Genomic DNA, 49,702 nt, shown 5'->3' with positions numbered 1-49,702 from the left:
GATTTGAATCTATCGAAGAATTTCTTTTTCTTCTCGCCTTTAGTTTTATCGTTGTCTTCCTCTGCTGAATCATCTTCTTCAGTTTCTTCGTTGTCTTTTGTATCTTCTTCCTCATCTTCTGATTCATCTGTTTCCTCATCAGATTCAGAATCATCGTCATCTTCTTTTGACTTAGATTTTTTTGATGCTTTTTTATCTTGTTCATCGTTCTCTTCATCTTCGTCATCTTCTGAGTCTTCATCATCATCTGACTCTTCTTCATCAGATTTATGCGATTTGAATCTATCGAAGAATTTCTTTTTCTTCTTACCTTTAGGCTTATCGTTGTCTTCCTCTGTTGAATCATCTTCTTTAGCTTCTTCGTTGTCTTCTGTATCTTCTACTTCCTCTGTTTCAGATTCATCAGTGTCATTTTCATCGTTGTCTTGATCGTTTTGATTTTCTTCATTTTCTCGATCATCTTCACCTTGGACTAATACTGTTGTGTTTTCTTCTTTGTCTTCATCTTCTTGAATGTCGTGCGATTTTTCTTCGTCGGGTGCTTTTTTTTTGAAAGGATTGTTAGGGGAAGGTGTTAAGCTGCTTATTTTTTTCTTAGTTGTATGACCAAATTCTTTGGCAGTCCCTTTTAATACAATTTTACTTAATTCTTTTACGATTTTCTTACGGCTCTTAGGAGCCGTAAGATAACCGAAAGAAGCCCCTACTAATCCGCCAGCTATGGTTTTGGTTAAGTTGATTTCACGCTTTTGATTCTTTTTTTGTTTTTTTCTAGATTTTTTACTCATCCTTATCCTCTCCATCTAATTGCTTATCGGATGCCTTTTTGGTTGAAGCATTTTTAGCTGTAGACTTCTCTGTTGAAGGTGCTTCATTTTGTTCGTTGAGTTTATTTTCTAAAGCTTCAACTTTCTTTTGTAGTTCTTTGTTTTCAGCTTCAGCATCTTGTTGTTCTGCAATTTTCATGTCTGTAGCTCTAGATGTGAGATACGGATCTGTTTCCCACCAATCTAAGCCCATTTCTTTAGCCTTATCAACTGAAGCTACGATTAAACGAATTTTGATGGTCAATAATTCGACATCTGCGATGCCGACTCTGATATCTCCGGCGATTACGACACCTTTATCTAATACTTTCTCTAATACATCTACTAAGTTACTAGAACCGTTTGAAGCAGGAGGCAGTTGTTCATTTGCCATAACTTATTCTCACTCCCTTAATCAAATTCATAACGAACTGTTACATAAGTCTTCCTAAAGGACCTAAGTCGATGTTTAAATCTTCATCGTCTAGTCCAAATACGTCCTTCAGTTCTTCCATTTTTTCTTCTAAATCCATTAAGGCAACACCTAACTCTTCGATTTGTTCGTCAGTCAGTGTTCCGCCTTCTACACGTCTGATGGCATGGCGTTCTACAATTTGTCTCAATAACTCAATTACTGTCATTACTAATTGTGCTAATCCATCTTCTGCATTATCTTGGCCTAAGTTGATACGTGAGCTATTATTATTCATCTGTGGCATCTAGAAGTTCCCTCCTTTGTTCATCAAATGCTTCGGAAGTAATATCATGTCGACGATTGCCCATAGAAGACTGTACTAATGTTTCTACTGAAGAAATCAAAACACGTAAGTCTAAATAGACTAAGTCTATATTGGCAATCGAAATGATTAAATCTCCTCTGATCGCAACACCTTTATCGAGAATGACATCTAAAATATCAATGAGACCGACTTCTTTGTTTTCTATAGTTTCTCTTGTCGACGGCATCTCTATCCACCTCCATATTAGTTAAAGCTAGAAAAATGGTAGGCAGGCCAAGGTCCAGCGACTTCTATATGCCATCCTTCTTCTGGTAATTCATTTTTAGTGTCATCAATGACTTCAAGAAAATCATTTACCTTTTCATTAGGTACAAGATAGACACTGTTATATACCATTTCTTCTTCTAAACCTGTTACATCTCTGCCCCAATTCTTTTTAATTGAGAAATCAACAGCTAATGCTTTGAGGTTTTGATGTAAGTCTTCGCTGACTCGGTCTTTTTCATTTTCTAACTCTTTATCAACGATGCTGTCAATTTTCTTTTCCGCAAAGAAACGACGGCCGCGTGGCAAGTCTTTGATTTCTTCACGTTTTTCTTCAACAGCTTTGTTATTTTTGCTGACTTCTTTGCGAAGTTTCTTATCGTTTGTATAAATTTTAACTGTCCATTCTTCTTTATCTTCTAGGAAATTGAAAGTGGCAGTAATTTTTTCGCTATAACCTTGAATTGTTGACTTCAAACTGTCTTTTGTTTTGTAAATCGTACAGAACTTCAATGGAACTAAAGTAAAGTTTTGATAAAGTGTTTCAATCGTTTCATGATGATGAACAGCTTTCTTCTGTAGCCATTCCATATCATTATCGATTTTATCTTCGATTACTTCTTCTGAATATTCATTCCCATCTAAATCACATACAATTGCTGTGATTTTATCATCAACAGGAACTGTATATAAGCTGCCTTCACCATCAAAACCAGTTAGGGAAGGAAGGTCTTGGTTTTCTAGTTCCGCTTCTGGAACAAGTGCATATAAATATAACAAGTTTTCCATTCGCTATTCATCTTCCTTTTGTTGTATCATTGCTTCTGCTTCATCAATTTCTTTTTGTTTAGCAGTTTCATAACGTGCTAATAATTGTTCTTCTTTTTCTTTGTATTCGTCTTCTGGTATCTCACCTAGTTCTTCTTGCATTTGTAATTGAATTAATTTCTTTTCAATTGTCGGAAGGTCATAAAGTTCTTTGTCTGCTTCATCTTTGACTTGTTCTGCAATTTTTTTCAATAACTTAAGTGAGCCATATACTATCATTTTATGATCCCTCGATATTAAGACGGATATTCACAAAGTTGTAAGCGGCCCATGGACCTGTGTACTTGAACTCTACTTTGTCTTCCCATTTTTCATAGAGTTTATTTACTAAATCATCAAAGGCTTGGTCATTTTCTTCATCAACTAAAAATGCTGCATTTAGTAGCATTTTCTCGCTCTGAGGTTCATTCGATTTAGCAGATGCACTCAACTCTGCGAGCGGTTCATAAATATCCGCTTCTATTTTATTAGATAATTGCTTGAAAACATCTTGTGTCGCAGAACCCAGTTGAATACGTTCATAGTAGCCTGCATCTTCGGATTTGCTGCGTACTGATTTTGCCATTTCCTGTAATTTAGGGTCGTCATTCACTACTGATTCTAACCACTCTTGTTTGCCAATGACTTTTAGTCCTAATTCAAATTTTCCTTTGATTTCAGGGAATAACGTTTCAAATTGCGGATACAATTTTTCAAGTAAAGCTTTAACATCATCTTTAGACTTAAATACGTTACCGAAACTGATTGGAATCACTGCATCTTTTTCTTTCATGACAGTTGCCACAACATTTTGGTGCATCATTAAATTATCTTTCTTCGGTGCATAAATCTTCATCGGAACTTCTGCAGCAACAATAGCTGCATCTTTATATCTGATTGTGAACAACTCACGATCTTCACCTTCTACTTCAACAGTTCCGAAATCGTCATTTTGATCTGTCTGTGTTCCACAAAATATATAAATCTCTGTTTCTTCTTGTGCCATAAGCTTATCTCCTTTGAGTACCTAGTATTAGTGTCCTTTAATTAAAGCGTTTATTAATTAACTACCGTCTACTTTACTTCTGTAACGAATACCTTCACGTTTAAATGAAGTGACTTCGCCATCTTTATCTAATACAACGCTATACGTGCCAAGCATTTCATCTTTCGCGTAACGTTTCATATATTCTTTCTCTTCAATCACTTCAACTGTCGCAGTCCAACCTGATTCATCGCCTTCACGTTCTTCGATTGAAGTAATTTTGAAAGGCGGTGCTACATTTTCATTGAAGAATTCTCTAATTTTACTCATAAGTTCTTTGATCGTCATAATTATCCTCCATCAATCTTATATAGTAAGAGATGACGACAACATTCCGTCGCCGCCTCCCTTTTAATTTAAAAATTAAACACTATATTTTGATTTTTTCTTGTCGTCTGCTTCTTTTGTTTCTGCTTCTTCTGGTTCACTTTGTTGAGAAATTTGTTGCTGTTGGTTCGTATCTCCTGAAAGTTGTTCTTGTTGTTGGCCTGGTAAGCCTTCTTCTTCAACTTCATCACGCAGTAAGCCTACAGCTTCTGCATATCTTAACCAAGTATCTACGCTGGCAATTACGATTCTTGCTTCGATAGTTAAGATTTCGATACCTACTACTGAAACTCTGACGTAAGCATCAATAACGATACCTTTATCTAAAATTCGGTCAATTACCTCTGCTAAACTAGACGTATCTGCACTTCTTTGTACTGAACTCATAATGTTCAATCCCCTCTCAAATTGATATTGTTTTCATTCGTTAAACTTTTAATGTTTCTTTTAGTTGTCAATCAATGTTGATTTATTATCTTCTACTCCCTTAATGTCTGAGGCATGTTTAATGTCGTTGTAGCTTTTAATGTTAGAAATACCTTTGATGTTTTGAACACTTTTGATGTCTTGAACACCTTTGATTTTTTTCTTGCTGTTGCCGGACTCATCTTTGTTGATTTTTTCTTGGAATGCTTCCCCAGCTTCTTTGACTTGTCCTAATTTATCACGTGTCTTTAACAGGGCGCCTTGCATTTTGTCTGTTGCTTTATCTGCAACTTCAGGCACAACTTCTTGGTTTTTCTCTTTCACTTGTTGTAATTTGTCTGCTGCTTGATCTGCTTTATCTTGAACGCCTTCTGTTATTTTCTCTTCCATCATCTCGTGTGCTTTATCTTTTAATTTATCTTTTGCTTTATCTTCAATTTCGTCAGGAGTCTTTTCAATTGCTTTTTTTGCCACTGCACCAGCAGCTTTTTTCACCATTTTATTAGGCATTGTAGACCTCCTTTAAATTGATATTTTCTTTTTTGATAGAAACCACCTTTGACTTATCAATAAATAAAATAAATAAAGATGTCTAAGATGTTTTTCTGTACATTCTTATCGTTTGATTCAAAGGATGTCTGAATACCTTTAAATTATTTATTGTTTTTAGTTGAATATTCGACTTAGTTGTAAAATCTATTTTCTTTCATGTTAATTACAGTACCACTTTGAATTTCAACTCAAACACAATTACAACTTTTGAAACATTCTCTTAATCTACATTACAATCATTGTATTGACGTTTAACATCTTGAGGTTTTGAAAGTGCTTGTATTACTAGTTAAAAAAAGGTGCCAGTTTTTTACCTGTGCACCTTTTCGATCGAACGTTTAATCAAAGTTTATTTTTTACGGAAAAGAGATTTCTTACGTTTTTTCGATGTTGTATATTGATCTAATTTATCTTCTAAAAATTGTAAACGTTGTTGCAATGTTTCATTTTCGGATTTCAATAACTGAAACTGTTTCTTATTTGGTTTCTTTTTACGTTTTTTACCTTTAGTATTTTTACTGAATAACCCAGCATTTTTCTTACCTTTTTTGCCTTTTTTCTTCTTATCATCACCAAAGATAGAGTCTTTTAAATCAGAAGCTTTATCTTTTAATGATGCATTTGAAGCATTCTTTTTAGTATAAAGTGCTTTTTTATCTTGCTTAGGTTTTAAGACATAACCAAGACCTGCACCGACTGCTCCCCCAGCCACTGTGCGGTATACGGGACTAGATGTCCATTTTTTCTTCTTAGGTTGTAACTTTTTAGTTTTTTCTGTCTGGTTTTTAATTTGTTTACTCATACTGTTTTCCCTCTACTTTCTTAATGTTTTTACAGTAATTCTTCAAAGCGATCTTCTAAACGACTGATAGCTTCTTTAAGCTGTTCATTTTCTTCTAATAACGCTTCGTAATATTCTTCTTCATCTAACTCTTCTTCTTCTTCATCATCGTAAGCATCGTCTTCATCTTCTACGTATGCTTCTTCAAACTCTTCATCATCTTCATAATATTCTTCGTCTTCGTCCTCTTCATCGGGCTTTTGAAAAAAATCGCGGGTTTTATTTTCAATATTCATCGCGATGTAGGCTTTAATATTTTCTTCAGTAATTTCATAAACATCTGAAGCAATATTTTGGAATAACTCTGATTCTTTTACACGGTGAATCATGTTTTGAGTGCCCTCTCGTCTATAGAACCAGCCGAAAGTTGCGCCGAACACACCGCCTACAATAGCATCAGCGACATGAATATTTTTATTGCCCTTGTTTTTCTTCTTTTTAATATTTACGCCCTTTTTATACCTGCTCACGATAACACCCCTCTCTCTTTAATTGGTATTATTGTTTTTACCCTCAACTCTAATTTACAAACAAATCATTTTCGTATTCATTTATACTTTTTAGGTAAAACGTATTTTGTATTTTATTTTTATCGATTGAGAATTAGCCTGTAAGATAAAAACTATTTACCAATAAAATCCTCTCCAACGTTCGCTTTAAACATTTAAACTTCATCAATGCGAATAGATTAAATAGCTGATTCGTAAGACGTATTAAATTCTAGGTGTTACCCTAATATAAATTTCTGCTACAGTTCAAATATTTCGAGATACAAAAAAGCACTTGGTTTAGCTTGGGCTCATTCCCAAAATCTAAAGCAAGTGCTTAGTAAAACATAGATTCAATTTTAAAATCAATCAATAGTTTCTAGTGCATAGTGTTCAATCACTTCAATTAAATGAGGATGCGCTTTTTTAAGTTCCGCTTGATCAAACATTTCAAAATGCTCAAACATGAAACCTGGTTGGCACATACATCCAACCAGCGCATAGCCTTTTTCATCTTTAATCGAAGAAGCAAAAATTGTACCTGCAGGCACAACATGTTGTAGCACTTCACCCTTTGTTATATCGGGTCCAAGGTCTACCGCTTCATATTGACCATTAGGATAAATCATATGCACTGTTAAAGTATTACCATAGTGATAATACCAAATTTCATCTGCATCTATACAATGAAAATGTGAGATATTATCATCTGTTAATAAAAAGTAAATACTCGTATAAGCTGGACGTGCTTGTCCTTCTTCTTGGCGTTCAGCTTTAATAATTTCTTTATAATAGCCGCCTTCTGGATGCGGTAATAAATCTAATTGGCGCACCCATTCCGATACAGAATGTTCCATTACTTAATCCAAGTCCACGTTATGATAAACGTTTTGAACATCTTCTAAATCTTCTAACGCATCGATTAAGCCTTCTAAAGTTGCTTTATCTTCATCTGATAATTGGATGTCATTTTGAGGTAACATTTCAAATTCAGCAACTTCGAATTCTTCAACGCCGCTTTCTTTTAAAGCTTCTTGTACTTGTGCAAATTGATCTGGTTCAGCATAAACGATAGTTAAATCACCGTCTTCGACAACATCTCGCACATCTAAATCTTTTTCCATTAAAACTTCTAAGATTTCATCTGCAGATTTGCCTTCAAATGCGAAAGTACCTGTATGTGTGAACATATATGATACTGAACCTGATACACCCATGTTACCGCCATTTTTACCGAAAGCAGCACGTACATCTGATGCAGTACGGTTAACATTATTAGTCAATGCATCAACAATCAGCATTGAACCGCTAGGACCAAACCCTTCATAACGTAATTCATCGTAGTTTTCATCATCATTACCTTTTGCTTTGTCAATCGCACGGTCGATGATGTTTTTCGGTACATTATACGTTTTTGCACGTTCAAGCACTAAACGTAATGCTTGGTTCGATTCTGGATCAGGTTCACCAGATTTCGCAGCTACATAAATTTCTTTACCGAATTTCGCATAAATACGACTTGTATTTTTATCTTTTTGGGCTTTTTTCTCTTTGATGTTATTCCATTTACGTCCCATACTTCCATCTCGCTTTCGCTCTCAATTTTTAACATCAACTATTATACATGATTTCACGCTTAATATATAGTTATTGAAAACCAAGTTCCCCTTTTGTGCATAATTACTTTGATTTCTCATAAAAAAACAGCCCAAAACTGGGCTGTTCATCCACAATATTATATCTCTCTAGTATGGGGTGTTCAGATGTATTATCAACCTAAGAACTTATCAATGTCTTTAAGCATTTGATCAAGTTTTTCTATGTTTTTATCATCCATATAAATATAAACCTTACGTTCGTCAGACTCAGAACGGACTTTGCTGACACGGTCTTGATTGACTAGTTTACGAATGGATGCCAAAACTTTAGTTCGGCTAATTTCAAATGAATCTGTTGCAATCTTTAAAAAGGGCTGCATTAACATCTTTTCTTCGGTGCAATTCTCATGAACACAATTAAGTATTACAAAGTCATTCATGTTGATTTTATATGTTTCTTCAATGAAACGTGTCAAATCCATAAATTTTTTGTATTCATTGAGCAATTTCTCTAAGTTACTTTTTTTCAAAGTATACGCCTCCAGATTTTATATCGATATAATACATTAAGTATGAATATTAAAACTCTAAAAGTCTTTAGTGTTTCCCCACATTGTCTTTGCAATTTTCCTAAGTACGACAAATTGAATTGTATAAAATACAATTACCTTTTATAAACTTCAATCTATTCCGTTGTTTTATATAAAGAAATCAATTGCAATGAATTATATTCAACATCAACACTCAATGTGCCATTGTTAAAGTTGTGTTCAAATACATCAAACTTTGGATTATTGGCGTTTTTTATCTTACGTTTTAAATCTTTTGGCCATTTAAATGTAGGCATGATATTGGGTGAAATAATCTCCTTGATATTACCGTGTTTATAATCTGTTACTTCACGTGTTACCAAATAATTGTCTCTTAAACTTTTATCTTTAAAACCGATATAGAAACGATGACAACTTTGGTTACCTTCATGTATTTCATTTTCAATAATACGCCAGTCATAGACAATAATACTGTAATGTTCATCCCCACGTGTCATGAGACAAGCATCATCTTCATAGAAATAAAACGTCTCAAATCCAGACAGCTGTCTATATAAAAAGTACAATGTGGTTTTGAAACCATTTGTATCAAAAAGAAATGCGATATTCGTATCAGTACGTTGATATAAATCCACGCCGATTCCAGATAAAATACTATAAAAGCGCATAAACATATACATCATTAATGGTGTGCTATCTAAGAGACTCATATCTTCATTCAATAATTTTCTATTCGGAACATTAAGCAGTATATATTTACGTTCTTCTAAATGAACCTGTTTCATAACTGACTGCAGCGTATTCAAATTGGCTAGTTGTTTCATCGGCATTTTTTTATAAGATTTTTCCAAATAAGGATGTTTTAACTTTTCATTATCAATAAAGAAATAATCAAAATTCACTCGTTTAATTGGGAGTTCTAATGCTTTAAATTTTTCAGGATCATTAAACAATTTAGTGACATCTAGGTTGAAATTAACATTAAACCCAATTTCTTTAATTCTCATTTTTTGTATATAGATGTCTTTCAACGATTGATTCTGCAAACTAAATGTTATCGAAATCTTAGATGTATCCTTTTTAAGATCTGCATAGGCTTGATGATCTGTAAATGCACGTGACTGTAATAATTCATGTTTCACATAATCAATATCTTCTTTTGATTCAAGTTCAAAAGCTACTCTCGCATTGCTTTGATAGATAGTATCAAGCATAGCAACTAGTTCACTCGTGCTAAAATGTTGATGAATCGTTGGTATACTTGGATGGATTAAGAACATCACTTCATCATCGAAATCAAAGATTTCTTGATGCCTGTGATAAACCATCACTTCCTTCAATTCTTCAAGCGTGCGAATTTGAATCGTCATCACAAACGGACGTGTAGGAGAATAGATGGGATTATTATTATCTACATAAATAATGTTCTCTTTATCTTCTGTCCAGTTCTTCAGTATGTCTTTGATTTTCTTTAAATATACTTTTTTACCTTGTTCACTGACTTCAGAATCTTGATCCTTTACTAAATAACAAAGGTCTTTACTCAGCTTAGATTTATGTCTGTAGTCATTAGGCGTGGTATCTAAATGACGTTTAAATTTCCGATAATAACCACTGAAATTACTGAAACCTACTTCTTCAGAGATATCCAAAATTTTTCGGTCAGTCGTTACTAACATTTCTATAGAAAGTCCAATTCGTAATGTTTCAATATAATTTCTGAAACCCATATTAAATATTTTATAAAAGGAAGAAGAGAGTGTTGTCGGAGAAATATAAACTTCTTTAGCTACTGTCTCTAAAGTCAGTTTCTCTCCAATATGTTCGTTGATATAATCTACGATTTTCTTTTCTCTATAATCTAGCGATGCAATTAACTGGTGTGACGTATGTTTGATTTCAACACTCGCCTCTTCAATTAAAATGTCGCATATCTCACTAATACATTTTTTAATCAGTTCTTCTGTTAAGGTTTCTTCAAGATACTTTTCCAATAAGATCAACATTGCTTTTTCAATTTTACTGTTCGACTGAACCATTTGAATATTAAAGCAATAATTAAAAAAAGCGAAATCCTTCTCAAGGAACCAATCACTCGCAACATAAACCATCATCATCTTTTTGTTTTTCGAAACTTGAAAAACTTCATTATGGTTGATGAGACAAACCGTGTTATTTACTGTTTCAACTTGAGCGGACCTTTGGATTTCTGCTGTATCGTTTACTGGCCAAAGTAATAACACTCCATCATAACAACGATTGGCTGGCAAATTTTCAGCTGCGTATAAATCGATAATACTACTTCTCATTTATATAACCTTTAATAAAATAAGCTGTTTTAAGTCGTAATGATACATCTCTCTTTATTTTATTCCTTCCTGTAATTTCTCTAGGACTATACTCTACAAATTTAGCACACAACGCAATTAGACACAAATTTTAAAATTTAATAGTATTTTTATGTTGTTTCAAATTACGTAACGTATGATTATATCGCACTATTCTTATCAATGATAACTAGATTGTATAATATAATGAAGGACTGGAACATTGTTTTTCTTTGTTCCAGTCCTATTCTTGATGATATTAATCTCTAAAACGATTAGCTAAACTTAAGATATTAATAATAATATTCAATAAGTTCACAAATAAATTAAAGCCCATTTCACTTGGTGCAAATTGTCCTCGTTTCAATCTGTTAAAGTCATACAATGTATACAGCAAGAATAAACCAACTGCTACAACATTGATTACAGTATAAAAAATCGGGTTTTGCACAAAGAAACCAATTAAAGTGGCCACAATTAACGCGATTAATACTACAAATAGATATTTGCCGATACTTGATGCATTCTGCACGAAAAAGTATCCAATGACACCAAACGCAATAAAGGCACCTACTGCAAGTGCTACGTTTTTATAAAATAACTCTGGACCCAAATTCTGCATGTATGTCGTAAATGCAGCATAAGCTAATAACCCAATTGCTACAGCATATATATTAGAAATTAAAAAGCCGAATTTACGTGATCGATTCACAAATAACGAAATCAAAATTAATACCGTCAAACCGATAGAGAGTGGTCTTCTCCAAGCATCAGGCAGATACTGGCCAAAATATGTACCAATACCAAAAATAATCCAAAAGTACATAAAGTAAAGCCAAACCTTCGCATAAGCACTCGATTTAGAGGTAGTATGTGTTGCGTTTACCAAGTTGTTCAACTCCTTCATTGAAACTATTTGTTAATTATTATTTCATAGAGTGTATTCTGATTTCCACTTTCTGATTTAGCAATTATAAATCTTCAAAGCGCTTTAATGTATTGTCATTTTTCATTACAAACATTACATTAGTATTGTCAAAATCCAAATTTTTCTTCAATAAACCCTATATTGTCTAGTGTTTTCTGAATTTTAGACAATTCAGGTTTTATTAAAAATTATTACAAGCACGTAACAACCGACAAATCACCGCATATTTTTGATAAGATGTGGAAGTATAGAAATAATGATTGATATTCGTATTACATAGTAAGTATAAAACGAATGTATAATTACTGAACCAAACTTATTAGAGGAGGAATCTCATTTGAAAAAGTTAGCAGTTACATTTTCAGTTGCAACAGGTGCAGCCTTAGCGCTTACTCAACAAGATGCTGATGCATCGACACAGCATACAGTACAAGCTGGTGAATCACTTTGGTCTATTGCACAAGAATACGGCACTTCTATCGAAAGCATTAAACAAGATAACAATTTATCGAATAATATGGTATTCCCTGGCCAAGTCATTACAGTAAATGGCAGCAGTCAAAGTTCAAATACAGGGGCGACTGTTAACATTTCTGGTGGCACACATACAGTGCAAGCTGGTGAATCATTAAATATCATTGCTAATCAATACGGTACATCTGCTGAGGCAATCATGTCAGCTAACGGCTTAAATGGTTATTTAATTCACCCTGGCCAACAATTAAAAATTTCTGGCGCAGCTGGTGGTTCAGGCGGTACTCCTACAGCTACACCTGCAACGAACCAATCACCGACATTTAATCATGCTAACTTATATGACTGGGGACAATGTACTTGGCATGTATTCAATCGTCGTGCTGAAACAGGCCAACCAATCAGTACATACTGGTGGAACGCAGATCATTGGGCAAACAATGCACAAGCTGACGGTTACACAGTAAACAACACACCTGCAGCTGGTTCAATTATGCAAAACTATGAAGGACCAATCGGTCATGTTGCATATGTAGAACAAGTGAATGGTGATGGCAGCATTTTAATTTCTGAAATGAACTACAATACACCTCCAGGCATTGTCGACTACCGTACAATTCCTGCTTCAATGGCTTCTAGCTATAACTACATTCATTAATAATCTAAAAAGACGATGACGCATCGTCTTTTTATTTTGGCTTAAATTTGGAAACCAATAGATGATGTAACATGCTAATCAAACTGAGCGCCTCAATAGCTTTTATATAGTTCTAAGCCCGATTTATCGCAAAAAAGCGGATCATTTTCAAAATCAGAAAATGATCCGCTTTCTATTTAATGTTCTCTATGTTTATGTCTCAATGATTGAGAATGATTATAAGAAAATATTCATAATCCAGTAAATCATTGCTGCGACGAATGCTGAAATTGGTAATGTAATTACCCAAGTCACAATCATACGTTGCGCTGTATTCCATTTAACGCCTTTGATGCGGTTAGATGCCCCTACACCAAGGATAGATGAAGATACAACGTGTGTTGTTGATAATGGGAAATGTAAAGAAGATGCGACGAAAATTGTTAATGCTGAAGATAAATCTGCAGCAGCCCCGTTAGCTGGGCGAATCTTCATAATGTTACCGCCGACAGTTTTGATGATTTTCCAACCACCTACTGCTGTACCTAGACCCATAGCGGCAGCACAGGCTACTTTAACCCATAATTGCGGTTCAACATTGTTACCATCTTGTAAGTTCGCAACAATTAAAGCTAGTGTAATGATACCCATTGATTTTTGCGCATCGTTTGTACCATGTGAGAATGATTGTAATGATGCTGTGAAAATCTGGAATATTCTAAAGTTGCGGTTAGCTTTTGTTAAATTCGCATTTTTAAATACGACTTTAACAATACTATACATAATGAAACCTACACAAAAGGCAATCAATGGCGATACAATCAGCACAATAATAATTTTAGTGAAGCCTTGGAAATGCAACACTGAAAATGAACCTTGAGATGCAACCGCTGCACCTGCAATCGAACCGATTAAGGCATGTGATGAAGAACTTGGAATACCGAAGTACCATGTTAACAAGTTCCAGAATATCGCTGCGAAAATAGCCGCTAATACCACGACTAATCCATTTTGCAATTTAAATGGATCCACAATGTCTTTCGTAATTGTCCCTGCTACACCTGTAAATGTTAATGCACCGATAAAGTTCATAATCGCTGCTAAAAAGATTGCGCGTTTTGGTGTCAGTGCTCTTGTCGACACTGCAGTAGCTACCGCATTCGCTGTATCGTGGAAACCATTAATAAAGTCGAACACCAATGAAAAAATAACGATAGCTACAGTGATAATTATAATATAATCCATTTTATATTACTCCTTAGCTATTTTTCATGATAATTGTTTCGAAATTATTTGCGACTGCTTGGCATTTATCTGCAATGTTTTCTAAGCTTTCATATATGTCTTTAATTTTAATCAATGTGATTGGATCTGTTTCACTATTGAAGATATGTTTAATTGATTGTCTTAAAATACCGTCACAATTTGTTTCAAACTCTTTAATATTAATTGAATGAATACGCATGTGAGAAAGTTTCTTTTCTACTAATAAGCCGATAGCTAATTTCATTTCAGCTACTGCTTTTTGAATATTATCTACAAATTCAGCCATGTATTCATCTGAATACTCGATTGAATACATTTCGAACATTGCTGATGTTTCTTCCATTGCGTCTAAAACATCATCAATAGCGTTACATAAAGATAAAATATCCTCACGCTCGATTGGGGTAATGAACGTTTGGTTCAAGTCTGAGATTACTTGGTGCATTAATTCGTCACCGTGTGACTCATACGTTTTGATATTATCAGAATAAGCTTTTAAATCTAGGTGTGTGTTAAAGTCCATTTTCCCGAACTCAATTGCTGCGCGATCTAAATTGAATACCATTTCCTCCAATTTAACCATGAACTTATCCTTTTTCTTGTTAAACATTGAAAATCCTCCATTTTCAGCGATTGCTTCCCAATCACATTTCATAAATTTGAACTCAAAAGTATATAATTGTAAAAAGTAATCGTGTGATACTTTTGAAACTAATATGTATACCATCTTCACACTAGCTTCAAATAAATTTTACCTTCCTAAAAAGAAAATAGCACAAAATTTACAACACTACAATTCTATTTACAAAATCTTAACAATTGAACATAATTGTAATGTCCGATTACTTCGCTAAGTTTTCAAAATTTCCACAATCCTAAGCGAAAAGTAAATACTTCCTCTCTAAAAATTTTTACCTAACTTCACCATTCTTACACATTCCAATCCAAAAAAATACTCCGAAAACTCATTATTTCAAGTTTTCGAAGTAAGTTTACTATTCTATACTATATTGACTGTTTTATAGTACGTTTTGTGTGTATATAAGCGATAATCGCAAATGATGCATAAATCAATGTATAAACTCCCATTACGATAAAGACTGGAGAATGAGCATCAGATCCCATCAAATTCAAGAATGCCCATGATGCAAAGTATGCATGTGCCAAACCTACAATCAATGGCAAACCAAAGTTGAACATGATTTTAAGTTTTAAACCGTGACGCATGTCATTTTGTGTATAACCTAGCTTTCTCAATATTTTAAAGTTACCGATTTCATCTGTTGTTTCATCCATTTGTTTAATGTAGATAATACAACCTGCCGCAATTAAGAAAGCAATACCTAAGAATGATGATATGAATAAGAACATACCATTATTTTCTCTATTATCCTTAGCTATTTCTTCTTTTGTCTCATAACCTGGATCAACTTCATTCAATGCTTTCGAAGCTTCTTTCATTTGAGATTTATCTGTAATAGTAAAGCCATATTGCGGAGAAAGGTCATCTTTATCTATTTGCCCTTTCTCTTTCAATAAACGATAGTCTTCATCATTGACGATTACCAACACACCGCCACGTAACGTAAGCAAGCTGAAACGTGTATCAAGTTCAGTGTCTTGTACTTTCACACGGAAGAGTTGTTGTCCTTGTTTATCTTGAAATGCTACATATGAATCGTTAGTAATCGGTTTTAAGAGCATACCTGTTCCAAAAGGATGTGAAAGTTTTGCGGTATGATCAGAGAGTCCTGCATTGTCGACATATTTTTCACTTGTGACGCGAATACTTATCTCGTATCCGACATTTTTCTTAAATAAATTATTCTTCTGAGACTGTACCATCAACAGCTTTTTATAATTTAAGTCATAATCGATATGATGTTTTTTTAATGCTTTTTCATATAAATCCACATCATGTTTCGATTGTAATGTCACATCATATGGCGAAAACATATTGAGTTGCACTTTTTCCATCTTCATTTGTATAGCACTAAAACAAAGTACAGTTACTGTAATCGCAGAAATGACCGCAATAATAGTTAAAGATAAGGCATTCTTTTTCATACGATGCATAATAGATGACGTGAAAATGACATCATTAATTGAAACTTGGCCTTTTTTTCTTTTCTTCAATGTCTTGAATAATAAAGATACCGTACTTCTAAAGAATAAATAAGCACCGACAATTGTCAGGAATAAAATTAAAAACGGAATAGCCATATTCACTAAAAGCTTTGTATCAACCGCCATAACATATCCTGAAATAATCATCGCAAGCCCTACAATCCCACTGATTGCTTCAAGTACTGTAATTTTATTTGATTTCACATCAGCCGTACGACGAGTTTGCATTAATCCTAAAATGGAACGTCGTTTGATAAAGATTGCGTTTTGAACAATAACTAAGATGTACGCAATTACTAACATCAATGCCGTTGCGCCTACTGCTTTTAAGCTAAAATGCAAATGTACCGTTTCATTCATTTGCATTAATTTCGTCACAATCAATAATAAAATTCTAGACCCTACTAAGCCGACAACTATGCCGACAAGACCTGTGACAACAAATATCGCAAATTGCTCTAACATCGACATACGAACTACATTTGCTTTCGTTAATCCGATTAATTGATAGAGTCCAAGTTCTTTATCTCTTTGTTTAATGAAGAGCTGATTCACATACATTAAAAAGATTATAATGATAATGAACAGTACAACACTACCTAAACTCGCGCCTTTTTGAATTAATTTCGAAGATTCACTATTATTGATTGTTTCTGTATATTTTAATGTCACAAAGCTAAAGTACAAGGAAATACTCATTATGAGAGAAAAAAGATATAAACCATAATGTCTGATGTTTTGTCTTAAGTTCTTTAATACAATATGTCTAAACGTCATAAGACACACCGCCCAAGACGCTTTGTGCTTGAATGATTTCCTTATAGAACGCTTGTTTAGAACGTTCACCTTGGTATAGCTCAGAATGTATTTGACCATCTTTCAACATGATGACACGGTTTGAATAACTGGCTGCTGCCGGATCATGTGTCACCATTAAAATAGTCGTATCAAAGCGTTCATTCATATTTTTCAAACGTCTTAATAAATCTTGTGCACTTTTAGAATCTAACGCCCCTGTTGGTTCATCTGCGAAGATAATTGCTGGACGTGTGATAAATGCACGGGCTGCGGAAACTCTTTGTTTCTGACCACCTGAAACTTCAGATGGATATTTATTTGCTAAATCTCTGATACCTAATGTTTCTGTCACTTCATCAAATCGTGCATCCACTTCTTTTTTGGATAACTTTTGAATAGATAACGGCAACATAATATTTTCCTTAACTGTCAACGTGTCTAATAAATTATAATCTTGGAAAATAAAGCCGATTTCTTTTTTACGCACCTCTGACAGTGCTTTGTTACTTAATTTCTGCAATTGATGTCCGTTAAGTTCCACTGAACCTTGTGTTATATAATCAATGGAGCTTAACATATTCAATAATGTCGTTTTACCAGAACCAGACGGTCCCATAATTGAAATGAATTCACCTTTTTCAACTTTAAACGAGATGCCTTTCAGCACTTCATGCGCCACATGCTTATTTCCAAATACTTTTGTTAAATTGGATACTGTTAGAATTTCCATTTTTTGCGCTCCTTTTTTCTTAACTCTTGTATTTATAGTGTACGCATAAGTGATTTTATGGTCGTTGATTTGATATTACAAAACGCATGTTTAAAGTGACGATTTTGTCACTTCAGACATACGTTCTAACATTTCGTTCTGTTTAGGGAAGATAAAAGAGACTGTTGTCCCTTCTTCTGCAATAGAATCAACCGATACTTGTATATGTAATGGCTGTTTGATTTGATCCACTAAATATAAACCTAAACCTGAAGAAGTTGTCTCGTGGCGGTATTGTGTTGACGTAAAACCACGTTCAAATATGCGCGGCATATCTTGAGAAGCAATTCCGCGTCCTGTATCTTTGATTTCAAGCACAATATGTCCTTCGACTTCTTTAGTGATGATTTGTATCTCTGTACCCGCTTGACTGTATTTCACCGCATTTGAAAGGACTTGGCGAATCATCATCTTGCACCATTTCATATCTGTAAAGACCTTATCTTCTTCATTAAAGTCTATATCGAACCCAATACCGCGCTGTCTACAAATATTACGTGTTAGCTGAATTTCTTCAATCACCATACGTTTTAATGAAACGACTTCAAAATATAAATCTTGGTGCTTTTGGCTTAATCGTGATAAATACAATTGTTGGTCTAACATTTCATTCATGCGTGACCATTCAAACAATAAAGCTTGTCGACGAGTCATATCTTCTTCTTGATCAATGATTAATTTCAATGCGGTTAAAGGTGTTTTAATTTCATGCACAAATTCCGTTAGGCTTTGTTCATTTTCTTTTAATTGCACAGATTGCCTAGATACAATTTGTTTTTGTCTTTGAATCATCAGATATAAATATTGTAAGACTTCTTCTTCCATCGGAGTATTGGCCGCTTCTTTATGCTTCAACTCCTCAACTTCTTTCATTTCAGACAATTTTTTGTTGAACGAAGTTTCATAGTTGTAAGAAAAAATGAGGAACACCAATGTGAAGATAACATTGCATAAAATGACATAAAGCATAGATTCAACAGATAAATTTTGATCTAGTACAGCTAAAATCACTAAAAAGATTTGAAAGCCAACAATCAACGCCAACCAATTCAAACGAGAGACTAAGTAATTTGAGATACGTTTAAATATTGTCATGTGCTAAATATCCTTTGCCGACCCGTGTTTCAATCGCATTAGTTAATCCAAAGTATGCTAACTTTTTACGTAGTCGATTGATATTAACCGTCAACGTATTATCACTCACAAACGCTTCATCATCCCATAACGCCGTAATGATCTCATCACGACTGACAATTTGATTACGATGTTTTAATAAAATCTCTAGAATAAGCATTTCAGTTTTAGAAAGATGTGCGGTTTCATTTCCTCTCTCTAATACGCCTTTACCAAGGTCCACTTGAACATCGCCCCATGACAACATACGTTGCTCCTCTAGATTGAATTGATATACACGGCGATATATGGCTTTAAGCTTCGCGATTAAGACATTAGTATAGAAAGGCTTCTGCATAAAATCATCTGCCCCTAGTTCCATACTCATAACTTGATCCATTGGATTATCTCTCGCTGATAAAAATAAGATAGGTATATTCGATTGATTACGTATTTCACGACACCAATAAAACCCGTCATATTTCGGCAACTCTACATCCATGATAATAATTTCTGGTTGTTCCTGTTCAAATGCTTCCATAACTTGATTAAAATCATCAATACCAGACACTTGCAAATCCCAATGTTCTAGTTCTTTTTTTAATTGTTCAAATAAGGACTTGTCATCTTCTACCAATAAAATTTTCATGTTATCACCTATTATTTTTATTTCGAAATTATTTCAAAACTGTTTCATTTACATTTCACAACTTTTATTTTACACTTATCTTTGTGCGATTCTCTAACAATCATTGCGTTCTATCATTTTAAAGTAAAATGAAACTAAAAACGATGCAGACAATCGTCATTTACGCTATACTCAGTGTAATACTACCTTATATTATGGAGGGTGTCTATGGAACATACGATTAGAGAAATAAGTATCAATGATGCAGATGCATATATTGCTTTATTAAAAGATATCTATGATGAATCTAGCTATATGCTGTATAGCCCTGGCGAATATGTGCCATCTCTTTCAAGTGCATTACAACAGCTTGAACATTTTATCACTTCTCCATCGAATACTATTTATCTTGCAGAAATCGACGGTAAGTTGATTGGTTTTGCGATTGTCACATCTCGCGAATATGAACGTACACGCCACGAAACACGCGTGCGTCTTGGTATTCGCGCACAATACCGCAGCAAAGGTGTTGGACAATCATTATTAAATGCAGTGGATGCATGGGCATACAATCACGATATTCGTCGTTTAGAAGCATTAGTTGTCCCTCAAAATGAGCATGCTGTAGATTTATTCAAATCAGCAGGCTATCAAATTGAAGGCGAAATGCGCGATAAACTCAAAATAGATAATAAATACTATAGTGAATACGTTATGGCTAAACTATTGCACTAATATTTCTCCTGATATGTCACAAACATATCAGGTTTTTTATTACTTTCATTTTCTATTTTACATATAACCCACTTATTATCTTATAACAAAAAGAAGTATCTACAAAGCCAATTACTTTGTGATACTTCTTTTAAAATATGATCTGTTTTTAACATACTAATCCTTATAAGGATTTAATTGAATCGGTTCAAATTGCTCATCTGGATTTTTAATCGTTGTTGAGCTTGTATTTCTACTTAAGAAACGTTGTACAGAGACTAGATTTTCTTTTGATTCCGGTAAGTTTAAATGGAATTGATACTGATGTCTTAAATGGTGTGACCCATCAAAGAAGAATGTATCGACTGATGTGCCGTCTTCTTCTAAGACCCTTGCAAATTCTCGATTTTGACTGAAGAATGGATCTGCATCCCCAACAGATAAGAAAGTCGGTGGATAATCTTTTGTGACATGTTCCACTGTCGACATTTCAGATAAATCTCTGAATTCACTTTCCCACTCTTCTGTACCAGTATAACTTCTCATAAAGAGTTGAATACGTGGGAACTCTGTTTCTCTGACTGTATTCATGTTATAGAAACCACCGAAAAAGATAGCTGCACGAATATTTTTCGGTTTGAAACGTTGTTTAAAGTGCATATCTTTTCTTAACTGTTCATCTGTTTGAATCGCAGTAAATTGACTGGATAACTGTGCACCTGCTGAGTCGCCGCCGAACACCACTTGCGTAAAATCAATCGGCAATTCATGCGGATTCTTTTTAATGAATTTTACAGCTTGATCCATTTGAATTAAAGGGGTCGGATATTTGTACTGTGGTGCTAAAGCATAGTTAATATTCACTACAATATAGCCTTGTTCTGCGATTTTTGCCAACAATGGATTTTTATATTGTTTATCACCCGCAATAAAGCCGCCGCCATGCATCCAAAAAATCACTGGTAATTTCACATCTTTATCTAATTCTGCTGGTGTGATGATATCAAGCTGACTCTTCGGGAATGCTTTACTATATGTAATATTATTAAAGACCTTTACATTATTATTGTTAATCGCGACTTTAGGTTTCATGTTTTGTTTATGCTGATAGTCCATATAAAGTTTTATACCAACACCGACAGCGATGCCTAATAACACGAAGATAATCGCACCGATTGCCAGCCATTTTTTTCTTCGACTGTTCATTTGATTACCAAGTCCTCTCTTTATTCTATCGGCAAGATAATTTCCAATTTGTATTTATTGTACTTTATATTTAAAGTCATCTCAAAGGGTGAAATCAAGAAAAATAGCGCAGCAAAATCAGCTGCGCTATACCTATTGTTTTCATCATTACTGCTTACAAGCAGTAAGTTGACCTTCATTATTCATAAGTTTTCTGCTATATCTAGTAAATGTCACACATTGGGCAATTTATGCGATATGTTGTTCATTCTCTTTTTTACGTTTGAAATATTTCACTAACACGCCAATAACAATCGCAAGTCCGATAACACCCATTGTTGGGTATAAGAAGTTGATCAGACTTGAGAAACCTACGAAACTTAATCCGTAAGCGACAAGCATCATAATCACGATTAAAATGTGATATTTTTTGCTATAAGGTGTTGTGAATCTTGCTGCGAATGAATAAAGCAGACCCAAAATTGTGTTGTACATTACGGCTAACATCACAATTGACAATACAATTGTTACGATTGGGTGAATACCATTCGCTAATGTCAATGTTGGAATAGCCGCTTCTTTGATTGCTGGGAATTCAGTTTGCAATGCAAATGTAATCAATGCTAACAGAATCGTATAAATGATACCGCCGAACATTGCACCGGCACCTGATACTCTTCTACGACTTGCGTCACCGCCGATAGCGACGATTGTACTAAATCCTACCGCAAACGCTAAACCGCCGTAAACTGTTCCCATGATAATGCCCCAAAGCGGACTTGTCTTAGGCATTTCTGCGTTAATTTGATTAAATGGCACTTGACCTTTAAATAGGTAAACACCTGCAATCACAATCACTAAGATAATTAAGAAAGGTGTTACCACACCAAGTGCGCGGACAATCTTATTGAAGTCCATAAGTAATGTAATATAAATAGCAATTACCATAATCAGTGAACCTAACCATGTAGGGATGCCATAACTTTCATGGAATGCAGAACCTGCCCCTGCAATCATTGTGACAGAAATTCCGAATAAGAAGAAGACCAGTATATAGTCGACGATCCGTCCAACGTATTTTCCAAATAAATATGCCAAAGTTGATTCGTGGTTTTCAGCATCGAAAGCTGTCCCTATCTTTGCGACCTGTCTTCCGATGAATCCTAAGATAATACCTGAAATTAAAACACCGATATAAGCCCATAGACCATATTCAGTGAAGAATTGCATAACTTCTTGGCCTGTTGAAAAACCTGCGCCGACGACTACACCGACATAGGCAAAGCCAATTTTTACTGTTTCTTTATTAAACGTCATAATAACGTTGAATACCTCCTCGTGTAATTAAAAACAATGCTTGCCAACGTTAATACTTACTATCCATAGCTTATGTTTCTGTCTTTTTCTGAAAAAGGCCATTACTTATTCCATGAAAAGTATATAGTAACAATAAAACACTCAATTGCGCAATAGCCGTTAAGTGTAATTACCCAAACACAACAATAAATTACCCTCAATTTGATAGAATTACTCATTAAACTTTGTAAACATACCCATTAGTAAAACTTATGGATAAATATCTTTTTTGTGCAAAACAAAAAGGATACCTCATGTGAGATACCCTTTAATTCATTTTAAATTCATTATTTTGCATCACGATTTTGGTTCAGTTCATCAATGCTGACCACCACGTTATCCATTCGTTTCGCTGTCTGTTTAAGGATATTACGGGCTACGTTATTATTAGGATCTAATTTCAAGATCTGCTTAGAAATATCGAAAGCTTTTTTATCAGAAATAACAGGTTCAGGAATTGCATGGAGCAACAACATTTGTAGTAAACTCTTCACTTCTTTGCCCTCAGTGAGTTTTATGGAAGCTTCTGCATGATAGTAAGCAGAATCCAATGCACCTTCTAAGTCACTTAATGGATAAACAAGGAGTAAGAATGCTAAATCATGCATTTCAGCTGTTTCTCCATCTTTGATCATATCTAAGATACACGTATAAAACATAACACTTTCTGCTTCATGCGCACTTGAAATGTAATGTTCTTCAAATTCCATAAAATCTGATTCGGACATTAATCGTTTCACAGATTCAAATTCGCCGTTTAAGACATGTCGCTTGATTAAATCTTTCATGCCAATGTCCTCCTATTGTTGAACAGATTTTATCTACAATTAGTATTAGTTTACCATATTTTTTTGGATTTCACATCAATTACTATAACGTATAACAATATTTCATTACGTTAAATTACAATGAACGTGTACGATACATTAAATACAAGAAATAAGGTGCACCGATTAACGCAACGACAATACCAGCTGGAATACCTGATGGTTGTAAAATCACTTGACCAACTGTATCCGAGAATACTAGTAAGAACGAGCCAACAACAATTGCTAAAGGCATAAAGAGTTGATGTCTTGGTCCCACAATCGTTTTCGCAATATGCGGTCCCATTAAACCAATAAAGCTGATAGCACCACTCACCGCTACAGCTGCTGATGATAAAGCAACAGCAGCCAGTAAAATAATCATACGATCTCGTCTGACATTTACACCTAAGCCTTGTGCTAATAGGTCATTAGTATTCAAGATATTTAATGTATTTGCTTTCATAAACAGGAACGGTATGATGACAATCAACCATGGTAATAATGCGATGACAAACGGCCATTCATCACCCCATATATTACCCGCAAGCCATGTTGCCATAAACTCTGCTTGGTCTTTATCAAATTTAGACATCAATGTCAGCGAACCGCCAGAGAGTGCGGCAGATAAACCGACACCGACTAAGACCATACTAGCTGGAGTCATACCGCGTTCTTTAGAATAACTGAAGTAGAAAATAATTAATGCAGTTAAAATACCGCCAGTCATACTCAGTATTGGCAAAACATAGATAAAGCTATCTGCACTCACTTGTCCGATGACAATAAAGAGTGCGATAAAGAAGCCGCTTCCTGCATTAATACCTAAAATACCAGGTTCAGCTAGTGGATTATTGGTTACACTCTGCATCATCGCACCGCTTAAACTTAATGCAGCACCTGCCAGAATCGTTACTAACATTCTCGGCAGTCTAAAATCTAGTAGAATCAAACTGTCCGTATAGTCACCTAAACCAAATAAAGTTTTAAAGAACGTGCCGACTGACATTTGATATTCACCTGACGTGATACTCCAAACACAGGCCGCAAACAAAAGGACACTAGTTATTAATAAAGCCAGCCACTGACGTCTTCGTAATTTATCTTCTATCATATTGAGCGACCTCCTTTTCTAATTAAATAGATAAAGTAAGGCACGCCAATAAAGGAAACAATCGCACCGACTGGCGCATCTCCTAACATACGTGCGACGGTATCTGCTAAAAGAACTAAAAATGCGCCTAAAACAGCAGTTAACGGAATCACTTTCGCATAATCCGTACCAATTAAAAAGCGTACAATATGTGGCACGATTAAACCGACAAAGGCAATTTGTCCGACCATTGCTACAGCAACACCTGCTAACAGCATCGTTAGTATTAAGCTGATTGTACGAATTACGCGCACATTTTGTCCTAAGCCTTTAGCTAAGCTTTCTCCTAAGTTTAAAATTGTTAATTGTCGACTTAGTAAGATTAACAAAACGATCGTCACTAAAATAACAGGGGTACTCCATTTCAATTGAACCCAAGTTGTGCCAGAAACACCGCCCATGCTCCAAAAATTGATGTCTTGATTCAATTTAAAAGTTAATGCAATGCCTTGGCTTAAAGCCGTCAAGAATGCACTGACAGCAGTACCTGCTAAAATAATGCGGATAGGATTGAACCCATCAGTTCTAGAACGGCCCATCATCAATACGATTGTACCGCCTAATATTGAACCGATAAAACCTGCAAGCATCAATAAACTAAAAGAAGCTTGCGGTACAAAGGCATATGTTAAAGCGAGCATAAAACTGGCACCAGCATTCAAGCCGATTAAGCTTGGGTCTGCCAAACCATTTTTAGTCACACCTTGAACAACTGCTCCAGCTACCGCAAGCGCCATACCTACAAGTATTGCACCTAAGTCTCTAGGTATTCTAATTTCACTGATAATGTTGTGCTGTTCATTCATAGGGTTATAATGGAAAACCGCTTCATAAATCGTCCCAAGACGAATGGGCGCATCTCCATATAAAATGGAGAGCACCAACATTGTCCCTAACATCATACATGATAAAAGTAATAACAATATAAATCTGGGATACTTCTCTTTTCTCTCTTTATCACTCATTTACCGTGCCTCATACTTTCGAATAATGTTTACACAATAAATCATATGTGACTAACATCGGTTTACCTGTACGTGGATCTGTACTTAATTCTGCATCTATATTGAAACATCTTTCTAAAATATCTTTCGTTAAGACTTCTTGTGTTTCACCGCTCGAAACAATTTCGCCTGCTTTCATCGCAATCAGATGATCTGAGAAACGAATCGCTTGGTTGATATCATGTAACACCATTACAATGGTACAACCTTGTTCACGGTTCAATTCTTGAACTAATTCAAGAATTTCTAATTGGTGACTGATATCTAAATACGTTGTTGGCTCGTCTAAGAAAATAATATCTGTTTTTTGTGCTAAAGCCATCGCAATCCATACACGTTGTCTTTGACCGCCACTTAAATCATTAATAGCTCTGTGTTTAAAATCATACGTACCTGTTACTTTAAGCGCCCAATCGATTTCAGCTTTATCTTCAGCGCTTAAGCGGCCAAAACCTTTTTGGTGTGGAAATCTGCCGTATGAAACCAATTCGCCTGCTGTTAAACCATCTGCCACATCTGGTGATTGTGGTAAAATAGCGATTTTCTTCGCAATTTCTTTCGTAGATTGTGTATGAATATTTTTACCATCTAATGTGATTTCTCCGCCTTTAACGGATAAAAGACGAGATAATGCTTTTAGTAATGTTGATTTACCGCAACCGTTAGGTCCGATAATAGACGTAACTTTGCCGTCAGGGATTTCTACATCTAGGTTATCAACAATCACATGATCCCCATATCCGATTGTTACGTGCTGACCATTTAAACGATTTGCCAATATACTTCATCCTCCATTGGATACGACATGAACCTTAAATACAGTTGCCGAAACACCTGTCTCTTTTCAAGGTCTGCCGCAGAATTTATTTCTATTTCTTATCTCATTGCATTTATTTATAATTACGACCTGTAAATATTATCGTGAAAGCTTTCATACTTTTATCAACTACAGCCTTGTAATTGATAATCATTATCATAGGCTATATTATAACATTTTTTGGAGCGATTTCCTAACAATTCTTATGTACTAAAACGCAAGAAATCGAGACTACCGCCTCGATTTCTCATCCTTTATTCATCTACTAAGAAGCCATTACCATATACATCACGCACATCGTGGATGACTAAAAAGGCATTCTCATCAATTTTTCGAATTAAGCGTTTCGCTTTTGAAACTTGTGTTTTACTGATAACCACATATAAAATTTCTTTGTCTTCTTTTGAGTAATAACCGCGACCATCTATAATCGTAACCCCTCGTCCGATTTTTTGGTCAATAACTTTCGCCACTTCATCAGGTCGGCTTGAAATTACAGTCATCGCCTTCTTCGTATTTAAACCTTCAATAACGAATTCCATAACTTTCGTACCGATATAAAGTGAAATAATCGTTACCAATAACTTATTGACTGGAATCACAGTAAATGAAATCGCCACAACGATTAAGTCGAAAAATAGCAACGCGTAAGATGTGCTGACGTCTAAGTATTTATGTGCTAATCGTGCTAAAATCGTTGTACCTGCTGTCGTTCCCCCTGCAAGTACAATAACGCCAATACCTAATCCGACTGAAGCACCCCCGAAAATGGCATTCACAATAATGTTGCCAGTTTCAACATGCCAAGATTCAGTCAGTCCTAAAAAGACTGAAATTAACACTGTTGCAAGAATGGTTAAATACGTACTTCGCTTACTTAAGAACTTATAACCAATCGCAATTAAAATCGCATTCATCACAAAGTTAGTGATAGCTGGCGAAATGTGAAAAGCATAATAAAATACAATGGATAGTCCCGTTACGCCGCCTTCCCCTAATTGTGCGGAAATAATGAATGTATTGACCCCTGCAGAGAACATAAATGAACCAAATACTACGAGTGCGAGGTCACGCCATGTTCTTCGTTTCAAATCCAATCGCCCCCTTATTAAATTGTGTAGATAAGATAAATACTAGCACAGGCGCTCTTAACCAACAATGTGAAACCCCTGAATCACAGTGTTTATTAATATTAAATTAATTATTCTGAAAATTTTGTTTACTTTGTGTTGAAGCTTTGCTATAATAAATTTCAACTTCCTTAATCAAGAGATTAAGGAAGTTATCTCCTTTGTGTTGTTTACAATAAACAAGCAAAATTTTCGCTCGAATGCACCATCAGTACCTAGTCCTTACTGATTACGTGCATCAAATTCATTTCCCGTTGAAAGCAGGTAATGTTTGTGTCTCCCCACATTCATTCACCTGTTTTCATTTTGCCTAAAAAAGAAAAGCATCATATTCAGTAACAACTACCGAATACAATGCTTCTATCTTACGCTTACCAAGCGAATAATCCTACGAATGCTGCTGTTAGTAATGAAACTAAAATACCAGACAATAACATCATAGGTACATATTTCGAAACGAAATCAGATGTTTTCTTATCAACAATACCTTTTAATGTCCCGATAATCATACCGATTGTTGAGAAGTTCGCAAATGATACTAAGAAAGTAGAAATAACTGCACGTCTATGCGGATCATATGATTTAACCGCATCAGAAATTTGTCCCATGACTACGAATTCGTTTGTGACAATCTTCTTAGCCATTTGTTGTGCAACTGGCCATGCTTCGCTCCAAGGTAGACCAAGTAATAATGAGAAAGGTACCATGATGACACCTAAAATTTGGTCTAAGCCAAAGCTGAATTTGACATTGAACCAACCAATTACTGTACCTGAAAGTACGTGAAGTAAACGGTCAATTAAGTCTGCTAATGCTACGAAACTGATTACGAATGCGATAATAATCAATACTAATTTACCAGCGTTGATAACTGAGTCTCCAAGGAATGAGAAGAACGGTTGACGTTCTACACCTTCTTGTTGGATGTGGTAAATCACATCTTCACGTTCTTCAACTGTTACTGGGTTTAAGATAGAAGTAACAATAATCGCATTGATAATGTTTAATGGAATTGCTGTTAACACAAGTTCGCCTGGAATCATCGTTACATACGCACCGACAATTGCACCAGATACTGAACTCATAGACATCATCGCAATTGTTAGTACACGCATTTCATTCATACGTTTTAACTGTTCACTTGAAACAGCTAATGCTTCTGTGTTCCCTAAGAACATCATTTCGATACCGAAGAATGATTCGAATTTTGGTTGACGTGTAATTTTAGCTAATGCCCAACCAATCCCACCGATAACTTTAGGTAAAATATTAAAGTACATTAAAATATCGAATAAAGGTACTACGAGTAAAATTGGGAATAAGGCTGCAACCGCCATATCCATTTGTTTTGTTTCTACAAAACTGTTGAACGCAAAGCCTGTCCCAGCGTTCGCTGATTCAATCAACCATGCAATACCATCAGCCATTTTAGAAACTGCCATATTTCCCCATGGGAAGAAGACAAAGAACCATGCTAAGAATAAGTTTACAATGACTAAGATACCAATTGATTTCCATTGGATCGCTTTTCTATTTCTAGAGAAGAGCACTGCAATACCTAAAAATACAATCAAACCAACAATGTTGATAAGTAAATACATTTTACACCCGCCATTTCTATTATTTTATTATGTACAAGTCTACACTGACAGAATCATAACCTCCCGATTGCATTCCCTATAATCCTTACAATGTCCGCCTGTTACTTGAGATATTTCGTATTTACAAATTGTAAAAAATTTAAGTGCTTTTTTAGTATATCATGTTGGTTGTTACCTTTGAATTAGATTTTTGAGAAATGAAACAAAAATTCTTGCAATAAATATGATTGTCATAATTCGTCTATATATCTCTTTTGTTATAAAAATAAGGTTGAGACTTTTCTTCTTGTCTCAACCTTTATCATTAATCTGTCAGTTTTTGTGTCATCACAAATTCTTTATACTTTTCATGCGACTGCATTAACTCATGATGCTTACCAATACCCGTCACACGTCCACCATCTAAGAAGATAATTTGATCAGCTTTCATAATGGTAGAAAGACGGTGTGCGATTACCACAGTTGTACGTTCCTTCATTAATGTTTCTAATGATTCTTGAATTTTTCTTTCACTTTCACTATCTAAATTTGCGGTCGCTTCATCTAATAATAAAATATCAGGATTTTTCACAAAGCTGCGCGCAATATCAATACGCTGACGTTGACCACCAGAAAGTTTCAATCCGCGTTCACCGACTAAGGTATCGTATCCCTCATCAAAATCTGTAATGAATTCGTGACAGTTCGCTAATTGTGTATACTGCATTAATTCAGCATCTGTCACTTTTCGGTTGATACCATATAAGATATTATCTCGAATTGTACCGCTCATCATCGCATTAGACTGCATGACATAACCAATTTTATTACGCCAATCCGATAGCGGTAATTGATAGATAGAAACATCATTATAAAGGATGTCTCCGTGTGTCACGTCATACATTCGTTCTATTAAATTGAAAATCGTACTTTTTCCTGATCCTGATGGCCCTACAAATGCAGTTACTTTACCCTTTGGAATATCAAAATTCAAATCATGTAAGACTTCTTTTGTATCATAACCAAATGAAACTTCTTTAAATGCGATGTCACCATTACCTAAAGATTGACCCGTAGGCATATAGACTTCTTCTAACGGTTCTTGCATGATTTCATGAATACGGCTGCTTGCTCCGACTGCTTTCTTATAATCTGTCATCAATGTCGACAAGTTCACAAGCGGCATCGACATTTGAATAACATAAAAAATCATCGCAACAAGTGTTCCTGCAGTAATCGCGCCTGATGAAATACGGATACCTCCGAAACCAAGAATAATCCCGATTGTTAACAACATGATCAAACCGGAAATCGGTTGGATGACTGCCGCAATTTTCGCTTGTTTCAGACCCAGCTTATAAATTTCTTTTAAATTTATATGTGCTTTATCTAGTTCAACTTGTTCCGTATTGGCAACTTTAACTAAACGCATTTCCGTTAATACACGTCCAAGCAAACCACTGAAGTTAGCAATTTCTGCTTGTGTACGCGTAGAAATTTTCTGCATGACACGTCCTAAAGGGATCATAATGATCACAAATAAAGGAATCGTAATAAAAGTTAATAGCGTCATCTGCCAATCCATAATAAACAACATAATCAATGAACCGATTAATGTGATAATAGAAGGCAGCACATTCGGTAATTTTTGAGAAACAAATTCATTAATTACTTTAGTGTCATCTGTTAAACGACTCATTAACTGTCCACTTTCATTCACATCAAAGAAACGCATTCTTAAACGAATGATGTGTTCCCATACAACAGTACGAATCACATAAATAATTTTTTCACCGATTTTACTTAATAAGTATAAGCCGATTCCGCTTAAGACTGCATTCAACGCAAACACAGCAATAAAGATTAAAATAAACTGCATGTTGAAGGATTCGCCAGTAAATTTATCAACCATTCTTCCAGTAAATAAAGGGACAATTAAACCACTGATGCTCCCTAAGGAAGAAATAGATACTGCAATCGCAATCAAGCCGACTGGCCATGTCAGTTTCTTCAATAAGAATAAGAGTGGATTAGATGTTTTGTTAGTCTGTTTCATTTTTCACGCTTACCTCAATTATAGTTTTATGTTTCTTCTTAAATTATGATGCATAGTCCCGACTTTTCACATGATTTTAGACGTCCGGGCACCCTTCGGTCAGACAACCGTCAGACTGACGTCTAAAATAGGCATAATTTTCATATATTTATTGTTCCCTTGTATCAAACTACTTTTATGATAAAATAGTTTTACTGTGAAACTATTATTGTTGAAGGACTGAAACATACATAATGAAAAAGATAGTAATACTGACACTGTTAATATTCTTCGTAAGTACCATTATAACACCATTTTCTGATGCGGACACTGAAACCAAATCACCTGTCCAAATCGCTAATGAACGTGGTCAAAATATTGGAGAAGGTTTTGAACCAGAAAGTGCTGTGAACATTAGTCAAACCGGACAAGTACTCTACAGCTATCATATGGATAAGAAATGGTACCCCGCTTCAATGACGAAATTGATGACAATGTACCTGACGTTAGAAGCTGTTAAAGAAGGTAAATTATCGTTAGATGACAAAGTGAAAATCACTGATAAACATTATGCGATGTCTACCCTTCCAGAGTTAAGTAATACCAAATTATATCCTGGTGAAACTTATACCATCAGTGAATTGCTTCAAATTACGGTTTCAGCCTCTAGTAATGCGGCTGCATTGATTTTAGCAAATGAAGTTTCTGATTCCACTTCTGATTTTACCGACAAGATGAACGAAAAAGCTAAAGAAATCGGGATGAACCATACACACTTTGTAAATCCGACAGGCGCTGAAAATAACTTATTAAAAAGTTTTGCGCCAAAACGTTATAAAGATGAAATGTCTAGTACATCAACCGCAAGAGATTTCGCGATTTTATCACAACGTGTCGTGCAAGATACACCTAAAGTGCTTAAATTTACTAAAGCAATCTCACCAACTCAACACGGTGTAACATATTATACGTTCAACTGGTCGCTTGAAGGTTCTGAATTGAGCTTACCTGGTACAGATGGTTTAAAAACCGGATCAAGCGACATCGCTGATTACAACCACACATTAAGTACTAAGCGTGATGGCTTCCGTATTGATCAAGCTATGATGGGTGCAGGCGACTTCGAACATCTAGGCGGAGATAAAGAACGTAATAAAATGGGTAACAGTTTAATCAATCGTTCATTTGAACAATATAAATACGTTAAAGTTATGTCTAAAGGACAACACAAAATCAATAATAAAACCTATTACGTGAAAAAAGATTTATACGATGTTGTTCCAAGCAATCTTAAAAAAGAAGATTATAAATTCGTCGTAGAAGATGGCAAGCTTCATCTAGACTATGACCGACAATTTATCTCAAAAGATTATGGCCCACCATCAGTAGATGTTCAACGTCCATTGATGCGAAAAGCAACAACATTCGCAGAATCTTCTTGGAGTACACATCCGATTCTAACGAGCCTTGGTGTTGCATTTATTGTCGCAGCACTAGCCATCGTCGTTTATATGATTATTTCATCATTCGGACGTAAGAAATAATGTTGAAATTTTAAATACAAATCAAAAACAGAGGTATAACTGCCAAGCCTTGGCGATTATACCTCTGTTTTTATTTTATCTGGCATCTTTACCATATAATTCTTTTTTGATTTGTGTCGTAGAAATACCTTCTGTACGTTTTAAGTAAATCACTTCGCATTTGTCTTTTAAGAAGTCGAATTCTCCTTCCCAATCATGACCCATGACAAAAGTATCTACATCATAACGTTCCACATCACGTTCTTTTTGACCCCAATCATCCTCAGGAATGACTAAGTCTACATAACGAATAGATTCCAACATCATTTTTCGTTGTTCATAATTGTAGTAAGATTTTTTATTTTTAATGCGGTTAAATTCATCTGTAGAGAGTGCCACAATCAGGTAATCTCCCATTTCTCTCGCTCTTCTCAGTAATTCAATATGACCATAATGCAATAAGTCATATGTACCGTACGTAATAACTCTCTTCAAATTTAAACCCTCCTTCACAATTTTAGTTACTGTAAAAAAATAACACATTTCACACTTCAATTCATATTAAAATTGTAAGTTTGCTTATTTTTTTAACGCGCTTTTTAAAGCAGCACGCCCTCTAAAAGCTGATTGTTTAGGCACTAATTGTGCTTTGAACGCTAAATAGTTCGGACGTCCGATGCCTACTTTGTTCAACGCTTCACGCCATTGACGATAATAATGCAACGTCCAACCTTTACAGCCGCCTTCCATCACTTTGACAATTCTAAATAATGCATCGCCATCATAATGCGTCTTTTGCATACCTTCAATGTATTGGATAACTGTATCTAATAATTCTTGTGTCACTTTTGGTTTTTCTGTCACATAAGCTTGAAGCATATAGCTGACAATCAATTCATCCATACGATAGCTGTAATATTGTTGTACATTACGAAGTCTCAAGTAATCCATCACGCGACCACGTACAATATAAGCATCGTGCATATAATCAAAGAAACGCTCAACACTGCGTGCTGTAATCGAATTCTCACGTACATTATAGCCCGCAATAATATCTGGTAACAATTGAATATCATGTGCTTGATTAAATGCGTGTGCCATAAATGTATGTTCTTCACAAAAAACAATGTCCTCATCAAAACGTAAATCTTTGAAACGTGCGCTGAACATCTTATCTCTTGGTCCGATAGATTGCAGCATCGCTGGGCATTGCGCTAAATTCACAACTTCATCTTTTTTAATTTCTTCATGTGTCGGGAAAGTACGCCATTCACCATGATAATCACGTCCTGTTTGTCCAATCACGATTTCAACATCGTCATTTTGTTCATAACGACGTGCCATCACATCGATACGGCTCGGTAAAAATTCATCATCAGCATCTAAAAACATGAAGACATCGCCTGTAATATGAGATAAGCCGACATTACGGCTAGCCGCTGCGCCTTTGTTAGATTGACTGATAATTTTGACGTGCTTATTTTCTTTTTGAATTGTTTCAAGTGCTTCAAGTGTGCCATCTGTAGAACCATCATTAATACAAATAATTTCATGATCGTATTTCGTATCAATGGAACTGACTGCTTTCTTAATGACTTCTTCTGAGTTATAAACTGGAATAATAATAGAAATTTTCATCGTTTCACCAATTCTTTTATATAATTTGATATCTGATTTAAAGTTTCATCCGTATTGTAATCATGCCATTCATTAAAGAGCGGCGGATAATGTTCTAAACCTTCTTTTAATTTATGCAGCAACTCTGCTTCATTATATGCTTTATAGTTTTCAGGAATTTGCCAATAGTAATGATTTAAACCACGATCCGCTTCATATTCCGCTTGATCGTAAACATAAAATAAGGCAGGTTTATTCAATAAACTCGCTTCAATCGCAAGTGAACTATAATCTGTAATGATGACATCTGCCATCAAGAACAAGTGTTGTGTCTCAATATCAGATGTAGACCCTTGTCTTACAGATGGATGTAATTTATTGATAATTGTATAGCCTGGCAACTCCTGTTCAAAATGTTGTGCATCAATCGTTCTGTTCGCTGCTTGATGTTCTCTGTATGTCGGTACATATACTGCAAGCTTATCTTTAATCCCATACTGTTGTTTCAACTTTTCTTTTTGTTGTTCTAAGTTAACTGTAAAGTACTGTTGCATTCTAGGCAAACCAAAGCGTAACATTTGTTCAGGTGTTGCACTAAAAGCATTTCTAAAACAAATTTCCATTGGGTCGCCGCCTATGAGATAGTAATCTGTCGCATGATATACTTTCAAATACTGATCTACCATTTTCTTGTTAGACAAATCGACCGCATGATCTTTTAGGCCAAAGTACTTTAAAGCGCCTGCCGCATGCCATGTTTGAATGACAGTCTGCCCTTTTTTCTTGCGATAACCTCCCATTAACAAATAGTAATTATCGACAAAAATAACTTTAGCAGTGGCTAATGCTTTTAATTGCGCAATAACGTTTTTATTACTGTTGATGACATAATCAACACCTGATAATTGTGCAACTTGTTTTTTATCTTTTTCTTTACCGATGATAGTTAAACGGTAACCTTCATTATGAAACCTTTGAACTAAAGGCCATATATCTTCTTTAAAGCTCATAAACAACACAATATGATGCGTATCGATTTTTTTATTGAACCATAATGTATTAAATACATTGATAATGGTTAAATACAGCTTCTTGATGACTTGTCTCATGTTTTTCACCTCTGCTTATTTTAAAAAAACTCCAAACACGCTAAAACATGCTTGGAGTTTACTCTTAAATAATCTTACATAAAGTCTGCAAATTGATCTCTGTAGCGCATGTGCAGAATCGAACCTACAAAGAATATAAATACTACAATAAATACGTTGTAAAGTGCTAATTGCCAATGATCAATAAAATACCAGTTATGATACAGTACTGCTGCACGGTATGATTCTGCGATGAAATAAATCGGATTCAACATCAGAATCTTTTGTACAATCGAACCTGGCTTAGCGACCCATAAAATTGGTGATGCATAGAATAATACACGCATTAACGCTTGCATCATCATTTGTGTATCACGAATTAATACACCTAGAGTCGAAGTTAAGATTGCGACAGCACTTGTAGCAATGTACGCAAATGGTACGTATAAGAATAACTGAATAATATGTATCGTCGGATAAATACCTGAAGCGATACAGAAAATAATAATAATCCCGAGTAATGCTAAATGTCCATATAATTTTGCAGTTACGGTATACGTTGGAATAATCGATAACGGGAAATTCATTTTCGCCACTTGATTATATTTCGATACAATCGAGCGTGTCCCATCTAATATTCCTTGGTTGATAAAGAACCACATACTGATACCGACAAGCATCCAGAAGATGAAGGGTATCCCATCAACCGGTGCGTTTGTACGAATCCCGAATCCGAACACGAACCAGTAGACTAAAATTTGGATAAGCGGGTTAATTAACTCCCACGCCATACCTAAGTAGTTGTTATGGTTAGCAATTTTCAACTCAAATTGTGCTAACCTGTGGATCAAATAAAATCCTTTAATATGTTCTTTCAGAACAGTTATTAATGCTCCCATGTTCAAACCACGCTTTCAAACGATTTGCGCATTTCATTACATATGCTTATGTAATTTTTTCTCTATGCTTGAAATATATCCATCTCAACATTATACGTAATTATAATATAGAATGGAATAATTTTCATTACTAATGGCAAAGAAATGACTTTAACGCCGAAAATAATGACCAATTCTTCAAGAAATGGTAAAATTTATAGCGTTGAAGAATTCATATGCGTTTTGACCGCTCGGCATCGCAATATGTACTATAATAGAGTAAATAGAGGTTAAGGAAGAGGTTATACAATGAAAGATGTATCTGTAAAGATGGATAATATTACAAAAGAATATCGTATCTATCGTAATAACAAAGAACGAATCAAAGATGCGCTCATTCCTAATCATAAGAACAAAACATTTTACGCGTTAAAAGATGTCTCAATGACAGCGTATAAAGGTGATATTATCGGTTTAGTCGGCATCAACGGTTCAGGCAAATCAACCCTCAGCAATATTATCGGCGGATCTTTATCCAACACTGCAGGTTCAATTAAAAAAAATGGTGAAGTCAGTGTTATTGCGATCAATGCAGGGCTTAACGCACAATTAACAGGATTAGAAAATATTGAATTTAAAATGTTGTGCATGGGCTTTACACGTAAAGAAATTAAAAAGCTCACACCTAAAATCGTTGAATTCAGTGAACTGGGAGAGTTTATTTACCAACCCGTTAAAAAGTATTCAAGTGGTATGCGTGCTAAACTTGGTTTCTCTATCAACGTCACGATTGATCCGGATATTTTAGTGATTGACGAAGCGTTGTCTGTCGGAGACCAAACATTCACGCAAAAATCATTAGACAAAATCCATGAATTTAAAGAAGCAGGCAAAACGATTTTCTTTGTCAGCCATAACATCGGCCAAGTCCGTCAATTCTGTACAAAAATCGCTTGGATTGAAGGTGGACGCTTGAAACAATTCGGTGAAGTTGAGGAAGTATTGCCTAAGTACGAACAATTCCTTAAAGACTTTAAAAAGAAATCTAAAGCAGACCAAAAAGCTTTCCGTAAAAACTTAGACGAAGAAAGATTTGTGATGAAATAAACAATTGAAGCTGTAAAAGAAATCGCAGTATAAACTGCTTTTTCTTTTCCTCTTCTACTTCACTCTTTTAAAGCGATGTTGATATTTCTGAATCTTTTTACTTAAAAAACTTTAAGCAAACCTCTTTAAATCAAAGAAAAAAAGTATTATCATTAAGTACAAGTGTATTAACAACAGGCAAAATAATATTGCACACTTGATTAATGTCGGATGCTCTCATACAATGACATTTTGATACAAGTAATCATTTCAATAGTCTTGCTGCACACTTCATTTTCTTTAAAGTGAAGGTGTATCAAAATATTGAAATCTAATCAGCCTGAACTTCAATATGTCATATCATTTCTCAAGTAAGCAGGTGATTGATATAGCTAAACAAAATAAGACACAAGCATTTGCGAACCTTGTCCGTGCGTATCGTAAAGAACACATCGGCAAAGGTCCCGAACAAATCAAAGTGTTTTTCAAAGATAACTGGGCGGTTGCCCATATGACAGGAAGCCTAAGTAAAGTTGAAAACTTCTATTTGCGTAATACTCAAAGTAAGGAATTCGAAAGAATGCTTAAATTTGGACGTACAGAAGAAATTAAACAACTTTACAACCAACATCCACCTACAGAAATGGAAGAATTGGTAGGCGCGAAATTTGTAAAACTATTTACAGATGTTAATTTAGAAGATGATGAAGTCATTTCAATATTCGTGTTCGATCGCAATATTGAATCGTAATAGAATATATTAGGATTGGTGTAAGGTACTCGGTGCTGTTTACTAACCTACTTTGAAACTCGTAAAGATTTTTCAAGGAGGTGATGCATGTAAACAGGAGCGAGTTTTTTATTTCCATATAACATTAAATTGAACTTACCTTATTAAACAACCATTCATTTCTATAAAAATTTTCAATACGCTACACTCACCACTATAGTAGTCTATTGAAACCAGCCCAATTATAACAATGTGCTTTACGTATAAGAAAACAGCCCATTCTATACGCACAAAGCTGATACAGCAGCAATTCTCTTGCAACCTCCTGTTTTAAAATGTTTGATTGAAAAAGCTAATCATAAACATTGCAAGATGCTGTCATAGCTACACAATAACCCTAACAACAACCGGTAAGTTCAAATTAAGTGCCAAATAGTAATCAGTATGCCTATAACAGCGATTGATGGTTAAAATAAAACTGCGTTAAAAATTTAAAACGCGCTAAGTATTGAAATAAGGTAACAATGCATATATTCTGCTGATTGAATTCCCACAATTCATCACCACCAGCAGTGCCCTCAACTTTCTTATGCTTCACGTTACTATTTCAAACTTACAACACAACCCTTACTCAAATAAAACAGAGTTTAAGTCGCTCTGAATGATAATCATCGATCAAACGCACACCTGTTATATGGAAATGAGCCCAAACAAAACGTTTAAACTCAATCTTGAAAATCACACGACGATTCAGAACGTGATTAGCCCTGCATTCTGAATCCTACCCTCATTAATAAAAATGTCAAAAAACCTGTGTTCAATTAAGCTCCCTCAACTACTTAATTGAAACACATGAAACTATAAAATAATAACCCTTAAAAATAAAACGCATTGCAGCTACCCTTTCTACTGCAATGCGTATTTTTTATATTCAATTATCGTTTTAAACTTACTCTACTGAGTTTAAAACATCTCTTTCTGCTTTTAATTGTTCGATGACGTCTTTCACATCTACGCTAGTTTCTTCAGAAGCACCGCGTTTTCTTACCGCAACTGTACCATTTTCTACTTCGTTATCTCCCACAACAAGTGTATATGGTACTTTTCTTAAGTGTGCTTGACGGATTTTATAACCCATTTTTTCGTCTGAAAGATCTAGATCTACTCTGAAGCCTTCAGCTTTCAATTGACGTTTCAAGTCTTTTACCGCATCTAAATGCAAGTCTGCATTGACAGGAATCACTTCTAATTGTACAGGTGCTAACCATAATGGTAAGTTTCCGCCAAAGTGTTCAAGTAAGATACCGATGAAACGATCGCTTGAACCGTAAATTGCACGGTGGATAACCACTGGACGTTCTTTTTCTCCGTCTTTATTAACGAAAGTTAAATCGAATTTTTCAGGCATTTGGAAATCTAGTTGTACAGTACCACATTGGTGACTACGTCCTAATGCATCTTTGATGTGAATATCAATTTTAGGACCATAGAACGCGCCGTCTTTTTCATTGACTGTATATTCAAAACCATGTTGATTCAATACATTTTCTAATGATTGTTCAGCGAAATCCCAAAGTTCGATTTCACCCATAAAGTCATCTGGACGAGTAGAAAGTTCAATACTGTAATCGAAGCCGAAGACACTATATACTTTATGAATCAAACCTAAGACATCTAAGATTTCTGATTCGATTTGGTCACGACGTACAAAGATATGTGCATCATCTTGGTTGAATGTTCTTACACGGAATAAACCATTTAAAGAACCGCTTAATTCATGACGGTGTACTTGTCCGAACTCAGCCATACGAATTGGTAAATCACGATATGAATGTAAATGATTTTTGTAAATCAACATATGTCCAGGACAGTTCATTGGTTTTAACGCATAAGTTTGTTCATCAACTTCAGTGAAGTACATATTGTCTTGGTAGTGATCCCAGTGTCCACTGTTTTTCCATAAAGTTTCGTCCATGATAAATGGAGTATAGACTTCTTCATAATCCGCTTCGAACTGTAATTGTCTCAACATATTTTGTAATTCTAAACGAATCACTTGTCCGTTATGCGCATAAAATGGCATACCTGGCGCAAATTCTGAGAATGAGAAGATATCTAATTCTTTACCTAAACGACGATGGTTCACTTGTTCATATTTATCAATAAACGCTTGATGGTCTTCTAAGGCTTTCGCATCTGCGAATGCAAAACCAGATACACGTTGTAATGCTTCGTTGTTCACATCACGTAACCAGTTAGTCGCAGATACGGCTTGTAAACTGAAGTGTTTCACTTTAGATAAATTGTGTACTAAAGGTTGGTCGATAACTGCTGCGTAATCTCCATGCACCGCAACTTTCACAGGCTCTGAGGCTTGTTCAATATGATGTTGCATAAAAGCATTTTCATTAAATTGGTCTAATGCGTCTAATTTTGATAATTCACGAACTTCAATTGGATGATTGGCGCTTACTGCTTTTTGAATGTCTTTAGAAACTTTTTCTAAATCCGCTGCTTTCAAGTTTTCTTCAGGTTTGAAGTCTACAAAGAATTGTTCTTTGTTTACACCGAATCCCGCAACTTTTGCGCCATGTTTCTCAAGCACTTCTCCTGCTAAATAACCTAAAGTATAACGAATGGCTTCTAACCCTTTTTCATCTTCATATGTCAAGAATTCAACTTGGCAATCTTCTCCGATGTATTCGTTCAAACCATATAATGTGCCGTCCACATTCGCAACCGCAACTTTTTTCGCAAATGAGCTGCCGATTTGTTGCGCAACTTGGTAAAGTGTTGTGCCTTGTGCCACCTCCAATTTGCGTTGATCTGGTAAAGTAACGATAACTTGTTCTGCCATAATTATTGCCTCCTTAAATTCTAATTGTTAGTTTTATTCAATAAAAAAACTGCACTTATCCTCTGATAACAGGGACGAGTGCAGTTTATGCTCGTGGTACCACCCACATTCGAAACAAGTCATTAAACAAGACTTCAATTGGAGTTGCTCTCCTAGAAGTCTAAACTTGCTTCCTCATTAGAATGGCGTAACATGCCATTAGTCGGTATGCTTTCACATACATCTCAAAAGGAGTAAAACACAGCTTAAGTAATTAGAAAGCTTCCAGCCGATGACTTTCTATCTCTGACTTAATTCCTGTATTTCATATCTTTTTCATCGAATCCGTTTTTAAATTAAGTACATTGTATCGTAACCATTACGATTCTGCAATATATTTTTTATAAGTTCATCATTTTGTAAAACTTGAAAACGTTTTATTCTTTAAATCATTTCCTCATTATTTTATTTAATGGCTTACCTTTTGCGAGTTCATCTACGACCTTGTCTAAATAGCGAATTTCCTGCATTAAAGGTGCTTCAATGTTTTCAACACGAATGCCGCAAATGACACCCGTAATTAACTTGCGGTTCGGATTTAAGTCAGGTGCTTGCGCAAAGAAATCTTCAAACGGTACTCGCTCATCTAATACTTGTTGTAAACCTGCTTCATCATATCCTGTTCACCAAGTGATTACTTCATGCAATTCATCTTTTGTACGCCCTTTTTTCTCAACCTTTGTCACATAATGCGGATAAACACTTGCGAATGCCATATCATAAATTTTATGTCTTGCCACGCATGTCACTCCTCTGCTTGTATTTATTTCTATTATACCCCTTCTTTTGATGGCATGTTGATGCCGTTATCAAACACATCTTTTGGCACAATTTTAGTAAATGCAACTACTATCATGACGAAAACTAATCCTGTAATCAGAAATACAAGCGTGTAATTGAAACCAAGAATAAAGCTGAAGAACATAATACTTAAAGGTTTGGTGAATTGACTGAGCGCAAAGCTGACAGAGAAGACCCTTGCTTTATAACTTTCCTCAATGCGTTTTTGGAAGTAGATTTGAAGTGGAATATTACTGTATTGTGCACTGAAACCTAATACAATATAAACGCCAATCAGCGCTAACACCCCCGATAGATTTCCCATTGCCAGCATCGTAATCAATGCCAACGCAAAGAAAATCATCGCAATCGTGTAGCTCGATCCAATTAAATATAAACGTAAATTTTGTTTAGGCGGGAAAATCGCAAGAATGATACTGCCTAACGCCATGCTGATTGTTAAAGAAGCCTCTATCCATCCAAATGCACTTGAAGATAAATGCATCTTTTGAATGGCTAACATTGAAATACCAATCGGTATTGCATATAAAATAATATTAATTACTGCCAAATAAATCACCATCGTAGCTAAATCCTTTTTAGCCCATATGTAGTGAAAACCTTTTTTGAAATTATTGATGAAAGCTTGGTTCTCTTTTTCCATATGTCTGTTTAAAGGTATAAATGCTATCGTCAACATGGCGAGTGATTCAGTCACTAAAATCACATATCCCATTTGTTCAATAGAAAGGAATCCTACCACAATACCACCGATTACTGGCGCTAAGAATGATGTGGCCATAATTACAATATTCCTTAAAGACACAAAGCGCTCTAATTGCTCCCCTGTTATCTTCGCTAAATTAGATTCAATGATTAAACCTACTGGCACATCAGTCGCAGTAAGCATCATCATTAAAATAACCAGTGCCCATAAATGATTTTGATACCCCACTAAAAACACAGTGATGGATAGCACGCTTAATAATTGCGCAATGAAGATCATCTTTCGATTACTTTTATAATCGGCTAGGTTCCCCATAATTGGACCTAACACAATTTGAACTACAGCCATCATACCTATAACAAAACCGTATAATGCACCATTGCTTGTTTCTCTTAAAATATAAAACGAACAAGCAAAGAAAAAGATTTCCGAACCAAAGGTCGAAACTAAATCGAAAATCAATAATAGAATCCCTTTTTCATGTTGTCACCTCTTGATGTTTGTTGTTTATGCTCTTAAAGAAATGATTGTCACAAATCATGTCTCAATCATGCTTATCAAGACACTTCATATGTGAATGATACAATATTACTTTATTTTTCTAAATATTCAATACACATTATGTAGATATCATATTTTGTTCATAAAAAAGCCTGCTCTAACTTTCCTGTATTGTTAGAGAAGGCTCATTTAAATATTATTTACGCTTCAAACGTTTACGGAAAACTTTGGATACAAATCTAGGTAATCTGCGCATTCTTGCCATACGTTTCCAGTCTGTAATTAAGCGGTAAAACCATTCAAGATTCGTTTTACGGAAGAATAGAGGTGCACGCTTTTTTGTACCGCTATAAATCTCAATGGATCCGCCGACACCCATCAGTAATGTATGTTGAAGGCGATGACGGTGTTGTTTAATCCATTGTTCTTGTTTAGGATAACCCATACCGACAAAAACATAATCTGGATTAAATTTACTTACTTTACGAACCACTTGTTCATCTTTTAAATCAATATAACCGTGATGTGCATCGAAAGTCACATGAGGATATCGATGTTGTAGCTCTTGTTTGGCTTTTGCGACTACAGCTTCAGATGCACCTAATAAGAAGACACGCTGATGATAACGCTCAGCAATTTCTAAACACTTTGCCATAAATTCGATACCTGGCACACGTTCTTTTAACGGGGTACCTAATATTCTGCCTGCTTGAATAATCCCTGATCCATCTGGAATGATATAATCTGCTTCACTGATTAAATCATAATAACTTCGATTATCTAATGCGTAATCTACAATTTCAGGATTTGCAGTCACAACAAACATGTTATCAGTTGTATCTGTTTCTCTAAAATGCATGACCGCTTCTTTCATCTCGTCCATTGTGACGTTATCAAATTGAACAGACAAAATATCTACTTTATTCTGTTTATGCTTATGTTGAATACTCATCGCTTCAAACTCCTAACTTGCACCTCTGATTAATAAAAGTTCATTTCATCTTATTATACACGCCAGTTGAATTGATTGCATTCCTCACTATAAGTGGTAATCTGAATTTATTATGAGAATCAAAGAGGTTAGATACTATGACAAGTGAAAAAGACAAAATGTTGAGCGGCCAGCTCTATGACTCAAGAGACCCTGAATTAGTAAAGGAACGTCATAAAGCACGCCACGCAACAAAAGCAATCAACAATGCCTTTTCTATTAAAGAACGTATGCATTTATTCCGCCAAAGTGTAGGGGCTTGCGGTGAAGAAGTCTTCATTGAGCCAGATATCCACTTTGACTATGGTTATAACATTACAATTGGAGACCATTTCTATGCGAACTTTAATGCGACGATGTTAGATGTCGCAAAAATTACGATTGGCAATCACGTACTCTTAGGTCCGAACGTTCAGTTGATTACCGCAACTCACCCTTTAAATCCTAAAACACGTGCCGCTGGATTAGAGTTAGGCTACCCTATAACAATCGGTAATCATGTTTGGATCGGCGCAGGTGCGATTATTTTGCCAGGTATTACCATTGGCGATAATGTTGTTGTCGGCGCAGGCAGCGTCGTCACTAAAGATGTACCCGCAAATCAAGTTGTCGCAGGTAATCCAGCACGTTACATCAAAGATGTACCGAATGATTAAAATAGGTCCGAAGACGCAAGACGTAAATGCTAAAAATTTATACAATGAAGATAAATCATAAGTTGAGGTCATGTATCTCAACTTTTTCTAATTCAAGAAGAGGTTAAATTATGCAGTTGATTAAAGATATTCTGAGCACTTCTATGACGCTCCATTTATATTGGGTGGTATTAATCGCCATTGCTTATCTATTCGTGCATCGCAATCGTCATAAACCAAGTTTTGCGATTCTAGACATTATATTAAATTACATTCCGGTACTCACACATGAATTCGGTCATATTCTATTTAACAAAATCAGTGGCGGTCATACCGAGGATTTAGTGATTGTTACTTCTCCTAGAGAACGTATACAGACCTCGCGACAAGGCTTTGCGGTCACCAGAGCTAGAAGTAGAGTGACGATGATAATTACGACACTTGGCGGTTATGTGATGCCTCCGTTGATGTTGGCAGTCGGACTCTTTGCAGGTTATTATCATTATCCTTCACTCTTCGTATTCAGCTATCTAGGTATCTTTATTTATTTTGTGCTGATTACTTCTAGAAAAGGTATCCCTATTTTACTCACGCTCTTACTAGGAGTCATGATTTATGGTTTAATTCAAAACGGTCAACCTGAATTCATTGTCATTATCTTATCATTGATTTACCACTTTATTTTAGGTGTGCTGTTCGGAGAGTTGCTACAATCGACTTGGACGATTATTACTTTGACTTTTACGAAACATGTTATCGACTGGGATGGTTTAGCTTTACGTCAATTAACCGGCATCCCTGTCGTAATTTTCAGTTTGTTATGGATTGCCTTTAACGTTTATATCGTGTACGCTATTATCACTATTCTACTTTTACAGAATTAAGGTGATAAAAATGGTAAAGCTTCGTCCAGCAACACAAGTCGATTTATCTTTATTTACAAAAGTTTATAATCAAGCCATCGCTGCACGTAACATCACAGCAGATATTGATGAAATGACAGAACAAGAAATGGCACACGTCTTTGATAAACACGATGCCATGCGTCCATTGTTTACAGTATACGATGAAGAAATGCGCCCAATTGGTTTTGCGAGTCTGAATTACTTTTACGGCAGACCTGCTTATGATGAAACTGCAGAAGTCAGTATCTATTTGGATCAACAGATTAGTGGGAAAGGTATTGGTACTAAAGTGATGCAACGTCTAGAACAAGAAGCCAAAGCGTTAGGGATTCGCTTCTTAACTGGCTATGTTTTCGCACAAAACATACCATGTAATAAATTATTTGAAAAACAAGGCTACGTTCTTTGGGGAGAAATGCCGCAAATCGCACACATCGATAATCAACGCTTAGACTTAAATATTTGGGGCAAACAAATTTAATAGAGATGAATAGATGAACAAAAGAAGCTTTGCGACACCGCAAAGCTTCTTTTGTTATTTCATATCATAAGTCTTACCTTTTCACAATATGCCAATCTTAACTCTATTTTAGTTATACGTCCGCTAATTCCCCAAAAATATGTGCCGCGTTTTCATAACTTAAAATAATTAATGGGTCATCCCCTTTTTGAATAGCAATAACTTCGTTAGTATCATCACGAGATATCACCGTCACCGCATCCCCGATTGAAATAAATTTACTAGAAAGATAAATTAATAATTTCGTACGGTCTCGTACACGACGAATCACGATTTGATCTCCTGCTTGGAATGTTTTTAAGGATTCATTGTAAATTTCTTCAAATTTACCATCTCTTGGGATGATACCACCATGTGGGCATGTCGTCGGATAATTCAACAATGAGTCTAAACGTTCGACAAACAAATCAGACACTCTATGTTCAAGCACTTCTGCTTCTTGGTGCACTTCTTCCCAGTTGTATTTCAATATCTCGATTAAGAAAAGTTCTAATAAGCGATGACGCTTAATAATTTCTAATGTATGGTTGAAACCTTCTTCGGATAATTTGACACCCTTATAAGGTTTGGTAGTTACATAGCCCGCTTTTTCTAAACGATTGACCATCTCACTCACGGATGGGGGTTTAATATTTAAGTATTGAGAAAGTTTTTTATTTGTAACGAATGAAGTTGCGCCGCCATTATTCAAAATCGCTTTGAGGTAATCTTCTTTTTCTTCCGTTAACATCTTGTCACCGTTCCTTCCATCCAGATTCACTTTATTGTATCACGAAAAGACTTGACACGCGAAAATTCATGTCTTATGATGAAATAAATTAGGTTACCCTAAAAATTCTTTTAGGAGGTGTGATATTGTTAGAAATTGAGAATTTGGATTTGTATTTAGGCAATAAGCATGTCTTGCGAAACATCAACTTGTCTATTCCTGTTCACGGTGAAATCATCGGTATTATGGGTCCGAACGGTGCAGGAAAATCCTCATTAATCAAAGCGTTAATCGGAGAGTTTAAATCACAAGGTGTCCAATTGTTGAACAATCAACCAGTCGAATCACAACTTAAGAACATCACATACATACCGCAAAAAGCCTACTTAGATTTAGATTTTCCAATTGATGTTGAAAACGTCGTACTATCAGGCGCTTATAAAGAGATTGGGTGGTTTAAACGCCCTTCTGCACAAATTAAACAACGCTTAACTCAATTATTAGAAGAAATGGAATTAACACATTTACGTAAACGCCAAATTTCTCAATTAAGCGGTGGACAGCTGCAACGTGTATTAGTTGCACGCGCCTTGATGTCGACGAGCGAACTTTACTTATTAGACGAACCTTTTGTAGGAATTGATTTTACGAGTGAACAATTAATTATGCGTAAAATAGAAGGCTTAAAGGCCGAAGGCAAATTAATTTTAATCGTGCATCATGATCTATCAAAAGCAACTACTTATTTCGATCGTGTCATTCTGCTCAATCAAACTTTACGTTATTTCGGACCAAGCGAAGAAGCAATGACCACAGAACGATTAAACGAGACATTCATGAATCAACCACAGCGCCATTAAAGAATTAGAAAGAGAGTCAAATTTATGTACGAATTTATACAACAACTCACACAATATCAATTTTTAAACCGCGCTCTGATTATTTCCATTTGTGTCGGCATTGTGTGCGGAACAGTCGGCAGCCTGATTGTTTTAAGAGGGTTGTCACTCATGGGTGATGCGATGAGCCATGCTGTATTGCCAGGGGTTGCACTATCATTCCTCTTCAAAATTCCGATGTTTGTCGGAGCTTTAGTTACTGGAATGCTAGCCAGTCTATTCATCGGTTTTATTTCTGAACGAAGTAAAACCAAACAAGACGCAGCCATCGGCATCAGCTTCACAGCATTCTTAGCTACCGGAGTTATTATTATCAGCTTGATCAATAGTACGACGAACTTGTATCATATTCTATTCGGTAATTTGCTAGCGATTACCAATAGTGCATACTGGTCGACGATTGTGGTCAGCATAATAGTACTCTTGCTTATCATCATTTTTTACCGCCCATTAATGATTTCTACTTTCGATCCAACCTTTAGTAGAATGAGCGGTTTAAACACAACAGCCATCCACTACTTTGTGATGCTGCTCTTGTCACTTGTGACAGTTGCAAGCATTCAAACTGTGGGTATTATACTCGTTGTTGCACTGTTGATTACACCCGCTTCAGCAGCTTTTCTCATCACCAAGAAATTATGGTCTATGATGATTGTAGCCAGTCTGATCAGTGTAATCAGTTCAATAATCGGTATGTATTTCAGCTACATTTATAACATCCCTAGTGGTGCAACAATTGTCTTGTGTGCGTTTGCTATTTATGTCGGTACATTTATCTATTCTAAATTGACTCTCAAAATCAAAAAAGGAGTTACATCATGAAAAAATTAGTACCATTATTAGCTATCATGTTATTACTGTTAGCAGCATGCGGCGGAGGCAAAGATTCAAACTCAACAGCCTCTGATAATCATAAACTTAAAATCGTCACAACCAATTCAATACTATATGACATGGCCGACAACGTAGTCGGGGACCATGCGGATATACATAGCATAGTTCCTATCGGCCAAGATCCTCATGAATATGAGGTCAAACCTAAAGACATCAAAGCCTTAACAGACGCAGATATCATCCTTTATAACGGATTGAATCTGGAGACAGGTAATGGTTGGTTTAAAAATGCTTTAGACCAAGCTGGCAAAACAACTAAAGATGATAGTGTCGTACGCGTTTCTAAAGATGTAAAACCAATTTACCTGAACGGTGCTGAAGGCGATGAGACAAAACAAGATCCTCACGCTTGGTTAAGTCTAGAGAACGGCATCAAATATGTAAAAACAATTCAGCAAGCTGCAATCAATCATGATAAAGCACACAAAGCAGACTACGAAAAACGAGGTGATGCTTATATCAACAAGCTTGAAAAGTTAAATAAAGACAGTCACGACAAGTTCGATGACATTCCTAAAGATCAACGCGCTATGATCACAAGTGAAGGCGCATTTAAATATTTCTCAAAACAATATAGCATCACTCCCGGCTATATTTGGGAAATTAACACTGAAAAACAAGGAACACCTGAACAAATGAAACAAGCAATTAAATTCGTTAAAGATCACAACTTGAAAAATCTATTAGTCGAAACAAGTGTCGATCATAAAAGCATGAAGAGCTTGAGTGAAGAAACAGGCGTTCCAATTTCAGGAGAAGTCTACACAGACTCTATTGGCAAAAAAGGCAGTAAAGGAGATTCCTACTACAAAATGATGGAATCTAACATTGAAACCGTTCATCAAAGCATGAAGTAAACAATTTATCCTTTCAATTAGCGGAAAAAGACCTCCTAGTATGTCCATTCCATTTCCGCTAATCCATAAATAATCTATCCTAAACATAAATAAGCTGTGGTCTTTCCTCCCACTGGACCACACACCACTTTAAGAAAATCGGGCTCTTTGTCAAATTCGGTTGATATATAAAAA

At 35.4% G+C, this 49,702-nt stretch carries 49 protein-coding genes and 3 pseudogenes; 11 read left to right on the top strand and 41 right to left on the bottom strand.

What is annotated here, in order from left to right; genetic code table 11:
* The 17 genes and pseudogenes from HMPREF2937_RS10230 to HMPREF2937_RS10150 all read right to left on the bottom strand — a co-directional run.
* Positions 1-788, bottom strand: a pseudogene (locus HMPREF2937_RS10230) (YtxH domain-containing protein); the annotation flags it as partial.
* Positions 789-885: 97 nt separating this feature from the next.
* Positions 886-1,200 (bottom strand): annotated as a pseudogene (locus HMPREF2937_RS10225) (gas vesicle protein); the annotation flags it as partial.
* Between the two features lie 40 nt (positions 1,201-1,240).
* Positions 1,241-1,525 carry a gas vesicle protein K gene (locus tag HMPREF2937_RS10220; protein ID WP_002481458.1) on the bottom strand — a complete coding sequence of 95 codons (285 nt, stop codon included), beginning with the start codon at positions 1,523-1,525 and terminating at the stop codon, positions 1,241-1,243.
* The gene (locus HMPREF2937_RS10215) at positions 1,509-1,772 is read right to left on the bottom strand and encodes a gas vesicle protein (RefSeq protein ID WP_002481457.1); all 264 of its coding nucleotides are present in this window, start codon (positions 1,770-1,772) and stop codon (positions 1,509-1,511) included. Before HMPREF2937_RS10215 ends, HMPREF2937_RS10220 begins: the two co-directional genes overlap by 17 nt.
* Positions 1,773-1,789: 17 nt before the next feature.
* A complete protein-coding gene (locus HMPREF2937_RS10210) occupies positions 1,790-2,599 on the bottom strand; it encodes a GvpL/GvpF family gas vesicle protein (RefSeq protein ID WP_002481456.1) in 810 nt (269 codons plus the stop codon).
* Between the two features lie 3 nt (positions 2,600-2,602).
* A complete protein-coding gene (locus HMPREF2937_RS10205; protein ID WP_002481455.1) occupies positions 2,603-2,857 on the bottom strand; it encodes a gas vesicle protein GvpG in 255 nt (84 codons plus the stop codon).
* A gap of 1 nt (position 2,858) precedes the next feature.
* Entirely contained in the window at positions 2,859-3,623 is a 765-nt protein-coding gene (locus HMPREF2937_RS10200; RefSeq protein ID WP_070864507.1) for a GvpL/GvpF family gas vesicle protein, read from the bottom strand.
* Positions 3,624-3,680: 57 nt separating this feature from the next.
* Positions 3,681-3,950 carry a gas vesicle protein GvpO gene (gene gvpO, locus HMPREF2937_RS10195; protein WP_002481453.1) on the bottom strand — a complete coding sequence of 90 codons (270 nt, stop codon included), beginning with the start codon at positions 3,948-3,950 and terminating at the stop codon, positions 3,681-3,683.
* Positions 3,951-4,025: 75 nt separating this feature from the next.
* Entirely contained in the window at positions 4,026-4,376 is a 351-nt protein-coding gene (gvpJ, locus tag HMPREF2937_RS14085) for a gas vesicle protein GvpJ (RefSeq protein WP_002481452.1), read from the bottom strand.
* A gap of 60 nt (positions 4,377-4,436) precedes the next feature.
* The gene (gvpQ, locus tag HMPREF2937_RS10185) at positions 4,437-4,925 is read right to left on the bottom strand and encodes a gas vesicle protein GvpQ (protein WP_070864506.1); all 489 of its coding nucleotides are present in this window, start codon (positions 4,923-4,925) and stop codon (positions 4,437-4,439) included.
* Between the two features lie 391 nt (positions 4,926-5,316).
* On the bottom strand, positions 5,317-5,769 hold the full coding sequence (locus HMPREF2937_RS10180; RefSeq protein WP_057510176.1) for a hypothetical protein: 453 nt from the start codon (positions 5,767-5,769) through the stop codon (positions 5,317-5,319).
* Positions 5,770-5,798: 29 nt separating this feature from the next.
* Positions 5,799-6,278 (bottom strand): hypothetical protein, encoded by a 480-nt coding sequence (locus HMPREF2937_RS10175; RefSeq protein WP_070864505.1) that lies wholly within the window; start codon positions 6,276-6,278, stop codon positions 5,799-5,801.
* Between the two features lie 383 nt (positions 6,279-6,661).
* Positions 6,662-7,153 (bottom strand): cupin domain-containing protein, encoded by a 492-nt coding sequence (locus HMPREF2937_RS10170; RefSeq protein ID WP_070864504.1) that lies wholly within the window; start codon positions 7,151-7,153, stop codon positions 6,662-6,664.
* Between the two features lie 3 nt (positions 7,154-7,156).
* On the bottom strand, positions 7,157-7,873 hold the full coding sequence (locus HMPREF2937_RS10165; protein WP_002481447.1) for a YebC/PmpR family DNA-binding transcriptional regulator: 717 nt from the start codon (positions 7,871-7,873) through the stop codon (positions 7,157-7,159).
* 194 nt (positions 7,874-8,067) lie between these two features.
* A complete protein-coding gene (locus HMPREF2937_RS10160) occupies positions 8,068-8,424 on the bottom strand; it encodes a transcriptional regulator, SarA/Rot family (RefSeq protein WP_002481446.1) in 357 nt (118 codons plus the stop codon).
* A 155-nt stretch (positions 8,425-8,579) separates the two neighbouring features.
* Positions 8,580-10,754 carry a helix-turn-helix domain-containing protein gene (locus HMPREF2937_RS10155; protein ID WP_070864503.1) on the bottom strand — a complete coding sequence of 725 codons (2,175 nt, stop codon included), beginning with the start codon at positions 10,752-10,754 and terminating at the stop codon, positions 8,580-8,582.
* Positions 10,755-11,031: 277 nt separating this feature from the next.
* A complete protein-coding gene (locus HMPREF2937_RS10150; protein ID WP_070626168.1) occupies positions 11,032-11,679 on the bottom strand; it encodes a Bax inhibitor-1/YccA family protein in 648 nt (215 codons plus the stop codon).
* Positions 11,680-12,037: 358 nt separating this feature from the next.
* On the opposite strand from HMPREF2937_RS10150, the gene HMPREF2937_RS10145 reads away from it, so the two are divergent.
* A complete protein-coding gene (locus tag HMPREF2937_RS10145; RefSeq protein WP_061054879.1) occupies positions 12,038-12,832 on the top strand; it encodes a CHAP domain-containing protein in 795 nt (264 codons plus the stop codon).
* 216 nt (positions 12,833-13,048) lie between these two features.
* Here HMPREF2937_RS10145 and HMPREF2937_RS10140 read toward each other — a convergent pair whose 3' ends face one another.
* The 6 genes from HMPREF2937_RS10140 to HMPREF2937_RS10115 form a co-directional block, all read right to left on the bottom strand.
* The gene (locus tag HMPREF2937_RS10140; RefSeq protein WP_002481442.1) at positions 13,049-14,056 is read right to left on the bottom strand and encodes an inorganic phosphate transporter; all 1,008 of its coding nucleotides are present in this window, start codon (positions 14,054-14,056) and stop codon (positions 13,049-13,051) included.
* Between the two features lie 13 nt (positions 14,057-14,069).
* Positions 14,070-14,687, bottom strand: coding sequence for a DUF47 domain-containing protein (locus HMPREF2937_RS10135; RefSeq protein ID WP_002481441.1), 618 nt, complete (start codon positions 14,685-14,687; stop codon positions 14,070-14,072).
* A 395-nt stretch (positions 14,688-15,082) separates the two neighbouring features.
* Positions 15,083-16,981, bottom strand: a complete 1,899-nt coding sequence (locus HMPREF2937_RS10130; protein WP_070864502.1) for an FtsX-like permease family protein — start codon at positions 16,979-16,981, stop codon at positions 15,083-15,085.
* Positions 16,971-17,732, bottom strand: coding sequence for an ABC transporter ATP-binding protein (locus tag HMPREF2937_RS10125; RefSeq protein ID WP_002481439.1), 762 nt, complete (start codon positions 17,730-17,732; stop codon positions 16,971-16,973). Before HMPREF2937_RS10125 ends, HMPREF2937_RS10130 begins: the two co-directional genes overlap by 11 nt.
* Positions 17,733-17,822: 90 nt before the next feature.
* Positions 17,823-18,866 carry a sensor histidine kinase gene (locus HMPREF2937_RS10120; RefSeq protein WP_060803711.1) on the bottom strand — a complete coding sequence of 348 codons (1,044 nt, stop codon included), beginning with the start codon at positions 18,864-18,866 and terminating at the stop codon, positions 17,823-17,825.
* Entirely contained in the window at positions 18,853-19,533 is a 681-nt protein-coding gene (locus HMPREF2937_RS10115; protein ID WP_070864501.1) for a response regulator transcription factor, read from the bottom strand. The genes HMPREF2937_RS10120 and HMPREF2937_RS10115 overlap by 14 nt, the downstream gene beginning before the upstream one ends.
* A gap of 207 nt (positions 19,534-19,740) precedes the next feature.
* Here HMPREF2937_RS10115 and HMPREF2937_RS10110 point away from each other — a divergent pair, with 207 nt between their 5' ends.
* On the top strand, positions 19,741-20,247 hold the full coding sequence (locus tag HMPREF2937_RS10110) for a GNAT family N-acetyltransferase (RefSeq protein WP_002481436.1): 507 nt from the start codon (positions 19,741-19,743) through the stop codon (positions 20,245-20,247).
* 156 nt (positions 20,248-20,403) lie between these two features.
* Here HMPREF2937_RS10110 and HMPREF2937_RS10105 read toward each other — a convergent pair whose 3' ends face one another.
* The 9 genes from HMPREF2937_RS10105 to HMPREF2937_RS10065 form a co-directional block, all read right to left on the bottom strand.
* Positions 20,404-21,432: an alpha/beta hydrolase gene (locus tag HMPREF2937_RS10105; RefSeq protein ID WP_070848315.1), complete on the bottom strand. Its 1,029-nt coding sequence runs from the start codon at positions 21,430-21,432 to the stop codon at positions 20,404-20,406.
* Between the two features lie 228 nt (positions 21,433-21,660).
* Entirely contained in the window at positions 21,661-22,728 is a 1,068-nt protein-coding gene (locus HMPREF2937_RS10100) for a YkvI family membrane protein (RefSeq protein ID WP_023015440.1), read from the bottom strand.
* A gap of 326 nt (positions 22,729-23,054) precedes the next feature.
* The gene (locus tag HMPREF2937_RS10095; RefSeq protein WP_002481433.1) at positions 23,055-23,555 is read right to left on the bottom strand and encodes a hypothetical protein; all 501 of its coding nucleotides are present in this window, start codon (positions 23,553-23,555) and stop codon (positions 23,055-23,057) included.
* A 115-nt stretch (positions 23,556-23,670) separates the two neighbouring features.
* Positions 23,671-24,687 carry a FecCD family ABC transporter permease gene (locus HMPREF2937_RS10090; protein ID WP_070864500.1) on the bottom strand — a complete coding sequence of 339 codons (1,017 nt, stop codon included), beginning with the start codon at positions 24,685-24,687 and terminating at the stop codon, positions 23,671-23,673.
* Positions 24,684-25,628 (bottom strand): FecCD family ABC transporter permease, encoded by a 945-nt coding sequence (locus HMPREF2937_RS10085; RefSeq protein ID WP_373879076.1) that lies wholly within the window; start codon positions 25,626-25,628, stop codon positions 24,684-24,686. The genes HMPREF2937_RS10090 and HMPREF2937_RS10085 overlap by 4 nt, the downstream gene beginning before the upstream one ends.
* Positions 25,629-25,701: 73 nt before the next feature.
* Complete coding sequence (locus HMPREF2937_RS10080; protein ID WP_023015441.1) at positions 25,702-26,508, bottom strand: ABC transporter ATP-binding protein; 807 nt, start codon at positions 26,506-26,508, stop codon at positions 25,702-25,704.
* Positions 26,509-26,801: 293 nt separating this feature from the next.
* Entirely contained in the window at positions 26,802-27,638 is an 837-nt protein-coding gene (locus tag HMPREF2937_RS10075; RefSeq protein WP_002481429.1) for a YitT family protein, read from the bottom strand.
* A 410-nt stretch (positions 27,639-28,048) separates the two neighbouring features.
* Positions 28,049-29,278 carry a NupC/NupG family nucleoside CNT transporter gene (locus HMPREF2937_RS10070; protein WP_070864498.1) on the bottom strand — a complete coding sequence of 410 codons (1,230 nt, stop codon included), beginning with the start codon at positions 29,276-29,278 and terminating at the stop codon, positions 28,049-28,051.
* A 304-nt stretch (positions 29,279-29,582) separates the two neighbouring features.
* A complete protein-coding gene (locus HMPREF2937_RS10065) occupies positions 29,583-31,313 on the bottom strand; it encodes an ABC transporter ATP-binding protein (protein WP_070864497.1) in 1,731 nt (576 codons plus the stop codon).
* Positions 31,314-31,546: 233 nt separating this feature from the next.
* Between HMPREF2937_RS10065 and pbp4 the strand changes: the two genes are divergently transcribed.
* Positions 31,547-32,836, top strand: a complete 1,290-nt coding sequence (gene pbp4, locus HMPREF2937_RS10060) for a penicillin-binding protein PBP4 (protein WP_060803714.1) — start codon at positions 31,547-31,549, stop codon at positions 32,834-32,836.
* Between the two features lie 75 nt (positions 32,837-32,911).
* On the opposite strand, the gene tagD is transcribed toward pbp4, so the two are convergent.
* The 4 genes from tagD to HMPREF2937_RS10040 all read right to left on the bottom strand — a co-directional run bounded on the left by tagD (position 32,912) and on the right by HMPREF2937_RS10040 (position 36,419).
* Complete coding sequence (tagD, locus tag HMPREF2937_RS10055) at positions 32,912-33,310, bottom strand: glycerol-3-phosphate cytidylyltransferase (protein WP_002481425.1); 399 nt, start codon at positions 33,308-33,310, stop codon at positions 32,912-32,914.
* Between the two features lie 84 nt (positions 33,311-33,394).
* Positions 33,395-34,453: a glycosyltransferase family 2 protein gene (locus HMPREF2937_RS10050; RefSeq protein ID WP_023015445.1), complete on the bottom strand. Its 1,059-nt coding sequence runs from the start codon at positions 34,451-34,453 to the stop codon at positions 33,395-33,397.
* Positions 34,450-35,541 carry a teichoic acid glycerol-phosphate primase TarB gene (gene tarB, locus HMPREF2937_RS10045; protein WP_070864496.1) on the bottom strand — a complete coding sequence of 364 codons (1,092 nt, stop codon included), beginning with the start codon at positions 35,539-35,541 and terminating at the stop codon, positions 34,450-34,452. Before tarB ends, HMPREF2937_RS10050 begins: the two co-directional genes overlap by 4 nt.
* Before the next feature lie 74 nt (positions 35,542-35,615).
* Complete coding sequence (locus tag HMPREF2937_RS10040; RefSeq protein WP_023015447.1) at positions 35,616-36,419, bottom strand: ABC transporter permease; 804 nt, start codon at positions 36,417-36,419, stop codon at positions 35,616-35,618.
* A 288-nt stretch (positions 36,420-36,707) separates the two neighbouring features.
* On the opposite strand from HMPREF2937_RS10040, the gene tagH reads away from it, so the two are divergent.
* Together tagH and HMPREF2937_RS10030 are read left to right on the top strand one after the other, a co-directional pair.
* Complete coding sequence (tagH, locus tag HMPREF2937_RS10035) at positions 36,708-37,505, top strand: teichoic acids export ABC transporter ATP-binding subunit TagH (protein WP_070864495.1); 798 nt, start codon at positions 36,708-36,710, stop codon at positions 37,503-37,505.
* A 358-nt stretch (positions 37,506-37,863) separates the two neighbouring features.
* Positions 37,864-38,235, top strand: coding sequence for a Na-translocating system protein MpsC family protein (locus HMPREF2937_RS10030; protein WP_023015448.1), 372 nt, complete (start codon positions 37,864-37,866; stop codon positions 38,233-38,235).
* Between the two features lie 928 nt (positions 38,236-39,163).
* Here HMPREF2937_RS10030 and thrS read toward each other — a convergent pair.
* From thrS to tarA, 4 genes and pseudogenes are all read right to left on the bottom strand, one after another.
* Positions 39,164-41,071 carry a threonine--tRNA ligase gene (gene thrS / locus HMPREF2937_RS10025; protein ID WP_070864494.1) on the bottom strand — a complete coding sequence of 636 codons (1,908 nt, stop codon included), beginning with the start codon at positions 41,069-41,071 and terminating at the stop codon, positions 39,164-39,166.
* Between the two features lie 428 nt (positions 41,072-41,499).
* Positions 41,500-41,826, bottom strand: a pseudogene (locus HMPREF2937_RS10020) (DUF2200 domain-containing protein).
* Between the two features lie 56 nt (positions 41,827-41,882).
* Positions 41,883-43,079: an MFS transporter gene (locus HMPREF2937_RS10015; RefSeq protein WP_070864493.1), complete on the bottom strand. Its 1,197-nt coding sequence runs from the start codon at positions 43,077-43,079 to the stop codon at positions 41,883-41,885.
* 235 nt (positions 43,080-43,314) lie between these two features.
* Entirely contained in the window at positions 43,315-44,070 is a 756-nt protein-coding gene (tarA, locus tag HMPREF2937_RS10010) for an N-acetylglucosaminyldiphosphoundecaprenol N-acetyl-beta-D-mannosaminyltransferase TarA (RefSeq protein ID WP_061054889.1), read from the bottom strand.
* A gap of 137 nt (positions 44,071-44,207) precedes the next feature.
* On the opposite strand from tarA, the gene HMPREF2937_RS10005 reads away from it, so the two are divergent.
* The 3 genes from HMPREF2937_RS10005 (at position 44,208) to HMPREF2937_RS09995 (ending at position 46,130) form a co-directional block, all read left to right on the top strand.
* Positions 44,208-44,765, top strand: a complete 558-nt coding sequence (locus HMPREF2937_RS10005; protein ID WP_023015453.1) for a sugar O-acetyltransferase — start codon at positions 44,208-44,210, stop codon at positions 44,763-44,765.
* A 110-nt stretch (positions 44,766-44,875) separates the two neighbouring features.
* Positions 44,876-45,628 (top strand): M50 family metallopeptidase, encoded by a 753-nt coding sequence (locus tag HMPREF2937_RS10000; RefSeq protein ID WP_070864492.1) that lies wholly within the window; start codon positions 44,876-44,878, stop codon positions 45,626-45,628.
* 10 nt (positions 45,629-45,638) lie between these two features.
* Positions 45,639-46,130 (top strand): GNAT family N-acetyltransferase, encoded by a 492-nt coding sequence (locus tag HMPREF2937_RS09995; RefSeq protein ID WP_002481412.1) that lies wholly within the window; start codon positions 45,639-45,641, stop codon positions 46,128-46,130.
* Between the two features lie 112 nt (positions 46,131-46,242).
* On the opposite strand, the gene HMPREF2937_RS09990 is transcribed toward HMPREF2937_RS09995, so the two are convergent.
* Positions 46,243-46,899, bottom strand: coding sequence for a metal-dependent transcriptional regulator (locus tag HMPREF2937_RS09990; protein WP_002481410.1), 657 nt, complete (start codon positions 46,897-46,899; stop codon positions 46,243-46,245).
* Between the two features lie 125 nt (positions 46,900-47,024).
* On the opposite strand from HMPREF2937_RS09990, the gene HMPREF2937_RS09985 reads away from it, so the two are divergent.
* Genes HMPREF2937_RS09985 through mntC form a run of 3 tightly spaced genes read left to right on the top strand, consistent with a single transcriptional unit; the run spans position 47,025 to position 49,528 of the window.
* Positions 47,025-47,738 (top strand): metal ABC transporter ATP-binding protein, encoded by a 714-nt coding sequence (locus HMPREF2937_RS09985; protein ID WP_023015455.1) that lies wholly within the window; start codon positions 47,025-47,027, stop codon positions 47,736-47,738.
* Between the two features lie 24 nt (positions 47,739-47,762).
* Complete coding sequence (locus HMPREF2937_RS09980) at positions 47,763-48,599, top strand: metal ABC transporter permease (RefSeq protein ID WP_002481408.1); 837 nt, start codon at positions 47,763-47,765, stop codon at positions 48,597-48,599.
* A complete protein-coding gene (mntC, locus tag HMPREF2937_RS09975; protein WP_002481407.1) occupies positions 48,596-49,528 on the top strand; it encodes a manganese ABC transporter substrate-binding lipoprotein MntC in 933 nt (310 codons plus the stop codon). Before HMPREF2937_RS09980 ends, mntC begins: the two co-directional genes overlap by 4 nt.
* The last annotated feature ends 174 nt before the right edge of the window (positions 49,529-49,702 follow it).

This window comes from Staphylococcus sp. HMSC061G12 (assembly GCF_001838465.1).
Lineage (GTDB): Bacteria > Bacillota > Bacilli > Staphylococcales > Staphylococcaceae > Staphylococcus > Staphylococcus simulans.
The sequence above is the reverse complement of the archived record's forward strand: the minus strand, read 5'-3'. Positions and strand labels throughout refer to the sequence as shown.

Excerpts from the sequence above, each read along its gene's own strand:
- HMPREF2937_RS10220 (WP_002481458.1), bottom strand. The coding sequence starts at position 1,525 with ATGCCACAGATGAATAATAATAGCTCACGTATCAACTTAGGCCAAGAT.
- HMPREF2937_RS10215 (WP_002481457.1), bottom strand. The coding sequence starts at position 1,772 with ATGCCGTCGACAAGAGAAACTATAGAAAACAAAGAAGTCGGTCTCATT.
- HMPREF2937_RS10210 (WP_002481456.1), bottom strand. The coding sequence starts at position 2,599 with ATGGAAAACTTGTTATATTTATATGCACTTGTTCCAGAAGCGGAACTA.
- HMPREF2937_RS10205 (WP_002481455.1), bottom strand. The coding sequence starts at position 2,857 with ATGATAGTATATGGCTCACTTAAGTTATTGAAAAAAATTGCAGAACAA.
- HMPREF2937_RS10200 (WP_070864507.1), bottom strand. The coding sequence starts at position 3,623 with ATGGCACAAGAAGAAACAGAGATTTATATATTTTGTGGAACACAGACA.
- gvpO (WP_002481453.1), bottom strand. The coding sequence starts at position 3,950 with ATGACGATCAAAGAACTTATGAGTAAAATTAGAGAATTCTTCAATGAA.
- gvpJ (WP_002481452.1), bottom strand. The coding sequence starts at position 4,376 with ATGAGTTCAGTACAAAGAAGTGCAGATACGTCTAGTTTAGCAGAGGTA.
- gvpQ (WP_070864506.1), bottom strand. The coding sequence starts at position 4,925 with ATGCCTAATAAAATGGTGAAAAAAGCTGCTGGTGCAGTGGCAAAAAAA.
- HMPREF2937_RS10180 (WP_057510176.1), bottom strand. The coding sequence starts at position 5,769 with ATGAGTAAACAAATTAAAAACCAGACAGAAAAAACTAAAAAGTTACAA.
- HMPREF2937_RS10170 (WP_070864504.1), bottom strand. The coding sequence starts at position 7,153 with ATGGAACATTCTGTATCGGAATGGGTGCGCCAATTAGATTTATTACCG.
- HMPREF2937_RS10165 (WP_002481447.1), bottom strand. The coding sequence starts at position 7,873 with ATGGGACGTAAATGGAATAACATCAAAGAGAAAAAAGCCCAAAAAGAT.
- HMPREF2937_RS10155 (WP_070864503.1), bottom strand. The coding sequence starts at position 10,754 with ATGAGAAGTAGTATTATCGATTTATACGCAGCTGAAAATTTGCCAGCC.
- HMPREF2937_RS10150 (WP_070626168.1), bottom strand. The coding sequence starts at position 11,679 with ATGAAGGAGTTGAACAACTTGGTAAACGCAACACATACTACCTCTAAA.
- HMPREF2937_RS10140 (WP_002481442.1), bottom strand. The coding sequence starts at position 14,056 with ATGGATTATATTATAATTATCACTGTAGCTATCGTTATTTTTTCATTG.
- HMPREF2937_RS10135 (WP_002481441.1), bottom strand. The coding sequence starts at position 14,687 with ATGTTTAACAAGAAAAAGGATAAGTTCATGGTTAAATTGGAGGAAATG.
- HMPREF2937_RS10130 (WP_070864502.1), bottom strand. The coding sequence starts at position 16,981 with ATGACGTTTAGACATATTGTATTAAAGAACTTAAGACAAAACATCAGA.
- HMPREF2937_RS10125 (WP_002481439.1), bottom strand. The coding sequence starts at position 17,732 with ATGGAAATTCTAACAGTATCCAATTTAACAAAAGTATTTGGAAATAAG.
- HMPREF2937_RS10120 (WP_060803711.1), bottom strand. The coding sequence starts at position 18,866 with ATGACAATATTTAAACGTATCTCAAATTACTTAGTCTCTCGTTTGAAT.
- HMPREF2937_RS10115 (WP_070864501.1), bottom strand. The coding sequence starts at position 19,533 with ATGAAAATTTTATTGGTAGAAGATGACAAGTCCTTATTTGAACAATTA.
- HMPREF2937_RS10110 (WP_002481436.1), top strand. The coding sequence starts at position 19,741 with ATGGAACATACGATTAGAGAAATAAGTATCAATGATGCAGATGCATAT.
- HMPREF2937_RS10105 (WP_070848315.1), bottom strand. The coding sequence starts at position 21,432 with ATGAACAGTCGAAGAAAAAAATGGCTGGCAATCGGTGCGATTATCTTC.
- HMPREF2937_RS10100 (WP_023015440.1), bottom strand. The coding sequence starts at position 22,728 with ATGACGTTTAATAAAGAAACAGTAAAAATTGGCTTTGCCTATGTCGGT.
- HMPREF2937_RS10095 (WP_002481433.1), bottom strand. The coding sequence starts at position 23,555 with ATGAAAGATTTAATCAAGCGACATGTCTTAAACGGCGAATTTGAATCT.
- HMPREF2937_RS10090 (WP_070864500.1), bottom strand. The coding sequence starts at position 24,687 with ATGATAGAAGATAAATTACGAAGACGTCAGTGGCTGGCTTTATTAATA.
- HMPREF2937_RS10085 (WP_373879076.1), bottom strand. The coding sequence starts at position 25,628 with ATGATGTTAGGGACAATGTTGGTGCTCTCCATTTTATATGGAGATGCG.
- HMPREF2937_RS10070 (WP_070864498.1), bottom strand. The coding sequence starts at position 29,278 with ATGTATTTACTTATCAACATTGTTGGTTTGATTGTATTTTTAGGTATT.
- HMPREF2937_RS10065 (WP_070864497.1), bottom strand. The coding sequence starts at position 31,313 with ATGAAACAGACTAACAAAACATCTAATCCACTCTTATTCTTATTGAAG.
- pbp4 (WP_060803714.1), top strand. The coding sequence starts at position 31,547 with ATGAAAAAGATAGTAATACTGACACTGTTAATATTCTTCGTAAGTACC.
- HMPREF2937_RS10050 (WP_023015445.1), bottom strand. The coding sequence starts at position 34,453 with ATGAAAATTTCTATTATTATTCCAGTTTATAACTCAGAAGAAGTCATT.
- tarB (WP_070864496.1), bottom strand. The coding sequence starts at position 35,541 with ATGAGACAAGTCATCAAGAAGCTGTATTTAACCATTATCAATGTATTT.
- HMPREF2937_RS10040 (WP_023015447.1), bottom strand. The coding sequence starts at position 36,419 with ATGGGAGCATTAATAACTGTTCTGAAAGAACATATTAAAGGATTTTAT.
- tagH (WP_070864495.1), top strand. The coding sequence starts at position 36,708 with ATGAAAGATGTATCTGTAAAGATGGATAATATTACAAAAGAATATCGT.
- thrS (WP_070864494.1), bottom strand. The coding sequence starts at position 41,071 with ATGGCAGAACAAGTTATCGTTACTTTACCAGATCAACGCAAATTGGAG.
- tarA (WP_061054889.1), bottom strand. The coding sequence starts at position 44,070 with ATGAGTATTCAACATAAGCATAAACAGAATAAAGTAGATATTTTGTCT.
- HMPREF2937_RS10005 (WP_023015453.1), top strand. The coding sequence starts at position 44,208 with ATGACAAGTGAAAAAGACAAAATGTTGAGCGGCCAGCTCTATGACTCA.
- HMPREF2937_RS10000 (WP_070864492.1), top strand. The coding sequence starts at position 44,876 with ATGCAGTTGATTAAAGATATTCTGAGCACTTCTATGACGCTCCATTTA.
- HMPREF2937_RS09995 (WP_002481412.1), top strand. The coding sequence starts at position 45,639 with ATGGTAAAGCTTCGTCCAGCAACACAAGTCGATTTATCTTTATTTACA.
- HMPREF2937_RS09990 (WP_002481410.1), bottom strand. The coding sequence starts at position 46,899 with ATGTTAACGGAAGAAAAAGAAGATTACCTCAAAGCGATTTTGAATAAT.
- HMPREF2937_RS09980 (WP_002481408.1), top strand. The coding sequence starts at position 47,763 with ATGTACGAATTTATACAACAACTCACACAATATCAATTTTTAAACCGC.
- mntC (WP_002481407.1), top strand. The coding sequence starts at position 48,596 with ATGAAAAAATTAGTACCATTATTAGCTATCATGTTATTACTGTTAGCA.